We start from the raw sequence: 57,671 nt of genomic DNA, 5'->3' as shown, positions 1-57,671 counted from the left end.
GAACTAACTTGTAGCCATTTGATTTTGCCTGAAGGAGTAATAATGCGCCATTCATGGGTAAAAGCAGTCATTGTTGCTACACTATAGTTAGCTGCTGCCGCAAAGTCTGCACGGTCATCGGGATGATGCTGCTCATCAAGCCATTTAGGATCTTGGAGTACTTGCTCGGCGGTAACTTCACAGATTTTTTCGATTCCCGAACTAATATATTCAAAATAATGCGAGCCATCTGGTGCTTGGATCGCGGTATATATGAACCCCGGTAGAGATAGAGCGATTCTTTCAAATCTTCTTTCACTTTGTTTGAGCCGTTCTTCTGTTAGCTTATAATCACTAATATCTCGAACTAGCAGTAAGACTTCATTTTCTGTGTAGGGAACAATTCTGACTTCTTCAAATTGGATTCTATCGTTGACGGAAAAATTTTGTTCGTAAACCTGAATAGAATTTGTTTCTAAGGCTTTGTGAATATAGTTAATGCGTTGTTGTGCTAAATCATGGGATAAAATTTGAAAGATACTCATTCCTACCATCTCGGTAACTTTGCCAAGGATATAGAACTTAGGGCTAGCCAGAAATTCTAGATAAACACCTTCACGGTTAATCCGCATGATTAAGTCGGGAATTGCGCTAATTAATGCTCTTTGATGAGCTTCACTTCTTTGTAAAGCTTCTTCAGCGCGTTTGCGATCGGTAATGTCTTGGGCTGCACCAATTGTCAGTAAAACCTGTCCATCTGCATCACGACTAAACACCGAATCGCGACTATATAGCCAACGCCACTCACCATTTGCATGTCTAATGCGATATTCAATATCAGTGACTTCCCCATCAACAGCATTATTCAAGATCGCTAAGTTAGCTGAGAATTTTGCCAAGTCTTCTGGATGCACAAGATTTGGTAGAAAATTGGCTTCCATGGATTGAACTTCTTGTGGCTTGTATCCGAGAATGGAATAGATGGACTGATTGGCATAAACATTAATATGCTTTTGCACATTGTAGAGATAAATAATATTCGGTGATGAATCAGTGATGCGCTGAATAAATTTTTGATTTTCCCTTAGGGTTTGTTCGGCTTTTTGGCGATCGCTTAATTCTTGTTGAAGCTTTTGATAGAGAACCTGCTCGCGATGTAGCTGCTGCTGTAATTTAATCTCACTATGATTGCGCTCAATAGCAATGCCTGCGGCATAGGCAGTATTTCTAACTATTTTAATTTCTTCGGTGGAGGGGTGGGATGCATCGCGATAGTAAAGGATAAAAAATCCTAGAACTTTCTTTGCATCACGGGCAGGAATAGAATTAATCCACAAGTTAGTGAATCCGTAGGATTGCAATAAATACTGATAGGTTTGCAAATGATGATTTGTAATATCTCTGACATTTATACTTTTGCCTCGCAAGGTGTTCCCAAAAATGTTGGTAATTTCCTTTAAGGCAATACCATCAATAGCATGACTGAACTCATTAGGTAAATTTGGTGCAGCAATACATTGAAGGCAATCTTGAGGATCAATGCTGATGATTGAACAAAACGTATTGTTAATTTGAAAATCAATTAATTGTGATAAGAGGTTCAAGGTTTCCTCAAGAGGGTCGCCCATAGCGATACAGCCGAGACAACGATTCTGGATCTCTAGTAAGGTTTCGGAGTGACTATATTTATTTTTTTCGATCTTTAATTTCTGTTCTAAAAATAATTGTTGATTTTTTACTTTCTGATTGCTGAGATGTTGTGGATCTTGCTCAGATAAATTCTTGGTAAGTATAAAATTTTGCAGTTTAGTGTTTGTAGTCGAGAGTTCTTGTTTTAGCTGAAATTGAGCGATCGCATTGCGTAGGGTAGTGCCGAGTAATTCTGGGGTGAGCGTTTCTTTCACTAGATAGTCTTGATAGTCTGTACTTACAAGACTTAATGCCTCTTCATGACTGCGTTCTACTAAGATAACAATGGGAACTTGGTAGTTGTGGAACTGATGCAAAATTGAGTTGCGATTGTTATCACTTAATTCCCAATCCCATAAAATACAATTTGGTAATTCTTGCTGAATAGAAACTAATGCTTCCTTTGGTGACTTGCATAGCTGAATTCTGTATTTCTCTTGGCGATATTCTAAGCAAACAGTTCTTTCAGTTTTAACTAAATTTAAATTCTTGAAACTATTATGATTGCTTGTAGATAGAATTCTATGCTCAGAGATTGCCATGACGTATTCAGTTTAATCTTTAGAAGACAAGGAAATATCATGATGTCATTATAGTAATAAATATAATAAAATATCCATAGAATTCATAGAGAATTACTGAGTCTGTAGTTCTAATTAACTAACTACAAAAAAATGGTAGAAGAATTACATCAGGTTGGGGATATTGTTGGCGATCGCTACGAGATTACTTCAGTATTAGGTCGTGGTGGGATGGCGACTACCTATGCAGCCGAGGATCGCCTACATCATCAATCTGTGGCGATGAAAGTTTTATCTTTGCGGCAAGCTAGCCAATGGAAGGTAATTGAATTATTTGAACGGGAGGCGAAAGTTTTAGCGAATCTTGATCATCCGCAAATCCCGAAATATCTCGATTATTTTCATGTTGATATGGAGAGCGATCGCCGCTTTTATCTGGTGCAGGAATTAATCGAGGGTGAGTCCTTAGCGCAAATTGTCCAGCAGGGCAAGAGAATGGCGGAGGATGAGGTACAGGAAATTGCTAAGCAAATTTTGCATGTATTGTGTTATTTGCACGAACTCGCGCCGCCCGTTGTCCATCGAGATATTAAGCCCCAGAACTTGATTAGACGTACTAATGGCGCGATCGCTCTTGTAGACTTTGGCGCAGTCCAAGATCTGTATCGGCATACGATCGCAGGTGGTAGTACCTTTGTGGGAACCTATGGCTATATGGCTCCTGAGCAATTTCGGGGGCAGGCGGACTGTGCCTCGGATGTGTATGGGCTAGGAGCGACCTTGCTATTTCTCTTAACACATCGATCGTCATCGGAACTACCCCAAGCCCGTATGAAAATCGATGTGCGCGCTTGTACGCAGATCTCGCCCGTCTTTGCAGATTGGCTCACAAGAGCGATCGAACCTGTAATGGAAGATCGCTTTAGTTCTGCCCGCATTGCCCTAGATGCTTTGGAATCGAAGAGTTCTAGCTACCAAGGGAATAGCTATATTGACTCATTAAAAGCATCGGGAGAAATTGAAAAAGCCCGAAAACTCAAGCCTCTAGACACAAGGATTCAGTATGAAAGAACTAGCGATCGCCTCACATTTAAAATTCCTAGTCTTGGTTATCGTCCTCTGACATGGGTATTTGGGGTGTTGGCAGGAGCTATTTATTGGGGCTTAGATAAATTTATTCTGCCTTACTTGAATGCTTGGGGACTGGTTTCGCAAATTGCCTTGGGGGCTGTGGCATTTGTGATTGGGTTAATGGCATTGATGTGCGCCTTACTTTTTGTGTATGCCTTAGTTGGTAATGTCTTGATTGAAATGGATCGCCAAACTTTTCGGATTGCATGGCATTTATTCGGTATGCGGATTGGTCGTGAGCGTGGCTATAACTCAGAAATTACTCGCATTGGCATTGAAGAGATTGTGTCAGAAGATGGTCAAAAAAATACTCATTATGCAATCTGGCGAGGAGAAATTAAACATCGTTTTGATTCAATTCTGATGGAAAAAGAGGAAATGGATTGGATATTAGGTGAAATTTTGGATTTCCTTGGGCAAGCTTAATTAATCTCGTCAAAACCTTATGAGTATTCACTTTGATGGATCTTAAAAATCTCTATAGGCTAGTTCATACTTTCGTAGGATGGTGATATGTAGGTATAAGAATTAGACTCTTTTTCAAAGATTTGGATTGCAAAATCAGTGTGTAACAACTGATGGAGGTCATGTTATGAATACCCAAGAAGCGACCATAGAAGTATTACAGAATCGGATTAAATATCTGGAAGCTCACCTCCATCTGGCTTTACAGGTTTTGGGTGAGATGGAAAATGATTTACAAGATTTTTCTATATATGCAGAAGCGCAAGGTCAGATTAGCGATCGCGCGATCGATGTAGTACCTACGAGCGAGGTTAAACTACCTACATTTCTCAATTCACGGACTTGGAAGCATAATCATCCTGAGATGATGAATTTGCATGATTCGCGTGATCGTTCATTAGAGCGCCTAGTTGTTAATGCTTCTTAAGCAAGAAAAATCGATATAAAGTATTGATGCTTATTACTTAATTGGCGATCGCACCATAATCAGAAACCCAAGGATCTAGCTGAAATTCTTCGGCTAAAAACTTGATAAAGCAACTTATTTTCGCGGGATAGAAACGACTGCGACGATAGACAGCATAGATAGGAAGGGGGATGGGTTGATAGTCTTGCAAAACCACCTTGAGATCACCTTGGTAAATCTCATCTCCAAACATCCACACTGGAGCGATCGCAATTCCTAAACCTGATAAAACGGCAGCTCGAATCGCTACAGAGCTATTAGTTTGAAAGCTGCCGCCCACACAGACTTTAATCATGTCGCCATTACCTTGAAAATGCCACTCATTACCAGTGGATAGACGAGTATAGACAATGCAATTGTGGTGAACTAAATCTTCGGGGGTTTTCGGTTCTCCTAACTGCTCAAAATACTTCGTCGTTGCGACGGCGACACGGCGAGTAGTGCCAATGCGATGACTAATGAGAGAGTTATCAGAATGATTACCAATACGGATAATTAAATCCAATCCCTCCTCCACAATATTCACAAAATTGTCTGTCATCATCAAATCAATTTTGATGTCAGGATAGCGCCTCATAAAAGCTTGTAAGCGAGGAACAATCTGCATCTGCCCAAAGAGTACCGAACAACCAAGATGCAAAATACCTGTAGCTTTTTCTTTACCTGTGAGACTTGCCTCAGCTTCAGCGACGGTTTCTAAAATTTGCTGACAGTAGTGATAGTACTTTTTGCCTTCGTCAGTCAGACTCAAACTGGTCGTAGAGCGGATGATTAATTGGACTCCGAGATGCTTTTCCAGAGCTGCGATTTGTTTACTAATTGTCGGTTGCGTTGTCTGTTGTTCCCGCGCTACTGCTGAGAAACTATTCATTTCGATCGCTCGGACAAAGCTCTGCATACAAGCAATACGATCCATAGCTTATTCCAAAATGGCATATAACATATTCTAGTTTGCCTTCTTCTCAAACAAATTGTAATAGGTGATGATTTGTTTGCTAACAGTTTTTAAACCTCACAACACAATGTTAAAGATGAAATCCTTAAGTCCTTTGTTTGCTCCTTTAGCTTTAGCGGGTGTCATTAGCGTTGGCGATATTGCCTTGCATACATTTGTGCCGCAACTTCAGAACACCGTAATCGCTTCTGCTGAAATGACAGTACAGGACAAGATCGATCTCATAACCAAAAGCAAAGGACAAATTGGTAGTGGCGATCAACTTAGAAGATTTTTCTTTTCTGATTTGATGCCTCTCGGTGTTCAACCAGGGGGCGCAGGTATGGTTGTCAATCTTTACAACAAAGCCAACGATGTTACCTTCTCTTATTGCTCATCCTATGATGTTGTAGTTGCGGTAAAAAAGGGGAAAGTGAAATTGTTCCCAGCCAACGAAGTTAAGTAGTTAGGGACTTGCTATTAATTAAAGTATCTGTGGCTTTGACGCTTCGACAGGCTCAGTGCATCGCTCCGCTCAGTCAACGTTAGCTTTGACTTCGCTCAGCTAACGTTGGTGGGACATTTTTTATCCGTAAGAGCCTTACAGCGCAAAATCTCAATTTTTGAAAATTGAGATTTTGCGGATACAGATAAGATCCCAAAAGGCTTGCTTCGCAAGCCTTTTGGGATCTTATCTCGGTTTTAAGAAAGCGCAAAGCGCTGGATGAACAATCTTATTTTTTCTTCAGCACCAATTCAGAAATTGGAAAGATCGTGAATTTACAGCTTGAACTACATAAATTTCAACGAGAATTTTGGGCAAAGCTACCACCTGAAAAAGTAACAATTATCCAAAGTGCTAACGATGTCTTAGCAAAGGAATTCCAAAACCGTAGAACCTTGCGAATTGGTGATGAAGCCCCTGATTTTTGGTTGACAAATACTCATGGCAAGCAAGTGAGACTCTACGAACAATTAATACAAGGAGCTGCGATCGTCAAATTCTATTTTGGTGCTTGGAGTCCTTACTGCAATCTAGAGTTACGCACTTATCAGAGCTTATTGTCCAAAATTCAAGCATTAGGAGCTTCAGTTTTGGCAATTTCTCCTCAAACCTTTGAATCTTCGGCAATGACAGCGATCAAAAATGCGCTTACCTTTGACGTTTTAAGTGATGCTGATTCTCAAGTTGCACGAGACTATGGAGTAGCTTTTGAAGTTCCCCATTCCCTAAGACAGCTTTATACTGAACTTGGTCATGCGCTTCCTGATTATAATGGAACCGATGATTGGATGCTACCTGTACCTGCAACCTTTATCATCGATCGCCACCGCCGAATTGCTTTAGCACATATCGATGTAGATTCCAGCAAGCGTTATGAACCTACTGATGCGATCGCGATTTTATTGTCACTTTTTGTAACTGCTTAATCTAATCTTGGTATTCCTTCTGCTGTAATTTGATGTTATTTATAAATTATCAAAATGGAACTAGAAGACTTTTTTGCTTTAATACATCCTGCGATCGCGGTAATTGTCGTATTTCCTCTAATCGGCATTGTGACCCATCGCGCTTGGCTAGTTCGTCAGCGTCGCCTGCAAGTAGTTGGTGGTGAAAAAAGTAAGATTCCGCCAATAGTGGGATCTGAGCATGTAGAGATTGGTAATTGGTTCAGCATCTCCGTTGTGGGTGTAACTCTATTAGGGATGGCTTATCCCATTTTTTCTAAGTTTCTCAAAAACGATATCTTCTCCAAAGAGCCTGTACGCGCATTTTTAGTAATCGCTATTTTTATTGGCGTGATTGCTAGCTTTATATTTCTATTTAAAGCAAAGGTAAAGATATGGCGTAATATTTTTGCGGCTGCTACGTCAATTGGATTGATTGTATTAGGCGCACAACCAGAAATATTTAGAAGAGATAATGAATGGTTCTTTTCCCATTATTACTATGGGCTTGTAGCGGCAATATTAATGATTGTTTCGGTAGCCATTACTCAAGATATTTACAAGGATAAACAAAATCGCTGGCGGAATATCCATATCATTCTCAATTGCTTTGCTTTACTTCTGTTTATCGGTCAAGGTATGACTGGTTCTAGAGATCTACTGTCAATTCCTTACAGTTGGCAAAAGGAATTTTTACGACAATGCGATTCTAAAACTAGAACTTGCCCCAAATCTACAGCGTTGAATAGTGATCTAGCACCTGCTCCGCAAATTCCTACATCCTTGTCTATTTAAAATGCTAAGCAACTAAAAAAGCCGTGCTGCCTGTGTAGCGGGCAACACGGCTTTTTTAGTTGCTTACATCGCTTTGCGCTCAAAACCGAACCAAGAAATTTTTTAAAAGTGTTGCTTTGCAACACTTTTAAAAAATTTCTTGTGGTTCGTTTGAGCGCAAATTGCTTAAAAAACTGGTAGCTCCTTAGATTGAACAATGCTGTCATGAAAATTAGTAATATTTCCAAAATCCTAGATCGGACTCCAAGTTCAATCTATCTGGCGATCGCTGTTGCAATTTTTGCATCATCGAACTCACTGACTCGGATAATTAATGATATTGGAGCACATCATTTAATTGATGGGAGAAATCCCATTTCCCTCTGTAATGTTCTATTTGTTGGCAATATTTGTGCCCTAGGATTAATGATTCCGCTCTTTTATCGTGATTGGAACCCAAATGTGCTTAAGTCACTGACGCGCAAAGATTGGATGAGCTTAACCATTACAAGTATTTTTACTGGAGCGATCGCACCTGCCTTGATATTTACGGCAATTGGCAATACAAATATTGCTAATATCGTTTTGATTGGTCGTATTGAGCCAATCTTAACGCTTGGATTGAGTGTTTGGTTGTTAGGATTACGAGTTGATGCTTGGACAGTTGCGGGTTCTCTGATTTCCTTTGGTGGTGCAGTGGTTGCGATTCTGTTAGGGAGTTCAGGAAAAATGATGACAATGGCAGGGTTCCAAATTGGAACTGGAGAAATTCTTGTAGCGATCGCATCGGTGATTAGCTCTATCGCAACAGTTCACGGCAAGTTACAGTTGCAATCAATTCCTTTAGGCATTTTCACGATTTATCGCAACCTATTAGGAACGGTAATTTTCTTTGTAATAGCTAATGTTCTGTATGGGAAAGAACATTTTGTTGATGCTTTTTCACCTTTGCTGTGGCAATGGATGATTTTCTATGCTCTAGTGATTGTGGTTATTGGTAGACTTTGTTGGCTAGCGGGTTTAAAGAGAGCCACACCTACAGAAATTAATCTAGCCAATTTGGTAAATCCCATTCTGACAATTTTTATGGCTTACTTGATTTTGGGACAGGCTCCTACCTTAGCCCAATATTATGGATTAAGTTTATTAACCCTTGGGGTTATCTTGAGTTTTATTGGCAACCTACATCAAGAAAAGATGCGGCAGGCTCTGAAATCTACTGATATTGAAAAAATAGATATGCCACTTGGATTTCGAGGCGTATAAAAAAGGGCGCAAAGCGCCCCTTTTTTATGAACACAAATTAGCGATCGCTATACTTCGCCGATATATTTCAGTACAACTACACCGAGAGGAGGAGCAGTCACATCAACGGAATAGGGCTTGCCATGAGTGCCATAGTCATCGCTATATTTACCGCCCATGTTGCCAATGCCGCTACCACCATAGATTGGAGCATCACTGTTGAGAACCTCCTTGTAGAAGCCTTTTTCAGGAACGCCAACTCGATAGTTATGGTGGGGAACGGGGGTGAAGTTACAGACGACTAGTACAAATTCACCATCTACACCTTTCCGTAGGAAAGAAATAACGGAATTTTGAGTGTCGTTACATTCAATCCATTCAAACCCAGATTCTGAGAAGTCTTGGGTATAGAGTTCAGGTAGCGATCGCAAAAGTTTGTTGAGATCACTAACGTATTTTTGGAGGGTCTTGTGGCTAGGATATTGCAGCAAATGCCACTCTAAATCTCCCCAGACGTTCCATTCCGCCCATTGTCCAATTTCCATGCCCATAAACATGGTTTTCTTGCCAGGGTGGGTGAACATATAGCCATAGAGACAGCGCAGGTTAGCAAACTTCTGCCATTCATCCCCGGGCATCTTGCCGATCATCGGACTCTTGCCATGCACGACTTCATCATGGGATAGCGCCAGCATGAAATTCTCGCTGAAGGCGTACCAAATGCTGAAGGTGACATAGTTGTTGTTATGTCCACGGAAATAGGGGTCAAGCTTGAAGTAATCGAGCATATCGTGCATCCAGCCCATATTCCACTTCAGATTAAAGCCTAAGCCTCCTGAATAGGCGGGCCATGTCACCATCGGCCAAGAAGTCGATTCTTCGGCGATTGATAATGCTCCGGGGTAATAGGTGAAGAGAATGCTGTGTAAATGGCGGAATAGCTCGATCGCTTCGAGGCTTTCACGACCACCATATTCATTGGCTAGCCATTCGCCATCTTTGCGGTTGTAGTCGCGGTAGATCATCGAAGCAACGGCATCGACGCGAATCCCATCAATATGATATTTATCGAACCAGAACAGCACATTGGCGATCAAGAAGTTTTTGACTTCACTGCGCTTGTAGTTAAAGATTTTGGTTCCCCATTCCTTATGCTCACCAATGCGGACATCCTCAGGCTCATAGAGGAATGTACCGTCAAAGAAGGACAAGCCATGACCATCTTTGGGGAAATGGGCAGGAACCCAGTCCACAATGATGCCAATGTCATTTTGGTGGCACTTGTCGATGAAATACATTAAGTCTTGGGGTGTGCCATAGCGTGAAGTCGCGGCATAATAACCTGTGACCTGATAGCCCCACGATCCATCAAAGGGATGCTCCGCGATCGGCATCATTTCGATGTGGGTATAGCCCATTTCCTTGACGTAGGGGATTAGGTCTTCGGCGAGTTCGCGATAGGTGAGGAATCTTGCCCCTGGTTTGAGATCGGCTGCGGATACCGCAGGATAGCCATTAGCAGGAGGATTGGCTGTAGAGGCGTGCATCCATGAACCGAGATGTAGCTCATAGACTGAGATGGGCTTTTTGAGTGGATCTTCTGTACGACGGGTTTCGAGCCACTTTTGATCGCCCCATTCGTAGGTATTGAGATCGGTGACGATGGAGGCTGTTTTGGGGCGAATTTCTTGGAAGAAGCCGTAGGGATCGGATTTTTCGTAGATATGTCCTGCGGGGCTTTTAATTTCGTATTTGTAAACTGTGCCAACCTTGAGTTCGGGGATAAACAAGTCCCAAATGCCTGTATTGCCTCTACGCATTTGGTGTTTGCGTCCATCCCAGCTATTGAAATCACCAATGACGGATACATTACGGGCATTGGGGGCCCAGACGGAAAAATAAACGCCATCTACACCGTCAATGGTGGTGGGGTGAGCGCCCATTTTTTCGTAAATCTGGTAATGGGTTCCTTCACCAAATAAATAGCTGTCAAACTCAGTTAGTAAGGGAGATTTGAAGTAGTAGGGATCGTGAATGAGGCGATCGCTATTGCCAGACTTAACTTTAAACTGATAACTAAAAAGGTGGGGCGCGTCAGTAATTACACATTCAAAAAAGTGGGGATGATGCACTGAATGCATCGGATATTCCTTGTGCTGATCGGGCGTAACTACGGATACCGCCTCTGCGTCGGGTAGATACGCTCTAACCACCCATACCGACTTACCATCTTGCTCAATTTCATGGGGACCAAGGACTGTAAAGGGGTCGTGGTGTTGATTCCACACAATGCGATCGATTTGCTCGGTGGGGAGGGTTGGGGTCATATCTCTTTAAATAAACACACATAATTAAATTACTGCATATTACTCACCAAATTACAGTGTGTAATCTAAACTAAAGGCTGATATCTTTTATCCTGTAATTTTCGAGTATATGTAGTAATTATGAATTCTAGCTATTGAGGGTTCCTGTTAGGGACTTGCTACTAACTAAAGTACCTGTGGCTTCGACTCCGCTCAGCCAACGTTAGCTGAGCGAAGTCGAAGCTAGATAACTTTGGTGGGACATTTTTATCCGCAATAACCTTAGGTAGTGATCAAGAGAATGGTCTCTTGATCACTACTCCAATTTATGATGTAACCTATTTAGATAACGATGTCTGTCTAAAACCAAGCTAGTTACCACAAAGTTTCATTCAATGATATTTCTCCTGATAATTGGGGGATTTTTAGATGATGTTAAATTTTTTAGGTAAGTATGCCAAACCTAAAACAGTCTGAAGATAGTATGGTGCGGGGAAATACATCACTTTGGACGGTTACTAAATTCGCTAATTTTGCTGGAACTTCCCTTTATTTAGAGAAATGGATTCAGTAATTGGGATTTGTTATGAGTGCAAAGTGTTGGATTGAAGGTGAATAATGCAGTCTTGTAACAAATTGTGACTATGTCATTTGAGCATGTTGCTACTTTTTTGGGAGGAATGTTAGATCGCTTTACGGATCTATCTTTGCAGATTCATAATTCCTCTAACTTAACTGATATGTTGAATGTTGCTGTCCAACATACTAGGGATATGTTGCAGTGCGATCGCGTATTAATTTATCAGTTTTTGCCCGATGGGGATGGGGCAATTGTGGCTGAGTCTGTGGGGGCGGAATGGATTGCAATTTTAGGGGAATTGATCTATGACCCTTGTTTTTCTCAAAAATGGCAAGGGCTTTATCAGTTAGGGCGGATTAGTGCCGTTGATGATGTCTTTGCTAAGCCAGTTGATGATTGCTATGCCAATTTGCTAGAACGGATGCAGGTACGGGCAAATCTGGTGATTCCGATTTTGGTGAACCATCAACAAACGAGACATTTGTTTGGTTTAATCATTGCTCATCAATGCGATCGCCCGCGTCAGTGGTACGCTTCTGAAATCAGTATGGGACAAAATGTTGCGGCGCAATTAGGAATTGCGCTGCGCTACCATAACTATGTTCATGTCCCTAATGTTCAAGCAGCTTCGCTAATCACTACAAAACCTTTGGAGGATGACATATTCCCTAATAATGTAGAAGCTCGACAAAATGCTCTTGTGGGAATTGAGGATGGGGTGTGGGATTGGGATTTGCAAACTAACGAGGTTACATTCTCTAGTCAATGGAAGAAGATGCTGGGGTTTGAAGACCATGAAATTGGTAACAATCTTAGCGAATGGGACAGTCGGGTACATCCCGATGATCGGGAACAGGTATATAGAGATATTGACAAATATTTACGAGGGGAGACGCAAATCTATCTCAATGAGCATCGACTACGCTGTAAGGATGGTAGCTATAAATGGATTTTGGATCGAGGACTCATCTTTAGTCATGATGCTGCTGGTAAGCCTCTGCGGTTTATTGGGACGCATGTCGATATTAGCGATCGCAAAAAAGTAGAATCAGCCCTACAGCAGAGTGAAGCAAGGCAAAATGCGATCCTTTCGGCGATGCCTGATTTAATCTTGCGCGTGCATCGTGATGGTTCCTGTTTAGATTGCATTATGCCTTCGCATTCTGAAGCAGAGCAATTTGTGCCGATTCAGCAACATATATCGGAAGTCTTACCCCCTGAGCAACTGCAACTGCAACTGCAATCTATTGAAAAAGCGATCGCCACAAGAGAAATTCAGATTCATAATCATCAACTTTTTAAGTTTGGACAAATTGCCTACGAAGAAGTTCGTTCTGTTGCGATTAATGATAACGAAGCGCTCGTAGTGGTTCGGGATATTTCCACGCAGGTAAAAGTATCACAGAGACTAGAGCAAATTTCCCGTAATATCCCAGGGGTGATTTTTCAATATCGGCTCAGACCTGATGGTAGTTCCCATTTTCCCTATGCGAGTCAGGGTATTCGTGATATTTACGATCTTTCCCCTGAAGATGTGAGTCAAGATGCCTCTCCAGTGTTTGCAAGGCTCCATCCAGAAGATATCGAACATGTATCTCAAACCATCACAGAGTCTGCTCAAAATATGACTGTATGGCAATGTGAATATCGAGTGCTCTTTGCAGATAGGCGGATTATTTGGGTCTATGGTCAGTCAACTCCGCAACGAGAACTGGATGGGAGTATTCTCTGGCATGGATATATTACGGAAATAACCGATCGCAAACAAGCGGAACTTGAATTAAAACAGAGTGCTGAAAAGTTGCAAGAAGCCTATGCGGAGCAGGAGGCATTATTTTCAGCAATGACAGACGTTGTCTTGATTCGGAATGCAGAAGGAAAGTGTCTCAAAATTGTACCTACTAATATCAATAATCTACTAGGTACGCCTGAGGAAGTTCTGAGCCGATCGATTATTGAAGAACTTCCTCAACCTGCGGCGAGCATTATTCAGCTTGCAATTCGCGAATCCTTGGTTACTAAAAAAATCGTAAGCTGTGATTATTGTTTGCAGATTCATGGCAAAGATGTTTGGTTCTCTGCGAATATTTCTCCAATCGCGAAGGATAAAGTCATTCAGATTGCTAGAGATATTACGGAGCGCAAACAAGCGGAAATTGCCCTTGCACAGGCTAAAGAAGCGGCGGAAACTGCGACTAAGGCGAAGAGTGAATTTCTCGCTAATATGAGTCACGAAATTCGGACTCCGATGAATGGTGTAATTGGCATGGCAGAGTTGCTGATCTCAACACCTTTAAATCAAGAGCAGTTGGACTATGTGCAAATCATTCGGAATAGTGGCAATATTTTATTGGCGATTATTAATGACATTCTTGATTTTTCTAAAATCGAAGCAGGTAAATTAGATCTTGAAAAACGTTCTTTTAATTTACTAGAGGCGATCAAGTCAGTTATTCAACTCTTGAGTAAGCAATGTGTGGTTCAAGAAACGACTTTAAAATATGCGATCGCTGATGATGTGCCTCACACTATGATCGGTGATGTCTCTAGGCTCAGCCAAATTTTGATGAATTTAATTGGCAATTCGGTCAAGTTTACGAATAAGGGGGAAATTACTTTAACGGTCACTTGTCAGCAACCTTCGCAATTACAGTTTGCGATTCAAGATACGGGTATTGGGATATCACGCGATCGCATTGACACCCTATTTCAACCCTTTGTCCAAGCTGATAATTCGATTAGTCGCCGCTATGGTGGTACTGGCTTAGGTTTAACAATTTGCAAGTTCCTCGTGCAGTTAATGGGTGGCAGCATTTGGGTTGAGAGTCAAGGAAATGTGGGTGGTAATCCTCCTCTGGATTGGCAAACTAGATCTTCTACGCTGCAAGGTTCGACTTTCTACTTTACGATCGCTTTAGTACCTGATGTTGCGGGGGCTATGGTCACGACTGCTCAGCCTGCGATCGCTGCTAATCAGGGTAATCCCTTGATGGCAGAGTCTTTCCCTCTCAGAATTTTGGTTGTAGAAGATAATCTGGTCAATCAGAGAATTGCTACGCTCATGTTATTAAAAAAATTTGGCTATCAAGTGGATGTGGCTAATAATGGGATTGAAGCGGTCAAGAAAGCATCGGAGCAGAGCTATGATCTGATCTTTATGGATGTGCAGATGCCTGAAATGGATGGATTGACAGCGACTAAATTAATTCGGTCTAATCTCTCTATACCTATCCAACCCTATATTGTGGCGATGACTGGAAATGCTATGCCAGAGGATCGTCAAGCTTGTTTTGATGTGGGGATGAATGATTACATCAGTAAGCCAGTGAGAAGCAACGAAATTGCCCGAATGCTTTCTCAGTATCAAGATTTTGCTATTAATCAATGATTGATCGGCGAAAATTCATCAACCAAAATGCGATCGCTTTATCTATTCGGTTAGGGAATCCAATTTATCAAGCAGTTTTAGTCCTAATTCCCGATTGCCTTTAGACGCTAGTAGTTGAAATCTGGTATGGGTGTCAAATTCAACAAGAGCGATCGTAGAGAGTTCTTCGATGAGTTTATTGACGCTTACTCCTTGGCTCTCAGCGAGTTTTTTTAGTCTGAGGTGTTTGTCGTCTGGTAGGCGGATGGTTAAGGTTGCCATAAGTCACTCCTAATAATTTGTTCTGGTTTGAGAATCGATAGGTTGGGAAATAGTAATTCTGAATTTTGAAAGTCTTTAATATTTTTTGTGGCAATAATTTGAGCGTTTCCAGCTACGGCTAATTCGATTAAATGATTGTCTGCTTCATCTTTTAAGTTTGGTCGCCATAGGTAGTAGATATGTATCCATTGACTAACACTCATGAATGAGGCGAGTAATGCTTGAATTTCTTCAGGGGATAATGGGCATCTAGCGATAATTTCTTGGCGATGAATGAGGGATTCGTATTCTGAAAACAAGGTGTTGCCCATCAATGGTTGATAGTCGCCTTGTAAGCAACGTCTTATGAGTTCTCTACTAGCTCCTTTTGAGCCAATGAGGGCACTCACAAAAACGCTTGTGTCAACTACTATCTTAATTCCCATGTCTAGATGATAGCATATATGCAGTCACTTTTGGGGTGGTAGTCAAAAAGTTGAAGAGTCTTATAGACACAATGTGCGATCGCTAAATTCATCACCAACGCTCAAACACAAAATCCCTCGTGTCTCCAATTTGTTACATTCTGTTAGTTTCTTCTGTTTGATGTTCTATCATGTATTTCTTGAGAACAGTGTTAATCAAGGTTTGGTAGCCTCTTGGTACTTGTTGCTTGTACCATGCTAGGACGTTTGGATCGATTCTGATTGTGACGGGAACTTTGACAGGGGGAATATTGAGTGTAGCTTTTTGCCAGAATTCTGCATTAGTGGCTGGTGCATCTGAATAGTCGATGTCAGATTCCTGCATCTGTCCAAGGATTTTCAGTTGTTCTTCTCTCGATATAGCCATAGTAAATTTCCCTTTCTTCTATATTTTCGCGTCATCCCCTATAGAGGCAAGTATTGAATATGGTTAGAGAAGTCTTCCAGATCACTAACTTTGGCAATTAGTTCTAAGTCTCTCACGCAAACGCCTATACTCGCAATTTGTTGTGCGGCATAAATGATGCCAATAAAGTTAGTCTCTTCTTGTAGAAGTTGATTGGCGATCGCTAAAAAATCATCATCTCTAGTGAATAACTCGCTGTAACTCGTTAGCTCTCGCTAAAACCTGAGGGTCTGGATCTCCTGATCGCTGATCTTCTTGAACAGAAAGCACATCTACTCCTCTTAGACGCAATCCAAGTAAAATTTGGCGCGGTACGTTTTCATCCATGTATAGGGCGATCGCCATAGATTAATGAGGTCTTGCTTGAAGTTTAGCTTGCAATGGTGAGATTGGAGCGTTTAGGCGCATTTGTTCGGCGTAGTCGAGGCGGCGCTGGATATCGTTATCAAGTTCTTGTTTGTGATCCCAGTAGTAGGCGAGGGCAGAATAGATCTTACTGATGGCAATGTGGGGATATTGAAAATGTAGTTCTTCTGGACTCCAGCCATAGGTAAGATGCGAGGTGACTAGCTCGATGACTTTCATGGTCGTACCTGCAATGATAGGTACGTTGCCTTGAAGTTGGATGTGCATATATTGGGTTGGTGTGTCGAACATTGTGCAGACCTCCATTAATAATTGTATTTTCGATAATTGAGCTTGCATTTCTAGTGATAAGTATTCGACTAAGGGTGGCAAATTACCTGTAATACTTTGTAAAGCTAATGATTCTAATGGTTAAGAAGTTAGCTCGGCAATGCGAGTAAACTGTTGAAAAAGTGGCTCAGGTAGCTCTAATGCTAGTTTTTGAATAACTTTTTTAGTGATAGCTTAATCTATATTAGCGATATTGCTGATCGCTAAGTAAAAAAATCTAATATCAATCTTTATATATTAAGCGATCACTAACAGAACCCTTTAGACAAAACCGCGAGTCTCTATAGATGTTTCGGAAAGTGCTTTAGATTAAATGACTGAAATGCTTTGCTTAATGCAAGTTCTAGTTAAGAGTGTCTTCTATATCCATCAAGTAATATTGTCCAGAGCTATGCTTAAGTAGTCAAAAATTGAGATTATTACTTTAATTTCTTAATTACTAAGCAAGAAATACTGGTTCATAGTTATATTGGTTGCCTTACAGGAATTTATTTAGAGAGAAATATTGGTTTAAATCCTTAACTCGAACTTACGTTGGTTTACAACGGTTTAATTTTCAGGATCTTCGATATCTGAAACACCTCTCATTCAAAGTATTTAGCCGTTTATCATGTTCTATAGAGCCTTTAATCCATATCTGTTTTTTCTGTAAAGTTAGTCAGTTCATGTTCATAGAGTTTTTCAATCAGTTTGCTTAAATAATCTTTAACGATTTCTCTGGATGTTTGGCTAGGAAGGAGTAATTCTTTATTGCTTCCATTCAAAATTATATCTCTAATATACTTAATTGCTTTTATGTGTTCTTTTGCATTCTTCGCAAGTCCTACAATTTGATCTACTGGCATATATTTGTCGTATTTGATACTGACAATAAGCCAAGCTTGTAAATAAGCATAGATAGAACTGACTAATTCGGGATATCTATTATCGGCTGCTGTAATATTCAGGCTTTTTTTTACAGATGTTTGAGCTATTGCCTGTAAATAATTACTTCTATCAGCCTCAAATAGTTCAGTAATTGTTTTTTCTCTTGTTTTTAGACTTTGGATATATCCTTCGAGTATTTCTTCAAAATTGTCTCTAAATACCTGTTCAGAGATTAAGTTAATCTCATTAACGTCTAATTGTGAAATTAAATAGTTCTCGTCTAAAGTTAAGTTGTAAAGCTCTAATTGTTGCCTGATCTTTGCTAAGACACTCAAAAAGTCTTCTTTCTGTTTTTCATAGATTTGTTCCCATTGCAATCTATTTATTTCTTGCTCAACATCCAAACGTTTATCTCTTTCTTTCCTATCTATCTCTCGACTCTCTCGTAAAAAACGATTGTCTTCATCGCTCAACCACTTCCCATTTGCCCAATTCTCTGCATCTGATAAAGCATTTCCTCTAAGTAAAAACACCTCCTTTTGTCCATTACATGCTTCTTGCCAAGCTCGAAAAGCATCATCATAAAATAGTGGACGTAACCCTGATAAAGTTTGAGCGCACCAAGCCCAATCGAACACTGCAACATAAATGGGATTATAAACTATCAACCTATTACCCTGCTTTACTACCAAACCCGTTAAACGCAGTTGAATCTGCTCATAACTATCATCAGCCTCGATCCCCTTTGTAAAGATTGGTTTTAAGTCTCCGCCTTCTTCAGTCTTTTCTATTAAAGACTGAGGGATATCTCCTAAAATCTGCTGATACATGCCTAACAACCGTCCCCGCACTCTCTCTTCAATCATCAACACCCTATCTTGTAAAGTTTTTAAATGTTGTGGCACATCTTGAGATTCCCAATTGTTAATAATCCGAAACCACAAGATTTTAGAAATCCACCCTGCAATATCATTCTCAACAAAGCCTATATTCCCATCTTCTAAATCTCGAAGCACTAAACTCAACAACTTCTGTGTCAAAAATGGCTGTCCTCCTGTCCATTTCAGCACCTCATGCATAACTGTCGATGGAGCGCTAACTTTTCCTTTTAGACCAAGTGCTAAAGGTTGTACCTCATCCAATCGAAAACCATCCATCTCGATCGCTACACCAATATTAAAAGCAGAATGATTATGCCCGCGAATCAAGTCGCTTGGTGTAGTAACACCAATAAAGGCAAAGGCTAAATACTTATATTTGGGTTCTTGAGTACGATTTTCGTAAAACGAACGAATTAGCATGAAAAAGTCATCTGTTCTAAACTCTAAGTTTAGTAGGTTATCAATTTCCTCAACAAAGATTACAATTGGTTGAGAAATCTCAACTAAAAGAATCTTGGAAATAAAATCACTCAAGCAGCGCACGGGGGAAAGGGACGATCTGGCTTTCCACCATTCTTCTAGATCGAAGCGATCCTCTAGACTAAAACTTTCCACAAGGCTACTGATTATGCTGGCATACCACTGCGATTGGTTTAGCTGCGTACCAATTGTTTGAGGATCTAGCGTCGCACAGCGCACGCCATCTCGCTCTAACTTCTGAATCGTCCGCACCCGCAAGCTCGACTTCCCCATCTGCCGAGAATTAAAAACATAGCAACATTCCCCCGCCTTCAGTCGCTGATATAGTTCCCGATCAGCCTGTCGCTCCACATAGGTTGGCGCATCCGCAGGCAAGCTACCACCGACACAGTAGACCGAATTACTAGCTAATTGCTCGTTAGATGATTGCGAAGACATAACCTACTAACTCAACCTATCCTTAAAATATAAGCGATATAAATTGCATCGAGATACAATATCGTTACTCTGTCGTTTTATCAATCCCATACTGTCAAGTTTAAAAGCCTCCTTCGATCCCAATCTGGTTGCACCATCAGCATTGACAACCTTGAGCATCGCCGACACCAGATTGGGATTAGCCTCCAACTGCTGCAACCTCTCGTTGAGATAGTCTCCAAAAATCCCCTCTTCCGTCGGTGCAGTGAGTACTAACTCCTCAAGCCCGATATCATTATGGGCAATGCGATTGATCGCCTTTTGTACTAAATAGGGATGTCCGCCAATCGTATCCATCAGTTGAGCAGTTTCCAACTCATCCCAAGACAACCCATAGGCATTCGCTAAGGCTAATACTTCTAGCGTTTCTAGCTCCCCTAACTCAATTGGCAATCCCACATTAAACGGTGACTGGTTAATATTGTTCGTTGCATAGGACTCTTGCGAATAAACAATGATTTGTCGCAACTTACCCCAAACTTTACTGGTGTTTACTTTCTCAAACCAACCGCGCAACAAACCGCAAAAGTCAGCCTCAACATCGGGATATCTAAACACACAATCAAAGTTATCAATCGCAATTACTAAAGGCGAATCCGCACTATTTAAAAAGAATTTTTCGACATACTTCGTGCAATTTGTATTTGCACCCAAAAAGCCTTTCCAAGCATCCTCAGGACGTTGCTCGATCTCCAAGCAGTCGCCCACATAAGCACAAAACCATTGCAAAAACTTGTTAATATCTGCAAATATTTCCCTATTCGCCTCGCGCAAATCGATCGCCGCCGTGCGATATCCCTGCTGAGTGGCATATTCCAAGACCCGCCCCATCATCATCGATTTGCCCATGCGTTCGGGCGATTTGATCCTGATCAAAGTCCCCGCCTTCAATACCTCTTCATAACAGCGCTGCTCTAGGCGCGATCTTACAATGTAAAAATAGCCATTATTTTTAACTACAGAAATGTTTGATTTAAAAATTTTAGAGAGCCTGCTATGTTGATCGGCTAATGATTCAGATGTCATAGTCAATTATCTCAAATTATTTCTAAAATATAAGTGATATAAATTGCACCGCGATACGAAATAGTTAGAATTAGGTTTAATCAATCCCATACTATCAAGTTTAAATTTATCGTTTGCTCCTAATTGAACAGGAATATCAGAGTTGACAACTTTCTTCATTGCTTCTTTCAGTTGGGGATTTGATTCTAAGCTTTGTAGTCGCTCATTAAGATAATCACTATAAATCCCCTCTTGTGTTGGGGCAGTTCTTATTAACTCATCAAGTTCGATATATTGATGGATGATCTCGTCGATAGCCTTTTGAATTAAGTATGGATGCCCACCAATCATACCCATAAGTTGTTCTATATCAGTATCTGTCCACGAAAGTCCATAAGATTTGGCTAAAGCCAATATTTCTGATGGATGCAGTTCTGTGGGTTCGATGGATAAGCCAATACCACTAAATGGTGAATTGTTAATGTCAAGTAGTGCATAAGGATCTTGGGAATGGACAATAATTTGTCGTAACTTACCCCATCTCTCTTTATCATTTACATCTTTTGCCTTTTCCGACCAACCTCTTAGTAACCCACAAAAGTCATCTGCAATATGAGAGTACTTAAAAACGCAATCGAAGTTGTCAATTGCAATCACCAATGGTAAATCTGGAGATAAAAAGAAATTATTCATATATCTGGAGCAGTTTCTGCTTGCTCCCAAAAAAATTTGCCAAGTATCATCAGGACGTTGATCGATCTCCAAGCGGTCACCGACATAGGCACAGAACCATTGCAAAAACTTATTAATATCCGCAAATATTTCCCGATTCGCCTCACGCAAATCGATCACTGCCGTGCGATATCCCTGATGGGCAGCATATTCCAAGACTCGCCTCATCATCGTCGATTTGCCCATGCGTTCGGGAGACTTAATCCTGATTAAAGATCCAGCCTTTACTACCTCTTCATAACAGCGCTGCTCTAAACGCGATCGCACGATATAAAAGTAACCATTATTCTCCACCACCGAAATATCAGAATTAATCGGTTTAGGATTAATCGGTAAAGATGGCTGGCGCTTGAGTAATACAGGTGTTAATTCTTCAGGAATCCCTTCTAATTTGATCGCACTCACACCTGATGCAAAGGCATCCTCAATCGAGCGATCGTCCCAAATCGCCCGATAAAATCCCTCCGCAAACTTTCGTGCCGCCTGATCGCCAATCTTTTGATTCATCCCAATCACATAGGGAATATGCTGACAAATCGCCTCCGCTTGCACCACTGCATAGCAAGCATTCAACACCACGCATTGAATCTGTTTGGTAAATAACTTAAACAAATCCGTCAATGACTCAGTACTAACTCCCTTAACTCCCCCATCCTCATCCTCAAAGGCTAAACCCCATTCACCACCACCATGTCCTGAAAAATGCAAAATCTGGGGCTTGAGATTATATAAATGGGTCTGTAAATCTTGAGGGCGCACCGCACCACGCGACTCGATCGCAAAGTTATCTCGATTTGGCGATCGCTCTAATGTCGTGCGAATTTCTTCTACCTCTTTGTCCAGCCTTAACCGATCTGTATCTAGAGGATTCGCCGCCAGAATCAAGATTTTTTTAATCGTCATACCATCTGTTGCACTTAAACTTTTTTAGATTTAGCCCATGCAAAAATCATACAACGCTTTCAAAGAAAAAAGGAAAAGAGAAAAAAATCAATTTTTAGGTAGTTGTCGATCTCAACTACCTTCTAAACTTCCAAGTTCTGATTAACAAAGTTCCTATGGTCATCGCTCCACAGAGAATCGTGAAAATCCAATTTTTCGGAGTCCAAGCCACTGCACCGAGATAATTAGAACCGATCGCAATTGTATGGATTGACGCAAGTACCAAGGCGGGAACTGATAGCAAATGTAAATAGCGCCAAGACTTACCGAGTTTCGCCACCATCCAATCAGAACTAGTGAGCGCCGCAGGAGCCATCAGTGCGATCGCGATCGCGCCAATCCAGATTGATACTTGATGCAGAGGAATCATAAAGGATAAAGCATCAAAGTTCCATTGGAAAGAATGCTCGATCATATGGAAGGTATGGGCGAGGGAGAGAACGAATGCTCCTACCCCAATCGCTCGACGATAGAGCATTAGAGGCGCACAGAATTTAAATAGATGACTGAGGGGACGGGCGGCAAGGGCAAGGATTAACAAAATTAAGCCGCCATGTCCTGTGTAGTCCACCATGTCGCTAGTGCGGATTAAGGTCAAAACACCGATGGTGAGCGTAATCCAGCCGCCCAATTGAAATAACTGACTGCGGCGATCGCGACTTAATAAACCTGCAAATACACCAATTCCTAGCATCGAGGGCAATGTTCCCAATCCAAACGCCAACATCGTCAGCGCACCCTGCATCATGTTACTGGTTTCGGCTGCCTTGAGTTGAGCAGTATAGAGAAATCCACAGGGAATTAAGCCCCATGTCATGCCCAGTAATGCAGGGGTAAGCGGATGGGAATTGAGGGATAACTTCATCATGGCGTTGTTGAGACGTTGATGCAGCGCTACCATCGCCATCGGATTGAGAAAGGGAATATTTGGCAAGCCTTCGGGCTTAATCTGGATCATTCCCATCCAAATTAAAAGTATTCCTGTCAAAATTGCCAACCAACGACGCAGGTCGCTTTCAATGCCTGCTAACTGCCCGCTAGCCACTAGCACCGAACCGATCGCCCCAATCGCCGCACCCGCGATCGCATAGCTTAAAATTCTGCCAATATTCAGGAGGGTATGAAAATAGAGATGCTGTTGCCAGTTTCGAGAACCGTTTTGGGGAGATTGATCCTTACTTGAAAGTGAAAAAGCGACGGTCAAAGGCCCACACATGCCCACACAATGACCAAAGCTCCCCAAAAATCCTAAAGCCGCAACAAGCAGTAAATCTAACATTCTTTATTTATAGCGCTTTCTGCTCTATCTGCCCACATCTATCTGCCCACATTAGTCGTAAAAGTCAATTCAAAGGGCGCAAAATCGGCATCATCCTTCGGCGAACCATTGAGTTTGAGTTCATATCGACCAATTTGCGGAAATGTGACTTCTAGACTAGGTAGTCCCAAAAATCGATCAATAATTGCGGAGGAATTGGATACCGTAAATTTAAGATTGCGATCCGTTAGCGATCGCACCTCCATCTGACAATTACATTTCTCGTAGGGAATAATTTCACCCCCACGTTTGGTGAGAGCGATCCAGATACGAGTTTTTTTGCCAGCAACAGGGCGATCGTTAGGTTCAATATGAATTGTGCCGCCAACGTCTTGAGAAGTTCTCACCTCATGGGCAATCCGCACTGGTGATTTTTCTAAGTGAGAATCAATATTAGGAACATTGGATAAATTCAGGTTTAATAAGACAGAAGCTACTTCAAACATTGGTTCAGATTTTCTTTTTAAGGTTTGATGATTCCACAAGCAATCCGAGTCTTGTAATCCACATTGGGGATAGTTGATTTACCATTTGCACCTGCATGGATAATGATCGATGTGCCACCATGCTTCAGCAGAGAATTTTTCCCCGATCCCAAAGTTAATTTTGGCAATATGGCTGTCAGACTGCCATTGCCATCTTGCTTAACGATAATATTTGGTAAATCGCCAGCAGGCTTGTGTTTGCCCGCTTCATGCTTGTGATGGAGGTGAGTACTATCTTCCTCATCATCATCCACATCTTTCGGATCAAAATGATCGCCTGATGTCTGAAATTTGGGTGCGTCACATTTGCCTTTTTCATGTAAATGCACCATATGCTCTCCCTGTGCTAAGTTTTGCACCTTGAGATCAACTTTCACACCTACAGGGGTTTGGATAAATGTGGCAGTTCCGACTAGTTCTCCCTTAATGTTGAAAATGCGAGAACTGGCTTTCGGTTGAGTTGTTTGAGCGATCGCTACGGTGGTAGTGGCGATCATGGTCATGGTAGTGCAAGACAGCAAGGCTGCGAATTTTGCTGTAAGTCGAGATGGGAAATTATGGGATTTCATGCGATCGCTTTTCTTGAAAATCTTAAGGAATAAAGTGTTTGGCGGATGAGTCAGTACTCATTCGCCATGTAAAAAAACAATTCTTAGTTAGTCCAACCGTTCTGAGCTTGCTCAAGGACATAGTTCGCAACTAACTCAATTTCCTCAGCTTTAAGCTTCTTGCCAAAAGCAGGCATTGCGCCTTTGCCGTTAGTAACTTGGAGGATGATCGCTTCTACGGTGTTTTTGCCATACTCTTCCAAAGCATCTGCCTTCAAGGTTTTCTTAGCAACTACGTTATTGCGTCCGCCTGCATGGCATTGAGCGCAGTTATTATTAAAGATTTTTGCGCCTGCGGATAGTTCGGCAAATGCTGGCTGCCCTAGTGTCAGGCTGACCAACATAGTTAAGGCGATCGCTAGAATCGAAAAAATACGTTTCATTTTAATTATTCCTTATTTATTCACGAAAAATAAGGGCAAAGCCTTTGCTAATGCCCTACGCGGCTTAGCCGCAAAGTCGAGTTGAATTTTAGTCTGGGTTTATGATGACGGTATTTGCTCTAGTAGTCAAAAGACAGCCTGTCAAACAAAATACTTGACTTTTTGAAAGTGTGGCGAAGCCACACTTTCAAAAACAGGTGTGGACTCTCTCTTGGGAGATAGTTCTTACTTCAGAATGTTATAAGCGAGTAAGCGATCGCTAGAATGATTTTATATTCTGGTGTTCAATTATCCGAATTGTTTTCTCGTTATCGTTATTTTTAAGGGTTATTTACAAGAGTGTTTTATGGAAAGGAATCTATGATTAAAAAGTCTGACTTTACGCTGACTCCCTATATGAAGAGCAACGACTTATGGGCAACTTATCAAATTCTGAATACAGTTGTTCCCTATGTGCTGTTATGGGTTTTGGCAGTTAAAGTGACCGCGATTTCCTTTTGGTTTCTTCCGCCCATCATCGCTTTGATGACACTCTTCTCATTGCGCTGCTTCTCTTTAATGCATGATTGTGGACATTATTCTCTCTTTAGTTCCAAAAAGGTCAATAGAGTTGTTGGATTCTTTTTAGGGGTGATTAATGCGATTCCTCAATATCCTTGGTCAAGAGGTCATGCCTATCACCATAAAACCAATGGAGATTTTGAGAGATATCGTGGTGTTGGTGCATTTGTGTCTACTGAGGAATTTGCCAGATTCAATGCATTTGACCAAAAACTTTACGCATTTCTCAGACATCCATTAATGTCTTTGCCTGGAGGATTCTTTTACCTCGCGATTAAGCCAAGATATGCGCTCATTGCAGGAACTTGCGATTTTATCGGTCATGTATTCTCCTGCTTAAGGACAAATCCCCGCATGGGTTTATCCGCAATTATTGCTTCTCACAAATCTAGAAATTGGTATACAACATCGGAATTTGTAGACTTGCTGCTCAATAATATTTGTGTGATTAGTGCTTGGATTTTTCTGAGTCATCTCATGGGAGCAGGCTTTTTCCTAAGTATTTACTCCATCTCCTTAACTTTTGCAGCCGCGATCTTTATCTGTGTGTTCTTTGTGCAGCACTATTTTGAGGATTCCTATGCTCATAAGACAGAAGGTTGGGATTATCTACTGGGAGCACTTGAGGGTAGCAGTTATTTACAATTGCCAACAATTTTCAAGTGGTTCTCCGCAGATATTGGCTATCACAATATTCATCATCTCTCGGAACGAATTCCTAACTACAATCTCGAAGCTTGCCACAATGCGAATGTTCATCTTCTCTCAAAAGTAAAAACATTACGGATTGGCAATATATTTGACAGTGCGAAGTTTATTTTGTGGGATACGAAAGCAAATAAACTCGTCTCGATCGAAGCTTTTCGCCAAGCAGTTCAGTCTATGGATCTAGAGCCTGTCCAAGGTCTTGTAGAAGTCAATAGAACAGAGGAATTGCTGATCAAAAATGGGAAGTTTTAACAACTTAACTTTGGCACATTTGGAGGGCAAGGGGCTTAAGCCCCTTGTTCTAGGCTTTTGGTAGAATTGGGACTGCGCCAAAGTGAAATGCTCACGAAAAATCGGGGATTTTAACCTATGCTTTTGAAGTTTTCTGATGGCTATTTGCTTGACTATTTATGGTGATAAGTGTTGCAAGTTATGGGCAAAGTCTTGAAGTTTTATGAATTTAAAATTAACAATTTAAGGAAAATACTCTTATTTATATAAAATATACAAAGTTTAATTGCTCATAATTTTTGGAGAGTCAAAAGATGGAACCAGTTTCTCTCATTATTACTGCGTTAGTAGCTGGTGCGGTAGCTGCTGCTAAGGATATAGCGGAAAAAGGCGTTAAGGATGCTTATGAGGGGTTAAAAGCGTTGATTAAGAAAAGGTTTGCTGATAAGGGTAAAGAAGATGATAGCAATATTGTAGACAAACACGAGAAAAAGCCAGACTCAAAAGCAGTTAAAGCGCTTCTTGAAGAAGAGTTACTTGAAATAGAAATCGGCACAGACGAAGAAATACTGAATGCTGCTAGAGAGGTATTGAAAAAGGGAGATCCTGAAGGGTTTAAAGAAGGTAAATACAATACAACTGTAACGGTTTTGGGTGATGTGTATGGTGTTGCTGGTACAAACACAGGAACAGTTACGATTGGGGATGTGAATAAGGGCAAATAAAGAAGGCAATTACTGTATCTAAGCCCCCAAAGTCCCCCAGAATTGGGGGGCTTTGGAAGGATTTTATTTTCTTTCTCCCCAAAATTGGGGGCTAGGGGGCAATTATCAGTCATCAAGTTTATATAGAGGTTTATGTGACTGACCCCCATTCCGATGTATCTGCTAAAGATGTGTTTGGCGTTGCTGGACCAAATGCAGGAACGGTCAATGTCAATATCACCTATATTTCTCAGACATCCTCTGATGCTGAGATTCAGGCTAGAGAGCTGATTAAAGCTTCGCCTTATATGGGTTTAGAGAAGTTTGAATTTAAGGATCATGATAAATTTTTTGGGCGCGATCGCTGGATTGAAAATTTAACAGAGCATTTAAAACAAAAGAATGTGCTTTTGCTTTTGGGTGCATCTGGCAGTGGGAAATCATCGCTTATTAAGGCAGGAGTAGTTCCTGCTTTAGAAAAACAACCAAGTTTGAGTCTATTTAAGCTATTCGATTTTGTCCCAGATATTAGTCCTTTTGAATCTTTTTATGTTTCTCTCCAACCTACATACAAATCGAAGGCGAAGCTTGCTCAAATAGTCAAAGAAGATACATTGATTCAGGTTGAGCAATCTCTGAAACAGGATGCTCAGTGGTTGATTTTTATCGATCAGTTTGAGGAGTTGTTTACGCGCACATCGAAGGCAGAGCGGGATGTTTTTATTAAAAGTCTCATCAAGTTGATTGAGAGATCGGATAGTTCTATTAAAGTCATTTTGACGATGCGGGCGGATTTTCTGGATAAATTAAGTCCTTATCCAGATTTAGGGGAAATCCATAATCTCTATGGTCTATTGCTCACAGATATGGACGATCGCGATCTGAGATTGGCGATCGCGGAACCTGCGGCTAGAAATGGTGTTGTCTTTGAGAAGGGATTAACCGAGCAAATTATTGCTGATTTTAAGCAACAGGCTGGTTCTTTGCCGCTTTTGCAATATACCTTGAATTTATTGTGGAATAAGGATGATCTGCAAGATAGGGTTTTAAATGCTGAGACTTATCAGAAGTTGGAGGGCGTAACAGGGGCACTTCAGAAACAGGCAGATGACATCTATTACAATAAGGAAAGTGAGGAGAAGAAGCTAAACTTGTTAGAGCGAAAAGCTGCTGATCATATTTTCTTAGAATTAATTGAGTTAGAAGGCAAGAAACCTATAAGCAGAAGGGCAAACAAGTCAATATTTTGTGATGGTGGGATTCAAGAATCTGCTCTAGAGAAATTGATTGATAACCGTCTTTTGGTGAGTAAGGGAGAAGATAGTAAAGCGACAGTTGAAGTTGCCCATGAGGCTTTGCTGCGTTCTTGGAAGGTGTTACAGGATTTAATTCGGGAAAAGGAGGAGATCATTGTCCTCAGAAATCGCTTGTATGCGGATGCGAAACAGTGGCATGAGTTGGGTCAAAAGGATCTGCAAAAGGCTAATAGTGAACTCTGGAATGGCTCGAAGTTGGCGCGAATTGTGGAACTCCAAAAGGAAGGATCGCTGCCTAATTTGGATGCTGTAGCGTTCGAGTTTATTGAGTCTAGTGTCACGCAAGCGGAACGACAGAAGAATGAAAAGATTAGAACCGCGAGGCGAATTGCGGCGGGATCATTGGTGGCGGTGGTGATTAGTGCGGGGTTGGGGTGGATGGCTTGGCAAAAGACCAGAGAAGCGGAACTCAATCTTGCCGATGCGCTTGGATATACTTCTTTGTCTCTATTGGATAAGGGAAAGGAATTGGATGCTTTTGTTACAGCAATTAAGGCGGGAAAAATTCTGCAAAGCCAGCGAGTTGGCCGTCCAGATGTGTTCAATGCTTTGCAAGAAACTCTTAACAAGAGAAGTGAATACAATCGTCTAGAAGGGCATGATGACTATGTCTTAAGCGTGAGTTTCAATCCCAATGGCAAGACTTTGGTTTCTGGTAGTGGTGACAAAACAATCAAACTCTGGAATCTAGAAACAGGAACCGAAATTCTTACTCTCAAGGGGCATGATAACCCTATCGTAAGCGTGAGTTTTAGTCCCGATGGCAAGACTTTGGCTTCGGGTAGTACTGACAAGACAATCAAACTCTGGAATTTGGAGACAGGAAGGGAAATTCGCACCCTCAAGGGGCATGAAAGCTTTGTCTATAGCGTGAGTTTTAGTCCTGATGGCAAGACCTTGGCTTCTGGCAGTGATGACAAGACAATCAAACTCTGGAATCTGGAGACAGGAAGGGAAATTCGCACCCTCAAGGGGCATGAAAGCTTTGTCTATAGCGTGAGTTTTAGCTCCAATGGCAAGACTTTGGCTTCTGGTAGTGATGACAAGACAATCAAACTCTGGAATCTGGAGACAGGAAGGGAAATTCGCACCCTCAAGGGACATGAAGGCTTTGTCTATAGCGTGAGTTTTAGCTCCAATGGCAAGACTTTGGCTTCTGGTAGTGGTGACAAGACAATCAAACTCTGGAATCTGGAGACAGGAAGCGAAATTCGCACCCTCAAGGGGCATGATAACTATGTCTTAAGCGTGAGTTTTAACCCTGATGGCAAGACCTTGGCTTCTGGCAGTGGTGACAAAACAATCAAACTCTGGAATCTGGAGACAGGAAGCGAAATTCGCACCCTCAAGGGGCATGATAACTATGTCAGAGGCGTGAATTTTAGCCCCGATGGCAAGACTTTGGCTTCGGGTAGTATTGACAAAACAATCAAACTCTGGAATTTGGAGACAGGAAGCGAAATTCGCACCCTCAAGGGGCATGATAACTATGTCAATAGCATGAGTTTTAGTCCTGATGGCAAGACTTTGGCTTCTGGTAGTGGTGACAATACAATCAAACTTTGGAATTTGGAGACAGGAAGCGAAATTCGCACCCTCAGGTGGCATGATAACTCTGTCAATAGCATGAGTTTTAGTCCTGATGGCAAGACCTTGGCTTCTGGTAGTAGTGACAATACAATCAAACTTTGGAATTTGGAGACAGGAAGCGAAATTCGCACCCTCAGGGGCCATGATGACTCTGTCAATAGCGTAAGTTTTAGTCCTGATGGCAAGACCTTGGCTTCTGGCAGTGGTGATAAAACAATCAAACTCTGGAATCTAGAAACAGGAACCGAAATTCTTACTCTCAAGGGGCATGATAACCCTATCGTAAGCATGAGTTTTAGTCCTGATGGTAAGACCTTGGCTTCTGGCAGTGGTGACAAAACAATCAAACTCTGGAATCTGGAGACTCAGGAGACAGAAATCAAAATTCGCACCCTCAGGGGGCATGATGAATATGTCAATAGCGTAAGTTTTAGTCCTGATGGCAAGACCTTGGCTTCTGGTAGTGGTGACAAGACAATCAAACTTTGGAATCTGGAGACAGGAAGGGAAATTCGCACCTTCAGGGGTCATGATAACTCTGTCAATAGCGTAAGTTTTAGTCCTGATGGCAAGACCTTGGCTTCTGGCAGTGGTGATAAAACAATCAAACTCTGGAATCTAGATACTGGAAACGAAATTCGTACACTCAAGGGGCATAATGGTCTTGTCTGGAGCGTGAGTTTTAGTCCTGATGGCAAGACCTTGGCTTCTGGTAGTGATGACTTCACTATCAAACTCTGGAGTCGCAACAATGGGTGGGATTTAGATGCTTTGATGGAGCGTGGTTGCGATCGCGTACGCGCTTATTTAACCTACAATATTAACGTCAGCGAAAGCGACAGACATCTCTGCGATGGGATTGGCACGAAAAAGTAGTCGAGTCGTAAATGTAGAACCGATCGCTAACTTGTGATCTAGACCATCAGGTGAAGGTCAGAAACTTTTTGTAAATTAAAATCGTCTTTCGATATATCAAAGTACTATATTGCAGGCAGATCAAAAATTCAGACTAAATTTAGATTAAGTGTTTAGGTTAAGTCCGAATAAATTTTGACAGAATGCCTAAGAATACGATCTAAACTTTGCTAACTACCTATAGCCTGAGATTTTCGGGGAAATTATATGAAGCGTCCTTTGAAACCAACATCTGCGCCAATATTTGCACCAATACTTACATCCATATCTGCATCCCTATTGGCAGCATTAGTCAGCGTCGCCACCGCCATGCCTAGCTTCGCCGCCGATCCGTTTCGCAGCTCAAATGCTAGGGCGATCGGTAGCGAAACTCAAAAAGCCTTTGAACTAATGTTTAAAGACGGCAACTATGTAGAAGCAGTGAGACAGTTAGACAAAGCTGTAGGTACTGAAGCCGATGAGCCGCTAGTATTTGCGCTCAGATCCGCGACTTTCTACGCCAAAGACGACTTTTTAGGAATGCAAGTAGCTGGCAAACGGGTACGCCGCAATGCCGAAGCCCTGAGAGGCAAAGATGACCTCAGAGCCTATATCTATCTAGCAGCAAGTGACTTGATCGAAGCAGGATATATCGTCAAAACCGAAGGTGTATCTAGCGCACCTAAAGCCCTCCCCCTTGTCCAGAGCGTATTTGACAACATCAAAAAAGCACAGGATATTGACGCAAATGATCCTGAACTGAACTTGATTAAAGGCTATATCGATATGCTGATTGCCTCAGTATTGCCTTTATCAGACCTTGAATCAGCCTTGTCTAGCCTGAAGCAATATGCGGCTCCTGACTATCTGAAATGGCGTGGTATTGCCCTTGCCTATCGCGATGCACGGATGCCAGATCTTGCCCTAGATGCTGTAAATAAAGCCCTTACCTCTGCACCGAATAACCCAGAACTCAATTATCTAAAGGGACAGATTCTATGGATGCAAGGTAGCAACATTCCTGAGGCGAAAAAACAATTTGAACTAGCCCTGAGTAAAGCTAAGCAGTTGAATCCCAGCCTGTTAGCAGAAATCCGCGAACAATGCCGTGGTTTGGTTGGTTCAGCCTGTGCTGAAAAATAGTTATCACTAACATGACAAAAAAGCCTCGCACAGCGAGGCTTTTTTGTGAAAATTTTTACAAGCATTACTGGCTACAGCGTGAATGTGGCGATCTTCGCTAAACTATTGCAGGCAATAGGTTCTATTTCAGTTCATACAAAGCAAGACAAAACTCATGGCACAAGATATAAAACTGGTCGTGGTAGATATTGATGGCACGATTAGCGGTGATGCCAATCAGGTCAATGATGCAGTGAAAGAGGCAGTGAAAGCGGCTCAAGCTAAGGGTGTCAAGGTAGCGATCGCCACTGGGAGAATGTATCGCTCAGCATTACGCTTTCATGAAGCGATCGCCTCAGATATGCCATTGATCTCCTATCAAGGTGCATTTATCAAAGATCCTCAAACCGATGAATTAGTAGGACATTGGCCAGTTGAGTTAGAGCAAGCTCTTTCTTTGTTAGATGATCTGGGCGAATTTGCGACTAATGACCAGCTTTCGATTCATATCTATGTCAATGATGAACTCTACGTTCGCAAAATGACTGCTCAAACCCAAGCCTATGCCGAACGTTCTAAGGTGGGCGTTAAGGTAGTTGGTGATTTACGCGAATTTCTGACTAGTGCTAGTACCGATCATCCACCCACAAAAATCTTGGCTCTGAGCGATACCGCCGAATTAGTGACAGAAATGCTAAGAGTATTGAAAGATCGCTATACACCGCAACAACTTTATCTCACGAAGTCCGTAGCTACATTCTTTGAGGCAACCAATCCGATCGCGAATAAAGGTACTGCCGTAAAACATTTAGCAGAGAATATTTTGGGCTTTGATCGCTCTCAGGTTTTAGCGATCGGTGATAACTTCAACGATTTAGAGATGATCGAATATGCAGGAATCGGCGTGGCGATGGGTAATAGTCCTGAAGGATTAAAGCCTCTCGCGGATTGGGTTGCGCCTAGTGTGGAAGATGATGGTGCAGCCGCAGCGATCGCCAAATTTGTTTTGTAGCTTATAGGTCTGGTTCAATTCCTGCTGCCCTGAGTTGAGCAAGTAAGCGATCGGCGCGTTGGCGTTCTTGTTCAGCGCGTTGATACTCCTTGGTTGCTCTTTGGCTTTCAATCTCAGCACGTTCCGAGCCAGTGATCAATAAATTGCCTTGAGCATCCCACCAACGGAGCCAAGGTAGTTCGAGATTTTGATATTGTCCCTGCCAAATCCCGATCTCAACCCCAAGTTGTTCAATGGGGTAATGTCCGCGCTCATTAGCGGGTACAAGTTTAAATTGATTGCCAACAAATTGATATAGCTCGACGCTAGCAGTTTGAACTTCGTAAATGCCATAAAAAGCAGGACGAATCACCTGTTCATAGATGAAGAATTTACCTTTCCAAGGCGTTTTATCCCTCTCTTCCTTCCCAGTTCCAGACACAAATTCCAAAATGATTAACGGAGCAATAAATTCTTGCCAGAGAACATAGGAACGACGCGGAATCCCATTTAATAATGGTGGTACATTTGGCACATAAAACCAATCGGGAGCCTCTGCTCCTTTTTCGGGAGGTTCGGTCATGCGCCAATAGATGCCACTATCCTGACCGATCGCATATTGTCCATCGGAATGTATTTTTTGTAATACAGGCTCTATTGAATCTGTTAGGAGAATACTTTGGGGATGCTCTTGGAAATTTTTTACAAATGTGCCATCTGACTCTGGCAGTTGGGTGTGATCGGGTAGCACAACAGGGTCTATAGATGGATCGATTGTGAAAGTCATGACTTTCGATCTCCCTCATTGTCATTATGTTTATATTATAAGTAGCTCAGCATAGTTGTAAACTCAAACCAAATTGTGTGGCTGCCCACATAGCGTGCAACCACACAATTTGAGTTTTAAGTTTATCTATGCTTAATACCAATTCACGAAAGTATGACAACACTTTCGCGAATTAAAAAACAAGCCCAGTAAGGATTTTTAAAACTAAAAATGGCGTAGCCATTTTTAGTTTTGGTATAACTACTCAATTCTTTGAGCAAATTCTATGACTAAGCTTCAGCCTCAAGAAGTCATTAATCAGCGCTATCAATTAGAACGTCAACTAGGTCAGAATGCAGGACGAGAAACTTGGCTTGCAAAGGATTTGCAGCAAGAGAATGAACTGGTGGTGGTTAAGCTGTTAGCTTTTGGAGGGAATGTGCAATGGGAAGATTTGAAATTGTTTGAACGGGAGGCAAATGTACTTAAACAGTTAGATCATCCGAGGATTCCTAAATATCGCGATTACTTTTCCATTGATGATCGCTCTTTGTGGTTTGGACTCGTACAGGAATATATTCAAGGAAATTCTTTGCGAGAATATATTGCTCAGGGGCATAAATTTACAGAAGCACAGGTTAAACAAATGGCGATCGCCATTTTAGAAATTCTCATTTATCTGCATGAATTGAATCCCCAAGTTCTCCATCGTGATATCAAGCCTAGTAACTTGATTCTGACTGGTAAAGAAGGGGGATCTAGAAATATTTATCTGGTGGATTTTGGCGCAGTACAGGACAAAGCCAGTGCTGAAGGCAAATCTTTTACCGTGGTCGGAACCTATGGCTATGCACCGATGGAACAGTATGGAGGTAGAGCCGTAGCCGCCTCTGATCTCTATGCTTTGGGTGCGACGATGATTCATCTATTGACGGGGATTTCCCCTGCGGATTTACCACAGGATGATGATGCAAAGATAGTTTTTCGCGATCGCACCAGTGCTAGTTCTCATCTAGTGCATTGGATTCAAAAATTGGTAGAACCTACAGTCAAAAAGCGCTATGGGTCAGCGAGAGAGGCTTTACAATCTCTCAAAGAACCATCGACTCCCTTAGTAAAACCTCAAGTTGCCTCAAATATATCTGCCCCAACTGCCACGGTTCGCCCCAAGCGTAGAGTTTATCCACCAGACAATACCAATATCCAAGTTGAGCAATCGGCAAACCAACTGAGAATCATTATTCCTTGTCAGATCTGGACAGCAATTGCGATTTGGGTATTAGTTATTGTAATTAGTTTCTTTCTTCAGCCATTTTTTCCTAGTATCCTGATGCTCATTGCGACTATAGGAAATTGGAGCTACATTGGTGTTGCTTTCATCTTACTACTGTTGCTAATTGGCACTGTAAATTCCCTAACAACCATCATCTTAGAAATCGGTGAGCAAGAAACTTGGTTAAGGCGATCGCTTCTAGGCAAAATTTACTGGCATGCGAAATTTCCCACCCATGAATTGCAAGGAGTAGAGCCACAATGGAAAATGATCGAAAGAAAAAATAGTAACTTTTTCAATTGGCTCGCTTGGGCAGCGAGTGAACCCAGTGAAGATAACTCGATGAAGTCTAATGTAATTCTCTATCTAGCGGGAGTTCCCTATACCTTGGCAGTATCCGATTTACGCCCGACAGAGGTGAGTTGGTTAATCGATGTACTTGAAGATTTCTTACATCAAATTAAGATCGGTAACTCTAGATGATTTTTGGAGTAGTTCATTCTAAGCTATAGCCTTGCTGACATCTTGTTTTCATGAAATATGTGAATATTATGATGCGATCGCGTTTTCACAATGTTAAATACTTACATATTCTGGGTTTAGCTGTTTTTGGCATAGTTGCGATCGCTGCTGGTTGCTCCAATCCCTTCGCGACTGCCAATACCCCCGACCAAATTCGCCTCGGAACCTTTAATCTGGAAAATTTTGATGGATTGAACTCAGCAAAGGTTGATGCGGTGAGCCAAATTATTGAGCGGAATTTTGATGTTATTGGCTTACAAGAGGTTAGTCCCGTTGCTGCGGAAAAGCTCAAAGAGAAGTTGAATAAATCTCAAAAATGGAACTTTATCTTAGGAGAATCGGGTAATAAACAAAGGGTCGCTCTTTTCTATCGTCAAGACGAAGTATCTGCTCAAAAAGTGACGGAATGGAAACAGGTAAATATCACAGGGACTTTGCGATCGCCCCTTGTCACCTACATCAAAGCTGGACAGAAGTTTGACTTTACCTTAGTAGTAGTGCATCAAAAGGGTAGCGGCGGTGCAGATGCTGATCGCCTGCGTCAACATCAAAGCGATCTCCTACGGAAAGAGGTTGATCAATATCAAAAGAATCCTCAATCTGATCCTGACTTGATTCTAGTAGGAGATTTCAATAGTCCTACATGGGCAGAGCAAAATCGTGGCTTACGTGATGCTCCCTTGTCATTCTTAACAAGATCGGTGGAAACCAATGCTCAAGAGAACTGTTTGAAAAAACATGGTCAACCGAAAACCCCTGAGGGTCGTCCGCGTTATTCCAATCGTGGCACTGGTTGCGTTATCGACCATATTGCGGTTTCCAAAGCTCCCAAGGGTGCAGAAGAAGAATATATTCCTCAATCAGTGCAAATTCTCGATCCTCAAAAAGATTTAGGCTTTGATAGCGATCGCACCTATTTTTCTAAAGTTTCTGATCACTTACCCGTAAGAGCCATCTTTCGCACAAAATAATGAAGCTGTTGCCTTGCAACAGCTTCATTATTTTTCGCGTTCTGGAAGTAAATGTAAAAGAGAAGGAACAACCGAAATCACAACAATAGCGATCGTAATAGGTAGCAAATATTTATCAACATCGGGAATAACATTTCCCAATCCATAGCCCAATAGAGATAAGCCAGATGTCCAGATGAACCCACCAATTAGATTGAACTTAAAGAATGTGGCGTAGTCCATTTTGCCAATGCCTGCGACGATGGGGGCAAAGGTGCGGACAACGGGCAAAAAGCGAGCTAGGATGATGGTTTTTTTGCCATGCTTATCATAAAAATTTTGTGCCTTGATAATATGCTTCTTATGAAAAAATATCGAATCTTCTCTAGAAAATAATTTGTGCCCAAAGCGTTTGCCTGTAGCATAGCCTACGTTATCTCCCAGCACTGCACAAAAAAAGCATCCGATAATCAGTGCAAAGATGTTGAGCTTTCCTATAGAAGCCAAAAAACCTGCGGCAAATAGAAGCGAGTCTCCTGGTAAAAAGAACCCAACAAGTAGACCAGATTCAGCAAAGATGATCGCCCAAATTGCAAGATGACCACCAACAGATCCCAGCGATTCAACCAATTGCTTTGGTTCTAAAATATTCACGTTGCCTTAATACCTTTTTGTAATCTTGTTTTATAGTGCTTTGTGTTGATTCAAATGCCAAGAAATTTTTAGAAAAACTGGCAAAGCCAGTTTTTCTAAAAATTTCTTGCTTCTCAATGACTCTAGGGAGGTGTAATGGAGAGCATTAGAGTCCTGAAGGTAAACCCGTGGGTTTGCCCTTGATACTGGTGACGATTCTTCCCCAACCAGCTTCACCACCGCCGTCCCAAAAAATTTGCTGCATTACTGTATAGGTATAGGCATCGTAGGCTCCACCAACACCGACATCATAACTGTCGCTAGCCCCATGACGAGTTCCGTAAGGATCGTGAACAAGCCAAACTTTTTGGTTAGGGTCATGTCCCACAATCAAGCAAATGTGTCCACTGCCTTTGTAAGCGAATCCTACAACTACAGGAATATTTGCCTTAAGAGACATTAAGACATCTTTTGCGGACAGGGAATAGCTAAAGTAAGAGTCTATACCAAGTTCTTTTAAAGCCCATGTTTGAGCGTCATGATCAGTAGTATCACCATACTTGCCCACAATTCGCATATAGACAGATTCGGGTTCGGGGAATCCCTGTGCTTTTGCCATCGTGGTCAAGGCTCCATTTAGCACAAAATCGGCTAGCATTGTATTGCTGGTCGTATTGCACTGTCTCCAGCCAGGACCAAAGATTGCCTGATCATTATCTAATTGAGAGCAATATTTGACTGGGAGCTTAATCAGTTGATTGATATCTTCCCCCTCAATTTTGACATGAGGATCATAGGCATATACTTTTTGCAGTTGAGCTTTACCATCTAAGGCAGGGAAGGGAGAAGCAAGAGTTAGGAGAAGATGTTGATTACGATCGGGGCTATACTCAGTCACAAAAAAAGACTGCCCCTTTTTGATGAAAATCTTCTCAGAATCGGCTAAATCCGTTGAGCCAAGCAGCTTTTTTTTCAGAAAAGTATCTGCTTCGGCGATCGCTTTGGGCATAGGACAACCTCGGAGTGAATGCGATAATTATATAAATCATCTCATATCGCAATCAGGAATTATTTATAGATTTTTGAAATCTTGTATTAATGAATAATTAAGTATCTGGGCGCAGCTCATATTAGTTCTCATCAAAAAACAGTTTTGCTATTTTCTAGCGTCAACAGCTTGGAAAATAGCAAAACTGTTTTTGGTAATCCTGTCTAGAGTAAGATTGCAAAAAATGATTTTGATAATGAGAATCGCTGAGTGGTGTATTGTGTTGATTCTAATTGTGAGTTGTTATACCAATTTCCGAGCGTACAAGCTATAGGAAATTTTTTAAAAGTGTTGTTTTTCAATGCTTTTAAAAAATTTCTTGGTTAGGGTTTGAGCGCAAAGCGCTGTAAATTATAATGACGCTGTAACTCAATGGCACAATGATCTTAGCGCAATTAAACAGTTAACCCTATGGAAATATCAGCAGTGCCTACAGAGGTGTGTACCCTTCATCCTGAAAGCACTTTGGGTAAATTATATCTTGATTGGATGCCTCAACCAGGAAACTATATCAATTTAGAAGGTAAAACCTATGTGATCTTAGAGCGCCGTCATCGCTATCAGTTTCGGAGAGGAAAATATAACTTATTTAGAGTTTTAGTTTACGTACAGCCAGCACCAGAGAATTTGGAAAGAAGTTTGGTGAATGGGCGTTGGATAATTGGGGATGGAAGTTGTCGATATAATGCTGGTTCGGAAATTATTCGCTGTGCGGTCAATCCAAATGGTCCTTGTCAAGGATGTCGCTTTTGGGAAGCATAAAAAAGGCGGCGCATTGCGCCGCCTTTTTTGGGAAGTTAGAATTGAAGACCTACGCCAGCCTGTAGGGAAGTTCCTGCAGAACCATTGCTTTGTCCATTAAATGGAATTACAGCATTGCTATAAAGCAAAATATTTTTGTTGAGGCTAACTTCGACACCAGGTTGAACCGCAAAGGCAGTTTGATCACCTGTCATGCTGCTGTTACCGCCAACTTTAAAGGAAGCACCAGCACCAAGATAAACGTTAGTGCGATCGCCTACTGGTAAGTCATAGGAAACGGTAGGAACAATGGAAGTACCGCCATTACCAAAGAGAACAGAACTTCTGACGGAAAGTGGTACATCATCAAATTTATAGCGACCTGCTAAGTTTGCTCCTACTACGGAAGGATTAGTTGCAAAACTTTGAAGAGACACGCCAGCACCTACATAGCTACCAGGTAGTCTTACTTCTTCGGCTGAGGCGACTGCGCTAAATGAGGTAAGAACAGAAGTAGCGATCGCAACACCTAAATAGATTTTTGTAAGAGATTTCATGAGATTGATTTCCTGCTGAACTATGACTCCTTTGACTGGAGATAATTGGCATAGTTCCCATTGTTCCTTGAGCTTCAAAAAGCAAGAAACCCAGTCAGTGACTGGGTTTCTTGCTTTTTGAAGGATTTCTATCTCTAGATAATCATGCTAACGGGTGAGAGATAAAAGAAGTTTTGCAAAGCAAAACTTCTTTTATACGTAGCTACCTGCTGTGGCAACCTCACGTAATTGCAAATCGCAACTGCGCCAGACTTGCCCATCGATCGCTGTTTGTTCGATCAGACTAGCGAGACGCAGGGTTTTTAAGGCTTGATCGCCGCCGACGGAGGGTTGTGCCTTATCACGAACACAGGCAACAAAATGCTCTAGTTCGGCGTGCAGTGGCTCAATATTGCTGGTATAGACTTTTTCGATGAAACCGTCTTGACGATAGAGGACTTGACCGTAATCGGTTGTCCAGTTGGCTGTAGTTTGACGATGAATCAAAATTTCGTTATTGAGGAAATCTGACTCGGTGAGGGAATTGGTACAGTGAGCAGTGATTTTGCGCTTTTTGCGATGGGTAACTTTGCTAGCGGTGAGGGTAGCGATTACACCATTCTCAAAGCCGATCGTGGCGGTGACATAGTCGAGATAGCTGGATTCTGGGGAAACGCGATTGCCATGGGCGGAGACTCGCACGATCGCAGAGGGGACTAGCTCAAGGATCAGATCAATATCATGAATCATCAAATCAAATACGACCGAGACATCATTTGCCCTTTGCGAATAGGGACTCATGCGATCAGCTTCGATCGCCAAAATTGTCTCATGTTTTAAAACTTTGCTAAGTTCTTGGAAAGCGGGGTTAAATCTTTCAATATGTCCGACTTGAAGAATGCGATTATGGTCGGCGGCGATTTTAACTAGGGCTTCGGCTTCTTCGATGGTGGCGGCGATCGGCTTTTCTATCAGTACATGTACACCAGCCTTTAGGCAAGTTGTGCCCACATCGTAATGCAATCGCGTGGGGACGGCGATACAAACTGCATCGACTAGGGGTAAAAGTTCGCGGTAATCTTCAAAATAGAGAACACGATGCTTATTTGCGGTATCACGTCCGCGTTCTACACTGACATCGGAAACACCAACTAATTCTGCATCCTTGAGCAAGCTGAGGACTCTTGCATGATGCTGCCCCATGTTACCGATACCAATGACACCAACCCTTATAGGATCTTGGAAATTACGATTGGGGCTCATACTCCTCACACACGCTCAATAAACACGCTCAGTTTGTCCAAAATCGTAACATGGATGTATAACGCTTTGCGCTCTAAATAGAAAGCACCCTATGGGTGCTTTCTCGTAATAGGGATCAACCTGTATTCCGCATACCTGCCGCAATGCCGTTGATCGTCAGCAATGCCCCACGCAAAAGTTCGTTTTTGGAATAGCGCGATCGCAGATCAACGGTATCAGGACGGTGTTGGCGTAAACGCTTGAGCAAAGAGGCTTGAATAAAGCCGAGGGGTACAATTGAGCCATTCCGTAGTTGCACTGAGCGTTGGAGATCGCGATCGCTATCTAGCATTTGCTTTTGTCCTGTGATCAATTGCAGTACTTTGCGTGTGCGTTGAAACTCCTCGGTGATTTCCGCAAATATTTCGATAAAGGCTTCCTCGTAACCCTCTTTAGTTAGCTCTCGCATATAGTGATGGGCGATTTGCATATCGGTTTTGGCGATCGTCATCTCGACACGGGAGATTGCCGTTTTAAAGAAGGGCCATTTGCTATAGAAATATTGCAATAGCGACAAATGCCCATCAGGGTTTTCTTGGAGAAATTCTTCTAGGGCTGCACCGATGCCATACCAAGAGGGTAATAAAAAGCGGCTTTGTGTCCAACTAAATACCCAAGGAATTGCTCTTAAACTGCCGAGATCGCGTTTACCTGCACGACGGGCGGGACGGGAGCTAATTTGTAATTGGCTAATTTCTTCGATCGGCGTAACTTGGTGAAAAAATTCCACCAGATTTGGCTGCTCGTAAATTAAATGGCGATACACTTGGCGCGATCGCTTAGAAATTTCTTCCATTGTGTCCAGCCAGCAATCGAGGGTATCGGTGCTACTGGGTAATAGGGCAGCTTGAATCACCGCAGTAGCGATCGTTTCGAGGTTATAAAGAGCGATTTCGGGCAAGGAATACTTCGAGGCAAGTACTTCCCCTTGTTCGGTGATTTTGATGCGTCCCTCGATGCTGCGGCCGGGCTGTGCCAAGATTGCCTCATAGGTTGGGCCGCCACCACGTCCGACCGAGCCGCCACGTCCGTGAAACATCCGTAGATCCACTTGATATTTTTGGCAAACGTCCTGTAAGGCGCGTTGGGCTTTATAAATTTCCCAGTTACTGCTCAAAAATCCTGAATCTTTATTACTGTCAGAATAGCCAAGCATGACTTCTTGTAGATGATCATGGCTTTCGAGATAGGTGCGATAAAGCGGTAGCTCAAATAACTCCGTCATGATTGGCGGGGCACTTTGCAAATCCTCAACTGTTTCAAAGAGCGGTGCAATGCTGAGTGAGCCTTTGCCCGTGGCTGGGTCATAGAGTCCTGCTTCTTTGGCTAGCAGCATGACTTCGAGAATATCGCTAACACTACGGTTCATACTGATCACGTAGTTATTGCAGATTTCAATCGAAAATTCCTGTTGCAGCTTTGCCACCATCCGAAATGTCTCAATAATTTCGTTGGTTTTGGCACTAAAGTTCAAGTGGCTGGGAATCATGGGACGACGGGTTTTTAACTCCTGTGTCAGCCAAGTGACTTTTTCGGCTTCACTGAGGGCATCATAGGGTTGGGGCAGCAATTGCAATGTTTCAGCAATTTCGGTGATTGTGTTGCTATGTTGCGTACTTTCTTGACGGATATCGAGGTGGGCTAAGTGAAAACCATAAACCTCAACCTGACGGATCAGATTTTCAAGGGGTTTGGGATTGAGTTTGGTTTCGATTAAGCTTGCCTGAATTAGTTTTAATTCGGCGAGGAAGTCATCTACATGGGTATATAAGAGATGTTCTTGTCCCTTGGTGGATAATTCCATTTCCGAGGCTTGCCATCCACTATGGCGCAATTTTTGATTACGATCGCGTGTTCTTTCTAGTCTGTTTTTGACGTAGGCGAGTTTGAGGCGATAAGGCTCTTGGCGGAACTTGATCGAATATTTCTCGTAAATTTCAGGCAGATGGATCTGATCGTCGCCAAGGGAGTCCAGCAAATCTTGAGAAACATCGCTAAGGCTTTGGGATAGCGACAATAAGCGGCTGAGACGCTCAATGGATTTAATATATTTGTTTAAAACTAGATTTCGCTGATAGCACGCGGTTTGCCATGTGACTTCGGGAGTAACGTAGGGATTGCCATCGCGATCGCTACCAACCCATGAGCCAAATTTGCAAAAGTCATAGCTTGGTAACTTTAGTTTAGGAAAAGTAACAGCAATTGCGGAAGCAATGCGATCGTAAAGGACAGGGATCGCATCAAATAAAACCTCTTCAAAATAATGTAGGGTATAGTCAGCTTCGTCTAAAACCGTGGGCTTAATTTGGTTTAGCTCATCAGTACGCCACCAGAGACGGATTTCCTCTGCTATTTGATCCTGTAATGAGGCTGCCTCCCAGTTGAGGGCGATCGCCTGTGGCACTGCTTCATCACCACGAAAACCAATGAGACGATCGAGTTCCTTGAGCATCTTAGCGATCGTGCGTTGTTTATCGCGAATCGTATGCCGCACAATTTCTGTAGGGTGAGCAGTAAAGACCAGCCGAATATCGAGGTTATCGAGGATTTTCTGGATTTGGCGTGGAGGAACGTTGAGTTTTTTCAGTTCAGGAAAAAGCCAGCGAAATGTACCCACAGGATATTCGGCTTCACTATTGATCGGGCTAACGCGATAGATGCTAGTTTGTTCCTGCTCATGATCTTGCTCAACTATATTGATTAGCTGAAAAAATAAAGCAAAGGCACGAGCGGCTGTAGTGGCTTGATGGAGGTCAAGACTTTCGACCACCTTTAAAACCTCTTCGGCAGGGTATTCGGGGGCTTGCCCCTCTGGTGAACACATAGCCCGCAGTTGTCTCAATAAATCAACTAGTTCTTGACCGCTTTCTCTTAATAGGACTGATTCCCACAAATCCTCGACGAGCTTGAGACGATATCGCAGACGAGAATTGGCGGCACGCAGATCGCTCTCAATGTTGACAATCTGTACTAATGACGCTGACAGTGCTGCTGGGGAACTCATCCAACTTTCTCCAAATTTTCTTTCTAGTCCAAAATTGTCCTGCTTTAAGGAGTTTGCTTCTGTTGCTCACTTAGCAATTACAGCACTTTACACTTTGTTGTAGGCAATGTATAAAGCCCACAACCTTACTAAATATGATTTTTTGCTCTGTGTATGTTTACCAAACACTTGGGCAAATTGCTGTAATAACCTTTAGGCTTACAGAAGCCGAAATCTCATGGCAGGAATCAAACATAAAATCTCTATTGTTTTCTATACCATACCAACCTACCCGTTTGTTAGTTGTAGCCTTTTTTGCTAGCGATCGGTTAGTAATTTTTATGAGATCCTTGGGGATCGCTCTAGTTAAAAATATCTATACTTCTGCAATATTTCTTTACAATGCGTCCATAATTAAAGAGAGAACACGAGGTTTTACGCTCTTGAAGTAAAGCTATCGATCAATCAAAAAAGACGCTTTGCGCCTTCTATTCAAGTAGAACCATTGATAATCAAGGAAGAACTCAAAATATCTTCTCTTGGAGTAGTAGGAGTAGTAATTTAACGCATGTTTGATGTACTAATTGTTGGTGCGGGTATGGTGGGCGCGAGTTTAGCCTGTGCGCTAGGTGATAAGAACTGTGCGGCAAACCGTGATCTGAAAGTGGGGATCATCGAGGCTAACGGTAATTTCTTGCGCGGAGAATTTACTGCCGATGGTCGCGCTAGTGCGATCGCCTATGGATCGAGCCAGATTTGGCAAAATATTGGCGTGTGGGGTGGGATGCAGCGTCGTGGGGTTACGCCGATGCACGCGATCCAAGTTTCCGAGGGTGATCTGCCCTATCAGGTGCAATTGCGGCGCGAAGATATGGGGCAAGAAGCATTAGGCTATATTGTCGAAAATTCCGTGACCTTGGCTTCGCTTTGGGAATTTGCGCGGGAATGTCAAAACTTGGAATTAATTTGTCCTGCCAAAATTTTAGATATTGAGGAGGTCTCAGATCGCAATATCATGCGCGTAAAAATAAGCTCCGACATTGGTGAGCAATATCTAGAAACAAAATTATTAGTGGGAGCCGATGGTGGGCGATCGCTAGTTCGTCAATTAGCTAATATTGCGATCGATCAACGCCCATACGAACAAACCTGCATCGTCACCACGATTCAGTCAGAAAAGCCCCATCACAATTTTGCCCATGAAAGATTTCAACCCAGTGGTCCTTTTGCAATTTTGCCCCTCGGTAGCGATCGCTCTTGTATCGTCTGGACTGCTACCACTGAGGAAACGCCCCATCTGCTTGCCCTTGATGAATCGACATTTCTTCAAGAGTTAACCAAGCGCTTTGGTCATCCCCTCTTGGAAAAGCTCGGCAAGATTAAAGTGATAGCCCGTGAACGAGCTAATTATGTTCCCCGTTGGATGCATAGCCAGACTTATATTCAGTCACGTTTAGCCTTGATTGGTGATGCGGCGCACACCACACATCCGATCGCAGGTCAGGGTATGAATCTCGGTATTCGTGATGTCAATGCTTTAGCGAAGGTGTTAAAAGCTGCCCATCAAAATCACGAAGATCTCGGCGCGATCGCTGTGTTAAAGCGGTATGAATCAAAACGTAAATGGGATAACCTCGGCGTAATTTTGCTTACTGATATTTCTAATCGCCTATTTTCTAACCATAATTGGTTCTTCAAAGTACTACGCCGCTTTGGTTTGCTACTTTTGCAAATTGCGCCTCTCAAGCGCCTTTTGATGTACTTTATGATGGGTTTGCATCAGGTATAGAATTGAGTTGTGAGCCAAGAGAGCTAAAAATGAATCAAGAAATAAACAATAGACTGGATCGTGTAGAGAGTGCTTTGATTGCTCTCGCCGAAGAGTCTCAAGCATTGAGACAGGAGTTACGCGCTACTAATAGTAGTCTTGATAGTCTGATTGAGCATCTTTACACCCAGCGTGATGTGGTTGCCCTTGATGTGGTGGATATAAAAGATGAGTTACATGAACTTAAGGAAGTCACTAAACAGCAAAGTGCAACTGCCGATCGCTATGCAATTTCGGCTCAACTGCAAGCGGAAACCGTGAAAATTCAAGCTGAAAATATTCGGATCATGATTGAAGCTTTGAATCTCAAGCAGGCTTAAATAAAAAATTAGATAATTTAGATATTGTCTATGGGAAATAAACCCTGAAGCTACGCATATTCGCATCACAAAATTTAAAAATTTCCCGTGGATTTTGAGCTAACTGAACACGCAAAATTAAGGATTAGCGATCGCCAAATATCCTTGAATTGGATTGAGATGACTTTACGCGCACCTCAAAAAGTTGAATTAGACTCCAAAGATCCTGATTTGCGACATGCTCTGTTAGCCATTGGTGATTACGACAATAGGGTTTTGCGGGTCATTTATAATGTGAAAATCACCCCTAATAAAGTTGTCTCAGTATATTTTGATCGAAAAATGCGAGGGAAATTATGAGAGTTGAATATGACCCGATCGCTAATGCTGCTTACATTCGTATGCGAGAAACGGACATTGTAGAGTCAGAAGAAGTAGCTGATGGAGTTATTTGTGACTTTGACGGACAAAATAAGATAGTTGGTGTGGAAATTTTAAGCATTAAGCAAAGATCTCCCACTCAAATTAAAAACATCATTTTTCCCTTCGATGAGCAAGACAAGCAAAATCTTAAGGAGTTATTTAGTATTTTTGCACTCGCTTTTTAGGTAGGAAGTTTGAATATGGCGATCGCAAATTTACCAACTCGGTTAACTCCGCAATTAATCACACCTGAAAACTTTCAGCCCTATGGTCAGGTGATTTTTCCTACTGACGATGGGAAGCAATTTGATGAGAAGGATGCTCAGCTATCTTTGGCAGGGATTCCGCGTTTTTACATCATGAATCTCCGCAAAGTTGGGCTGAAATTTCAGAGCTTTGCGCGGCATCAGCAATGTACTCAATGTCTTGGTGCTCTTGGCGGTAAGGAATGGTTTATGGCGGTTGCCCCCGCCTCAGCACCTGAGCAAATTAATTTAGAGCAAATTGCTGCATTTCGGATTACAGGCAATTGTTTCATCAAATTAAATACTGGCACTTGGCACGCGGGGCCACTTTTTGCAGAAGAATTTATTGATTTTTATAATCTGGAATTACATGACACGAATATCAATGATTATGAGGTCTGTAATTTACGCAAACTTTATAACTTGAGTTTTGAGTTACACCCATGAAAGAGAAAGAGGGCGCAAAGTGTCGTCTTTACTCTTTCAGTAGTTACAAGAAATAATTTTTTGTTTTCAGCGATCGCGAAAAATCGTGGTTAAAATAGCATCACGAAATATCGCCTTGCTTTTAACCACACAAGTCCCCACGCAGCCGTGAAACTCCTTCAAATTTTTCAAGTTTTCCCGTTTTTTGATCGCACCGTCGATAAATGGGCAACAGAAGCTCGCCTCCTACGATGGCTGACGTTTTTGTGGCTATTTGCAGGATTAGCAGTACTTTTCTCGGCATCCTACCCTACTGCGGATGCTGCCTTCAAGGACGGCACGCTCTATTTCAAATACCAATTGGCTTGGGCAGTGATCGGGCTACTGATTTTTAATGGGATTGTGCATTTACCATTAAAGTTCATGCTGAAAATCAGTCCTATTTTCCTATTTATTATGCTGGCGCTACTCTACGCTACGCATATTCCAGGATTGGGGACTACAAGAAATGCGGCGACAAGATGGCTATCAGTGGGGTCAAGTTCATTTTTGCTGCAACCATCGGAGTTAATTAAGCCCTTTTTGATTTTGCAAGCGGCTCAATTATTTGGTAACTGGAATCGCACTCATTGGAAAACTAGGACTTTTTGGCTGGTGATCTTCCTGTTGGTTTTAGGTGGTATTTTGATGCAGCCTAGTTTGAGCGTAACAGCGCTTTGTGGCATTACATTGTGGTTAATTGCGTTAGGTGCAGGATTGCCAAGTCTTCAGATGTTTGGCACTGCTGCTTTAGGGACTTGTGTTGCTGTGGCAAGTGTGACTTTCCGTGAATATCAAAGACGACGGATTATGTCCTTTCTCGATCCTTGGCAAGATCAAGCGGGAGATGGCTATCAGTTGACTCAAAGTTTAATGGCAATCGGTTCTGGCGGTCTGTGGGGGACTGGCTTTGGACTATCGCAACAAAAGCTATTTTTGCCAATTCAATATACGGACTTTATTTTTGCGGTTTTTGCAGAGGAGTTTGGCTTGTTTGGCGGTATTTGTTTGCTGTTGCTGGTGATGATTTATGGCACGATTGGGCTATCGGTAACTTATAAGTGCAAAGATCCCGTTACTCGCTTAATTGCCCTTGGTTCGACATCTTTGATTGTGGTGCAAGCGATTTTAAATGTGGGCGTGGCAACGGGTGTGTTACCAACTACAGGGTTGCCTTTTCCTTTCCTGAGTTATGGTGGTAGTACTACCCTATCTTGTCTATTCATTGCGGGTTTATTAATTCGCTCTGCTAGAGAAATGTCTACGGCGGAGGTGATTCCCTTTACTAGAGGTAAGGGCGGTAATGATCTCAATACTAAACGACAGGATAAGCTCGGTACAAGGAGGCAGTTCTCATGAATGGAGCAGACCCTCAATAATTCAGAAAGGCGGCGCAATGCGCCGCCTTTCTGATCGCTATACAATATTTGTCTGAATGCTACTTTAGCCACCTTAATTGATGTCTCAACCCGATCTGAATTCGACTGCTGGCTATTTAACAGTTTTGCGTAATCGTCAATTTTTAGCACTGTGGATCGCGCAAATCCTGTCGCAACTGGTCGATAAAATTGTGCTGATCTTGCTAATTGCGATCGCTGTTTCTAGTGATTACAAAGATTATCCTGTCCCTGTGAATACCCGTGAGTCATTGATCATGATTGCCATGACTTTGCCTGCGGTATTTTTAGGCTCGATCGCAGGAATTTTTGTGGATTGGCATCCTAAACGTGAGGTGATGATTTTATGCAACTTTCTACGGGGGGCTTGTATTTTTGTGATTCCCTTTCTGCCCCATTCGCTGATGGTGCTTTTGTTAATCACTTTTATCATTTCTACCCTCACTAACTTTTTTGCCCCTGCTGAGCAGTCGGCAATTCCCTTGATCGTGCCGAAGTCCGATCTATTGCCAGCCAATGCTCTATTCACGATTACGATGGTGGGTTCGTTAATTGTGGGCTTTGCGATCGGTTCACCATTGCTCACATGGACGATGCATCTTGTTCCTAGTGCTAGGGAATATAGCCGTGAACTTTTGCTTGGTTCTGTCTATGTTTTGTCGGGACTCATTTTATTTATATTGCCCAAGGATGAAATTATTGAGCCGAAAAAAGAAGGGGTGGGAATTTGGTCAGATTTAAAGGATGGTTTTAAATATGTCAAGCATCATCATTTGATTGGTGGAGCGATGATCCAGCTAACTCTGCTCTATGCGGTGTTAGGAACCATGCAAAAACTATCCCTCAATTTGGCTGAGGTGGTCACAAATAATCGCGATGACTTTGGGTTTTTTATTGCTTCGGTAGGTGTTGGCTTAGCGATCGGTGCATTTATTTTGGGGCAATTTGGCGATCGCTTTGCCCATCGACCCTTGCCCTTTGTGGGTTTTATCGGGATGGCGATCGGGCTATTGATGTTTGCTTTTGTATCTAATTTATGGGTGGGCTTAGCAGTTGGGGGCTTTATTGGTATTCATGGGGCAATGATTGCGATTCCTATGCAAACGGCAATCCAAGAACATACGCCCGAAAATATGCGGGGCAAAGTATTTGGTTTATTGAACAATGGCGAAAATATTGCGGCGAGTTTACCCCTTGCCCTAATTGCGATCGCCCTTGATATTTCCACCAGTACATTTGGGGGGCGAGAGAAGGGATTTTTGGGGTTTCAGATCGTTTTAGTTGCCTTTAGTGTGACTGTGCTTACTCTTGGGACATGGGCTTGGAATCGCACTAAAAAAGCATTACAAAAAGTCCTATAAACAAAAAAGGGCGCTCAGCGCCCTTTTTGATTTACTTAGCGACCGCCTCTTGGACGATTTGCGCTAGTTCACCGCGATTATTGAGTTCCATCACGATGTCACAGCCACCGATAAACTCGCCATCAATATAAACTTGAGGGAAAGTTGGCCAACTGGAAAATTCCTTCAGCCCTTGGCGCAAATCGTTATCTTCCAAAATGTTGGCAGATTCATAGGGTTGTCCCAAGGCATTAAATACTTGGACAACTGCTGCAGAGAATCCACATTGGGGCTGTTGAGGTGTGCCTTTGATGTAGAGGAAGATTTTGTTGTTTTGGATCTGGCTTTCAATTTTAGTTTGCAAAATAGGGCTAATCATATTAATGGGATTAAGTTTGATGTTAATTAATGTACTACTGTTACTATAGCAACCTCCAAAAATATAGAGATGTATTGTATTTCTTATTTTTGATTAAACATCATGCTTTGCACGCCAAACTGGGTAATCAGATCTAGGTGTTCTTAGGCATTCCTCGACGACTTCGGCAACATTACGCCATGTAATGTCATCTCGTTGCAGTAGTTCTCGTAGTTGCACTAAAGTATCTTCGAGTTCTAGATTAAACTTCTCAAAAGGTAATGGTGATAAAGCTCTCTCAGGGGCTTGAATTACTTTTACCAAAGCCTCTTTGACGATACTGATAATTTGATTGGTCATCTCCGACTTGACTCGTTGGCGCAAGTTTTGTAAGCCACGCCGACTAGTGGCATACATGGGAGGTAGTCGATTGAGTACGTAAGCTGATACGTCATCAATACTAATTTTTTTCTGTACTGTTTCATCAAGACGTTGGACACGACGCTCAACGATCGCTGCTACCAAACTTTCGAGAATATTGCTATACCGATATACGGTTCCTGACATATAAGACTCGAAGTCTCTAATTTCGGCTGAGATATCTTGATCCGTTTTAGTAGATTTTGCTTTATTCGATGAACTATTACTTAATAGGTTAGGTGTTGTGCGCCGCCGAACTGCATAGCTACGCGCTAATAGGGAATTACGGCGATCTAAGCTGATATATGTCCCACCAGATAAACTCTGGTAATAACCAGCGTCTAAGGCATCTCTCACAATATCAGGAACATCTTTCCATTTGAGATAGTCCTTATTAAATAATTTTCTTAATTTAAATAGCGATCGCGCTTGACTGATGAGTTCATGAGCGGGTATCGGGTCATTTTGCCTTAAGACATCGCTTTGCGTACTAAGAAATCCATTACGGACAGTCTTAGTAATGGCTGCCCCTAATTCCTGTTGAGCTTTTTTTCGTTGTTGTACCCAGCCGCGCTGAGTAGTTGCGTACATTGGCGGTAAGCGATTTAGGGTATATGCAATTACTTCGCTGAGATCGACACGTTTTTTTACATCAGCACCGAGTCGTTTGTATTGTGCTTCTGCTTCTTCGATAACTAGCTCTTCTAGGGCATTTCTACAACTACTCATATGAGACCCTTTTGTTTGGAGGATTAAATATGCTAGGAATTAGCTTAATCTAACCCTATAAAGCCTTAAATATTAGCATAAAAATTTATTTTCGTATTATAACTATTACCGCTAAAACTAAGGTTGGCATTTTATAGCAGTAGCCAGTAAAAATAAAAACCAGAAGAGAGTTACGGCGCTTCGCGCCGCAACTCTCTTCTGGTTTACTTGACTATAGCTATACATAGGTCTTTATCTATTTTAAGTATCTGGGAATAATAAAAAGACAGAAGAGCAAAAGCCACAGGCTTTTGCTCTTCTGTCTTTTTATTTAAGTAATGTGAAGTAAAGTAAATAACCAATTTTTTGGGTGAAGCGGAGCTGCACCCAAAAAATCGAGTTCTTTATTAAACCTTAGAATCCTAAAAATCGTTAATTACGGTATCTGGGATGGTTGTTTTGGATAAACCTGCGATCGCTCTAAGATTTTGACAACGAATTAATTCTGTAAATTCGGGTGTATTGCGTCCAATTAAACGAGCAAATGCAGGAATAGCTTCTAATAATGCTTTAGCTGCTTCTTCCTCTCGATAACCACGTTTCTGGGCAACTTCGAGCGCCTCATTATCAGCCTCTACTCGCACTTGAGAGCTTTTGTTACTCCGTAAAATCTGATTGATGCCAATTGTCCCTAGTAACAAGGCGATCGCGATGCCTGTAGCATCTCCCTGCACTACTTCGACAATCCCACCTACTATAGAGACTGCGGCAATACCTTGATATGTACCTATTTGCAGCCATTTAGTTTTTTGTCGCCAGCTAATCTCATGCAAAAACAATAAATCGCGCTGAGGCTCAGGCAATTGTCTCCATAGACGAAAATTGATATTGATTTGAGTTCCTTTTTGCCAAGGTAAAATGGCTAGGCTAGAGAGTGGCTCAGATTGCTCAGGCTTGGATTTAATTGCTGTACATATCCGCCAAGACGCAGGCATCAAATCTCGCAAACGAGCAATTTCTTCGTTAATGTTCATAATACAATTGAGCTTCCTCCTTCAACTTCGCAACCCATGAGCAATATTTTAACCATCGCCGATGCTGAGCGTATTCTGTGGGAACTAAGCGACTTAGATCCAGAAACAGCGACTTCAGAGCGTCGATCGCAAATTCGCGAAGCCTTAGATTATTTAACTAAACAAGCCGATTATCACATTTTTGGGATCTGTGCTGATACCACCCAAGAAGCCTTGCAATCTTTGCAAAGCTATGCAGAGCATTTTCGCTATGAGTTACCCGAAAATAATGACTTAACAGAAATCGCTGATGGTGTATATCTCAAATACAATCCCCGTAGCCGTCGCTATCATATTGATAACTACAAAGGTACTTATCGTGGCGTATTGCTTTCTTTGCACACCGATTTTACCGATGGCTATAGCGGTACTCACGGACATTTTCCGTTAGATCTCTTTTAATAAAGAAAGCGGCGCAACGCGCCGCTTTCTTTATTAAAAATTTGTTAGAAAACTTCCTGTGTAAAAGTGCCATGCAATCCATAGGGGACATGATGCTTTAAATGCAAAGTCGCTACAGGTTTACCAGAAATATTCTGAGCATCAAGAATCACTAGATCTGAACGGTTGTGTTCAGCATTAAAAATTAAAGTCAATACCCATCCATCGTCTTCCGCGCTAGTTGCACTGCGATCGCGGGGCACAAAAATTGGCTCACTAATAAAACCGCGTGGTGCAAAGCTATGGAATTCTTGCTTGCCAGTGGTCATATCGATTTTAGCGATCGCCTGCAAAGGTGCATTACCTGATTCCTTGGCGATCGCCCCGATATAGGTATAGCGATATTCTTGCCCCATACAACGGGGATGTACCACAGGAAATTCGCAAGAACGCTCTAAGATTAATTCCCGTTGTACCGTGCCAAGCTTAGGATTAATCGTAAAGCGCCATAGTTGACCTGCTACAACCTGATCAAAATTAACGTCTCGAAAATCGGTATTTGGTTCCAACTTGGGGTAATCGGGATAGCATACTGAATCCACAATAATTTCATCATCCTGTTCATAGGCATTGCAGTGATGAAATACAAAACAAGGATCGGTTTCTAAGGTTTGCAAGTTGCCTTGGCGATCGATCAGCAAGAATTGACTAGGTGTATTAGGCTTTAACTCAATACATTCTCCTGCGGTTGCTAATCCCAAAATAAAGGGCAAAGGCTTAAAGGATACAGGATTCTGCATGAAAATCCGATAATTTGGTGTATAGGCAAAATCATGCAAGAAACAAAAGCCCGACACCTCTACCTGAGATTCTGTAGATAATTCACCGTGATCGCTTACCCGATAAATCGAAATTTTAGACTTCGGTCCTGGTTGCACCCCAAATCCCCATAGCTCCCCTGTGCGATCATCTTTGCGAGGATGTGCGGTAAAAACCTCCCTTGCCCCTAACTTACCGCCAAAATTTTCTAACCCTACTGTGTCTAAATTTTTAGGATTGAGAGAGTAAGGATGTGCTGCTTCCCATAAAGCTAGTAACTTACCGCCCTGATAAACCACATTGGTATTAGCGACATTTTTATTCCGCAAATCAAAAATATTGCTCAGCCATCCCCCAGCCTTTTGCGTTCCAAATACGCCCCTATATAAAATTTTCCCTGCTTTCTGCTCTGCTAAAAACTCAGGGGTTTTCACAAATTGATTTGTAAAATGTGCCTTGCCATCTTTAAAAGCGATCGCGCAGATCATCCCATCGCCATCAAAAGGATGCCCATACTTCTGACCATTAATATCCAGTTGTCCAGGACCATTCCGAAATAAAGTACCTTCAAGCTCTAAAGGTATTTGCCCTTCGATTTCATCAATCCAATAGGCTTGCTCAGTTTTTAGAGACTCATATCCCTTTAGCCAGTCTTGACGCGAAAATGTAGGAGATGCCGCCTGAACCATAAATTTTTATAAGTAACTAAAAAATAGCTTTTTAGCTATTGTAACAATTTCGTCACAATTGTGATCCTCTAGCCTCTATGTAGATAGGCATAAGTTGTTACACTACAGCCTGTTTTTAGAGCTTGTATGAACAAACCCAATCAATGGTTGCATCGCAATCATTGATTGGGTTTGTTTGAAGAAAGCGTACATGCTGTAGGGCATCAGACTATTGTGTCAGTGCCCCCTATCTAAACATTCACGAATTGGTGGGTGGTTTAGAAATTTCCTTTAGCGATCGCCCCATTTCTTGCTCTGTTTCACTCAAAGACCATCGGTAAGACACCTCAATCCCGTGATATTCGCAGATATCCTCAACCTGCTTCTGTAAAGCAAAAGCCTTGCGTAAATTGATAATCGCTGCTTGCAAATGTTCTCTAGAGACATTTAGCTTTGCCCCTAAATGGGGATGCTTCATCTCGTTGTGTAGTGCAGGCAAGGTCTGACGCTCTAGCAACTGAAGCAAAAGTTCATAGTGGATATGAGATGGGACAGGAAGTGAACTCACAGATACCTCGATCAATGCAAAACCAAAATTAAAACTTGATAAAACTTGAATGTATATTTAGTTGGGATTTGAGGAGCTACTATACCAAGTCTCTCAGAAACTATTTGAAAGGCTTCGCGTCAAGCTCGACATCATAAGAATGAAATAACAAAACTCACAATAAATTGTAGAGGATAAATTAGTATGTTGCCTTTAATGAGATTCTCCAAGATATCCATGGGAATTACATTGCTGTTCACCTTGGGCTTACCACAAATTCTCTCATCCTTTGAACCAGCGATCGCCCAAACTATTAACACATCTAGTCCCAACACGCTGCAACTGGCTCAAGCCAATCAAGTCATCTTCGTTGCTCCTAATGGTTTAGATACTAATTCAGGAGCCTCTGCTAATCAACCATTGCGATCAATCACTGCTGCCATCAAAAAAAATCTAGGAGTTGGCACAATTATTCAACTTGCTGACGGCAAATATACGACCGAAACAGGCGAACAATTTCCTATCAAGCTTCCTACAGGAGTAATCCTCCGTGGCAATCCTAGCAATCAAGGCAAAGACATCATCATTTCAGGTGGTGGACGTTTCATTAGCCCCACATTCGCCCGCCAAGATATTGCGATACTAGCTAGTGATAACTCTCGTATTGAAGGTGTCACCATTACCAATGCCAATACAAGGGGCTATGGACTTTGGGTTGAATCTGCCAAAAATGTCACTATTACCAACAACACATTTGTAAAATCAAATCACGATGGCGTTTTTTTGACAGGTAGTGCTACTGCTGACGTTATTAGCAACATCTTCATCCAAAATGGGGCAAATGGTATTTCAGTGTTGGGTACAAGCTCAGGAAAGGTTCAGAGTAATACTTTCTATAACACTGGCTTTGGCTTAGCGATCGGTCAAAAATCTCAAGTAGTAGTCCTCGCTAACCGCATTATCAATAATCGTGGTGGCATTGTTGTTTCTAATCTCTCAACCCCAACTTTTCGCAATAACCTAATTGCCAACAACCAAGAAAATGGTTTAGTAGTTCTCAAAGACCGTAAAGGGCAGCCCATAGTAGATCTCGGCACAAATACTAGCCTTGGTCAAAATATTTTTCAAAACAATAAACAATTTGATATCAACAATGCATCTGGAGTAAAGCTAATTGCGATCGGTAATCAAGCTGATCCTAAACGCACTCAAGGAGCGATCGAGCTGGTTGTCCCCAAAACTCCACTAACTTCCCCAGTTACTCCTGATCCAGTTATACCCGTTGAGCCACCGAAAACCTTGCCCCCATCGACTACTAAGACCCCAGTCCCATCTCCAAACACTAAACCATCCCAACCACCAGCCATAAAACCAACTACACCGCAAACAAACAAGCCTCCAACGCCTGCCGCCCCAGCCATAAAACCAACTACACCACAAACAACTAAGCCATTGCCCACAGCAAATCCCGTAAATGCTGCTCCGTCTAAAAGTAAATAAGTTTTTTGCTTGATGTCTAGAAACTTATTTTCAAAACATGACGCAGATGCTAAGTCCACATCGATATTTAAGAATATTCAAAAAAATAATCCCTTCAACATCTTATGTAGTGGGATATTTGGGAGCTTATTAAAAAGGATGCGAAAACAAATTTAGAAAAGCAGTTGACAAAGGAATGGAAGGTAGATATATTAGTAAAGCGCTGAAGGGAGTCAAAGCGAAAGCGAGGCAACCTGAACTGAAAGGAGAGGCGCGAGAACCTAGACAAAAGAATAGTTTGAAAGCTTTGTTAAACCAATAAACCTCGTCAAGAGAATAAAGAGACTGGATTATTGAAAGATAACCAGCTATCCGACAGGATAAGCGAAAAGCAAAAAAAAGTCAAACCCATCCGAAAGGAAAAAAGCTTTATGTGAGTAGGAAGGAATTCTGAAAGGATGAAGACACCATGGAGAGTTTGATCCTGGCTCAGGATGAACGCTGGCGGTATGCTTAACACATGCAAGTCGAACGGGTACTTCGGTACTAGTGGCGGACGGGTGAGTAACGCGTAAGAATCTACCTACAGACTCGGGACAACAGTTGGAAACGACTGCTAATACCGGATATGCCTTCGGGTGAAAGATTTATCATCTGTAGATGAGCTTGCGTCCGATTAGCTAGATGGAGTGGTAACGGCACACCATGGCGACGATCGGTAACTGGTCTGAGAGGATGACCAGTCACACTGGGACTGAGACACGGCCCAGACTCCTACGGGAGGCAGCAGTGGGGAATTTTCCGCAATGGGCGAAAGCCTGACGGAGCAATACCGCGTGAGGGACGAAGGTCTGTGGATTGTAAACCTCTTTTGTTAGGGAAGATAATGACGGTACCTAACGAATAAGCATCGGCTAACTCCGTGCCAGCAGCCGCGGTAAGACGGAGGATGCAAGCGTTATCCGGAATTATTGGGCGTAAAGCGTACGTAGGCGGTTTTGTAAGTCTGTTGTCAAAGCCCGAGGCTTAACCTTGGAAAGGCAATGGAAACTGTAAGACTAGAGAGAGATAGGGGCAGGAGGAATTCCAGGTGTAGCGGTGAAATGCGTAGATATCTGGAAGAACACCAGTGGCGAAAGCGTCCTGCTGGATCTCAACTGACGCTGAAGTACGAAAGCTAGGGGAGCGAATGGGATTAGATACCCCAGTAGTCCTAGCCGTAAACGATGGGTACTAGGTGTTGGCCGTATCGACCCGGTCAGTGCCGTAGCTAACGCGTTAAGTACCCCGCCTGGGGAGTACGGTCGCAAGATTGAAACTCAAAGGAATTGACGGGGGCCCGCACAAGCGGTGGAGTATGTGGTTTAATTCGATGCAACGCGAAGAACCTTACCAAGGCTTGACATGTCGCGAATCCT

General features: G+C 42.2%; 50 protein-coding genes and 1 rRNA gene (2 of these 51 only partly in view). 25 read left to right on the top strand and 26 right to left on the bottom strand.

Annotated features, from left to right (window positions below):
• On the bottom strand, positions 1 to 2,210 hold the 5' portion of the coding sequence (locus HC246_RS09430; protein ID WP_169363163.1) for a GAF domain-containing protein. It extends 1,861 nt beyond the left edge of the window; the window shows 2,210 of its 4,071 coding nt (coding positions 1–2,210); the start codon lies at positions 2,208 to 2,210; its stop codon lies beyond the left edge, outside the window.
• 132 nt (positions 2,211 to 2,342) lie between these two features.
• Between HC246_RS09430 and HC246_RS09425 the strand changes: the two genes are divergently transcribed.
• Both HC246_RS09425 and HC246_RS09420 read left to right on the top strand, forming a co-directional pair.
• Entirely contained in the window at positions 2,343 to 3,746 is a 1,404-nt protein-coding gene (locus tag HC246_RS09425) for a serine/threonine protein kinase (RefSeq protein ID WP_169363162.1), read from the top strand.
• 166 nt (positions 3,747 to 3,912) lie between these two features.
• Entirely contained in the window at positions 3,913 to 4,212 is a 300-nt protein-coding gene (locus HC246_RS09420; RefSeq protein WP_169363161.1) for a hypothetical protein, read from the top strand.
• Positions 4,213 to 4,249: 37 nt separating this feature from the next.
• Here HC246_RS09420 and HC246_RS09415 read toward each other — a convergent pair whose 3' ends face one another.
• A complete protein-coding gene (locus tag HC246_RS09415) occupies positions 4,250 to 5,167 on the bottom strand; it encodes a LysR family transcriptional regulator (RefSeq protein ID WP_169363160.1) in 918 nt (305 codons plus the stop codon).
• A gap of 106 nt (positions 5,168 to 5,273) precedes the next feature.
• On the opposite strand from HC246_RS09415, the gene HC246_RS09410 reads away from it, so the two are divergent.
• The 4 genes from HC246_RS09410 (at position 5,274) to HC246_RS09395 (ending at position 8,674) form a co-directional block, all read left to right on the top strand.
• A complete protein-coding gene (locus HC246_RS09410) occupies positions 5,274 to 5,651 on the top strand; it encodes a hypothetical protein (RefSeq protein WP_169363159.1) in 378 nt (125 codons plus the stop codon).
• Positions 5,652 to 5,959: 308 nt separating this feature from the next.
• Positions 5,960 to 6,616, top strand: coding sequence for a peroxiredoxin-like family protein (locus HC246_RS09405; RefSeq protein ID WP_169363158.1), 657 nt, complete (start codon positions 5,960 to 5,962; stop codon positions 6,614 to 6,616).
• Between the two features lie 54 nt (positions 6,617 to 6,670).
• On the top strand, positions 6,671 to 7,429 hold the full coding sequence (locus tag HC246_RS09400; protein WP_169363157.1) for a DUF4079 domain-containing protein: 759 nt from the start codon (positions 6,671 to 6,673) through the stop codon (positions 7,427 to 7,429).
• A gap of 204 nt (positions 7,430 to 7,633) precedes the next feature.
• On the top strand, positions 7,634 to 8,674 hold the full coding sequence (locus HC246_RS09395; protein ID WP_169363156.1) for a DMT family transporter: 1,041 nt from the start codon (positions 7,634 to 7,636) through the stop codon (positions 8,672 to 8,674).
• 47 nt (positions 8,675 to 8,721) lie between these two features.
• On the opposite strand, the gene glgB is transcribed toward HC246_RS09395, so the two are convergent.
• Positions 8,722 to 10,980: a 1,4-alpha-glucan branching protein GlgB gene (gene glgB / locus HC246_RS09390; protein WP_169363155.1), complete on the bottom strand. Its 2,259-nt coding sequence runs from the start codon at positions 10,978 to 10,980 to the stop codon at positions 8,722 to 8,724.
• A 623-nt stretch (positions 10,981 to 11,603) separates the two neighbouring features.
• On the opposite strand from glgB, the gene HC246_RS09385 reads away from it, so the two are divergent.
• Positions 11,604 to 14,927, top strand: coding sequence for a PAS domain-containing protein (locus tag HC246_RS09385; protein ID WP_169363154.1), 3,324 nt, complete (start codon positions 11,604 to 11,606; stop codon positions 14,925 to 14,927).
• Between the two features lie 42 nt (positions 14,928 to 14,969).
• Here the strand turns inward: HC246_RS09385 and HC246_RS09380 are convergent, their stop codons facing one another.
• From HC246_RS09380 to petJ, 12 genes are all read right to left on the bottom strand, one after another.
• Positions 14,970 to 15,188 (bottom strand): toxin-antitoxin system HicB family antitoxin, encoded by a 219-nt coding sequence (locus tag HC246_RS09380; RefSeq protein WP_169363153.1) that lies wholly within the window; start codon positions 15,186 to 15,188, stop codon positions 14,970 to 14,972.
• Positions 15,176 to 15,613 (bottom strand): putative toxin-antitoxin system toxin component, PIN family, encoded by a 438-nt coding sequence (locus tag HC246_RS09375; RefSeq protein ID WP_169363152.1) that lies wholly within the window; start codon positions 15,611 to 15,613, stop codon positions 15,176 to 15,178. The genes HC246_RS09380 and HC246_RS09375 overlap by 13 nt, the downstream gene beginning before the upstream one ends.
• Positions 15,614 to 15,746: 133 nt before the next feature.
• On the bottom strand, positions 15,747 to 16,019 hold the full coding sequence (locus HC246_RS09370) for a BrnA antitoxin family protein (protein WP_169363151.1): 273 nt from the start codon (positions 16,017 to 16,019) through the stop codon (positions 15,747 to 15,749).
• Between the two features lie 219 nt (positions 16,020 to 16,238).
• Positions 16,239 to 16,403 carry a DUF5615 family PIN-like protein gene (locus tag HC246_RS26350; protein ID WP_263972459.1) on the bottom strand — a complete coding sequence of 55 codons (165 nt, stop codon included), beginning with the start codon at positions 16,401 to 16,403 and terminating at the stop codon, positions 16,239 to 16,241.
• 3 nt (positions 16,404 to 16,406) lie between these two features.
• On the bottom strand, positions 16,407 to 16,715 hold the full coding sequence (locus tag HC246_RS09360; RefSeq protein ID WP_169363150.1) for a DUF433 domain-containing protein: 309 nt from the start codon (positions 16,713 to 16,715) through the stop codon (positions 16,407 to 16,409).
• Between the two features lie 665 nt (positions 16,716 to 17,380).
• A complete protein-coding gene (locus HC246_RS09355; RefSeq protein ID WP_169363149.1) occupies positions 17,381 to 19,420 on the bottom strand; it encodes an AAA-like domain-containing protein in 2,040 nt (679 codons plus the stop codon).
• Between the two features lie 6 nt (positions 19,421 to 19,426).
• A complete protein-coding gene (locus HC246_RS09350) occupies positions 19,427 to 20,485 on the bottom strand; it encodes an AAA-like domain-containing protein (protein ID WP_169363148.1) in 1,059 nt (352 codons plus the stop codon).
• A 6-nt stretch (positions 20,486 to 20,491) separates the two neighbouring features.
• A complete protein-coding gene (locus HC246_RS09345; protein ID WP_169363147.1) occupies positions 20,492 to 22,099 on the bottom strand; it encodes an AAA-like domain-containing protein in 1,608 nt (535 codons plus the stop codon).
• A gap of 115 nt (positions 22,100 to 22,214) precedes the next feature.
• The gene (locus HC246_RS09340; RefSeq protein ID WP_169363146.1) at positions 22,215 to 23,417 is read right to left on the bottom strand and encodes an urease accessory protein UreH domain-containing protein; all 1,203 of its coding nucleotides are present in this window, start codon (positions 23,415 to 23,417) and stop codon (positions 22,215 to 22,217) included.
• Positions 23,418 to 23,455: 38 nt separating this feature from the next.
• Positions 23,456 to 23,902 (bottom strand): hypothetical protein, encoded by a 447-nt coding sequence (locus tag HC246_RS09335; protein ID WP_169363145.1) that lies wholly within the window; start codon positions 23,900 to 23,902, stop codon positions 23,456 to 23,458.
• A gap of 17 nt (positions 23,903 to 23,919) precedes the next feature.
• Positions 23,920 to 24,510 (bottom strand): superoxide dismutase family protein, encoded by a 591-nt coding sequence (locus tag HC246_RS09330; RefSeq protein ID WP_169363144.1) that lies wholly within the window; start codon positions 24,508 to 24,510, stop codon positions 23,920 to 23,922.
• A gap of 83 nt (positions 24,511 to 24,593) precedes the next feature.
• Positions 24,594 to 24,932: a cytochrome c6 PetJ gene (gene petJ / locus HC246_RS09325; protein WP_169363143.1), complete on the bottom strand. Its 339-nt coding sequence runs from the start codon at positions 24,930 to 24,932 to the stop codon at positions 24,594 to 24,596.
• Between the two features lie 360 nt (positions 24,933 to 25,292).
• On the opposite strand from petJ, the gene HC246_RS09320 reads away from it, so the two are divergent.
• From HC246_RS09320 to HC246_RS09300, 5 genes are all read left to right on the top strand, one after another.
• Complete coding sequence (locus HC246_RS09320; RefSeq protein WP_169363142.1) at positions 25,293 to 26,453, top strand: fatty acid desaturase; 1,161 nt, start codon at positions 25,293 to 25,295, stop codon at positions 26,451 to 26,453.
• Between the two features lie 293 nt (positions 26,454 to 26,746).
• Entirely contained in the window at positions 26,747 to 27,157 is a 411-nt protein-coding gene (locus tag HC246_RS09315) for a hypothetical protein (protein ID WP_169363141.1), read from the top strand.
• 134 nt (positions 27,158 to 27,291) lie between these two features.
• Complete coding sequence (locus HC246_RS26730) at positions 27,292 to 30,918, top strand: WD40 repeat domain-containing protein (RefSeq protein WP_211167662.1); 3,627 nt, start codon at positions 27,292 to 27,294, stop codon at positions 30,916 to 30,918.
• A gap of 246 nt (positions 30,919 to 31,164) precedes the next feature.
• Positions 31,165 to 32,079: a Sll0314/Alr1548 family TPR repeat-containing protein gene (locus tag HC246_RS09305; RefSeq protein ID WP_169363140.1), complete on the top strand. Its 915-nt coding sequence runs from the start codon at positions 31,165 to 31,167 to the stop codon at positions 32,077 to 32,079.
• Positions 32,080 to 32,233: 154 nt separating this feature from the next.
• Positions 32,234 to 33,070, top strand: a complete 837-nt coding sequence (locus tag HC246_RS09300; protein WP_169363139.1) for a Cof-type HAD-IIB family hydrolase — start codon at positions 32,234 to 32,236, stop codon at positions 33,068 to 33,070.
• A gap of 1 nt (position 33,071) precedes the next feature.
• Here HC246_RS09300 and HC246_RS09295 read toward each other — a convergent pair whose 3' ends face one another.
• The gene (locus HC246_RS09295) at positions 33,072 to 33,836 is read right to left on the bottom strand and encodes a Uma2 family endonuclease (RefSeq protein WP_169363138.1); all 765 of its coding nucleotides are present in this window, start codon (positions 33,834 to 33,836) and stop codon (positions 33,072 to 33,074) included.
• A gap of 265 nt (positions 33,837 to 34,101) precedes the next feature.
• Here HC246_RS09295 and HC246_RS09290 point away from each other — a divergent pair, with 265 nt between their 5' ends.
• Positions 34,102 to 35,571 (top strand): serine/threonine protein kinase, encoded by a 1,470-nt coding sequence (locus HC246_RS09290; RefSeq protein ID WP_169363137.1) that lies wholly within the window; start codon positions 34,102 to 34,104, stop codon positions 35,569 to 35,571.
• Between the two features lie 50 nt (positions 35,572 to 35,621).
• Entirely contained in the window at positions 35,622 to 36,581 is a 960-nt protein-coding gene (locus tag HC246_RS09285) for an endonuclease/exonuclease/phosphatase family protein (protein ID WP_169363136.1), read from the top strand.
• 27 nt (positions 36,582 to 36,608) lie between these two features.
• On the opposite strand, the gene HC246_RS09280 is transcribed toward HC246_RS09285, so the two are convergent.
• Positions 36,609 to 37,214: a DedA family protein gene (locus tag HC246_RS09280; protein ID WP_169363135.1), complete on the bottom strand. Its 606-nt coding sequence runs from the start codon at positions 37,212 to 37,214 to the stop codon at positions 36,609 to 36,611.
• 145 nt (positions 37,215 to 37,359) lie between these two features.
• Positions 37,360 to 38,202 (bottom strand): C39 family peptidase, encoded by an 843-nt coding sequence (locus HC246_RS09275; protein WP_169363134.1) that lies wholly within the window; start codon positions 38,200 to 38,202, stop codon positions 37,360 to 37,362.
• Between the two features lie 450 nt (positions 38,203 to 38,652).
• On the opposite strand from HC246_RS09275, the gene HC246_RS09270 reads away from it, so the two are divergent.
• Positions 38,653 to 39,003: a DUF6464 family protein gene (locus tag HC246_RS09270; RefSeq protein ID WP_169363133.1), complete on the top strand. Its 351-nt coding sequence runs from the start codon at positions 38,653 to 38,655 to the stop codon at positions 39,001 to 39,003.
• A gap of 35 nt (positions 39,004 to 39,038) precedes the next feature.
• On the opposite strand, the gene HC246_RS09265 is transcribed toward HC246_RS09270, so the two are convergent.
• From HC246_RS09265 to ppc, 3 genes are all read right to left on the bottom strand, one after another.
• Complete coding sequence (locus HC246_RS09265; RefSeq protein ID WP_169363132.1) at positions 39,039 to 39,539, bottom strand: outer membrane beta-barrel protein; 501 nt, start codon at positions 39,537 to 39,539, stop codon at positions 39,039 to 39,041.
• A gap of 192 nt (positions 39,540 to 39,731) precedes the next feature.
• Positions 39,732 to 40,781 carry a Gfo/Idh/MocA family protein gene (locus tag HC246_RS09260; RefSeq protein ID WP_169363131.1) on the bottom strand — a complete coding sequence of 350 codons (1,050 nt, stop codon included), beginning with the start codon at positions 40,779 to 40,781 and terminating at the stop codon, positions 39,732 to 39,734.
• Between the two features lie 115 nt (positions 40,782 to 40,896).
• Complete coding sequence (ppc, locus tag HC246_RS09255) at positions 40,897 to 43,824, bottom strand: phosphoenolpyruvate carboxylase (RefSeq protein WP_169363130.1); 2,928 nt, start codon at positions 43,822 to 43,824, stop codon at positions 40,897 to 40,899.
• Between the two features lie 547 nt (positions 43,825 to 44,371).
• Here ppc and HC246_RS09250 point away from each other — a divergent pair.
• The 7 genes from HC246_RS09250 to HC246_RS09220 all read left to right on the top strand — a co-directional run bounded on the left by HC246_RS09250 (position 44,372) and on the right by HC246_RS09220 (position 49,821).
• Positions 44,372 to 45,592, top strand: a complete 1,221-nt coding sequence (locus HC246_RS09250) for a UbiH/UbiF/VisC/COQ6 family ubiquinone biosynthesis hydroxylase (RefSeq protein ID WP_169363129.1) — start codon at positions 44,372 to 44,374, stop codon at positions 45,590 to 45,592.
• Positions 45,593 to 45,621: 29 nt separating this feature from the next.
• Positions 45,622 to 45,951, top strand: a complete 330-nt coding sequence (locus tag HC246_RS09245; RefSeq protein ID WP_169363128.1) for a hypothetical protein — start codon at positions 45,622 to 45,624, stop codon at positions 45,949 to 45,951.
• A gap of 87 nt (positions 45,952 to 46,038) precedes the next feature.
• Complete coding sequence (locus HC246_RS09240; RefSeq protein WP_169363127.1) at positions 46,039 to 46,290, top strand: DUF4258 domain-containing protein; 252 nt, start codon at positions 46,039 to 46,041, stop codon at positions 46,288 to 46,290.
• Positions 46,287 to 46,538: a DUF2283 domain-containing protein gene (locus HC246_RS09235; protein WP_211167661.1), complete on the top strand. Its 252-nt coding sequence runs from the start codon at positions 46,287 to 46,289 to the stop codon at positions 46,536 to 46,538. The genes HC246_RS09240 and HC246_RS09235 overlap by 4 nt, the downstream gene beginning before the upstream one ends.
• A gap of 15 nt (positions 46,539 to 46,553) precedes the next feature.
• Positions 46,554 to 47,045, top strand: coding sequence for an ureidoglycolate lyase (locus HC246_RS09230; RefSeq protein WP_169363126.1), 492 nt, complete (start codon positions 46,554 to 46,556; stop codon positions 47,043 to 47,045).
• A gap of 147 nt (positions 47,046 to 47,192) precedes the next feature.
• Positions 47,193 to 48,422: an FtsW/RodA/SpoVE family cell cycle protein gene (locus HC246_RS09225; RefSeq protein ID WP_169363125.1), complete on the top strand. Its 1,230-nt coding sequence runs from the start codon at positions 47,193 to 47,195 to the stop codon at positions 48,420 to 48,422.
• Between the two features lie 100 nt (positions 48,423 to 48,522).
• A complete protein-coding gene (locus HC246_RS09220; RefSeq protein WP_169363124.1) occupies positions 48,523 to 49,821 on the top strand; it encodes an MFS transporter in 1,299 nt (432 codons plus the stop codon).
• 31 nt (positions 49,822 to 49,852) lie between these two features.
• Here HC246_RS09220 and grxD read toward each other — a convergent pair whose 3' ends face one another.
• From grxD to HC246_RS09205, 3 genes are all read right to left on the bottom strand, one after another.
• Entirely contained in the window at positions 49,853 to 50,176 is a 324-nt protein-coding gene (grxD, locus tag HC246_RS09215; protein WP_169364539.1) for a Grx4 family monothiol glutaredoxin, read from the bottom strand.
• 96 nt (positions 50,177 to 50,272) lie between these two features.
• Positions 50,273 to 51,307 carry a late competence development ComFB family protein gene (locus tag HC246_RS09210; RefSeq protein WP_169363123.1) on the bottom strand — a complete coding sequence of 345 codons (1,035 nt, stop codon included), beginning with the start codon at positions 51,305 to 51,307 and terminating at the stop codon, positions 50,273 to 50,275.
• 401 nt (positions 51,308 to 51,708) lie between these two features.
• Positions 51,709 to 52,320 (bottom strand): DUF3318 domain-containing protein, encoded by a 612-nt coding sequence (locus tag HC246_RS09205; protein WP_169363122.1) that lies wholly within the window; start codon positions 52,318 to 52,320, stop codon positions 51,709 to 51,711.
• A 36-nt stretch (positions 52,321 to 52,356) separates the two neighbouring features.
• Between HC246_RS09205 and HC246_RS09200 the strand changes: the two genes are divergently transcribed.
• Complete coding sequence (locus HC246_RS09200) at positions 52,357 to 52,761, top strand: DUF1824 family protein (RefSeq protein ID WP_169363121.1); 405 nt, start codon at positions 52,357 to 52,359, stop codon at positions 52,759 to 52,761.
• A gap of 44 nt (positions 52,762 to 52,805) precedes the next feature.
• Here the strand turns inward: HC246_RS09200 and HC246_RS09195 are convergent, their stop codons facing one another.
• Together HC246_RS09195 and HC246_RS09190 are read right to left on the bottom strand one after the other, a co-directional pair.
• Positions 52,806 to 54,248 carry a carotenoid oxygenase family protein gene (locus HC246_RS09195; RefSeq protein ID WP_169363120.1) on the bottom strand — a complete coding sequence of 481 codons (1,443 nt, stop codon included), beginning with the start codon at positions 54,246 to 54,248 and terminating at the stop codon, positions 52,806 to 52,808.
• Positions 54,249 to 54,486: 238 nt separating this feature from the next.
• Positions 54,487 to 54,795, bottom strand: coding sequence for a DUF5340 family protein (locus HC246_RS09190; RefSeq protein WP_169363119.1), 309 nt, complete (start codon positions 54,793 to 54,795; stop codon positions 54,487 to 54,489).
• Between the two features lie 216 nt (positions 54,796 to 55,011).
• Between HC246_RS09190 and HC246_RS09185 the strand changes: the two genes are divergently transcribed.
• Together HC246_RS09185 and HC246_RS09180 are read left to right on the top strand one after the other, a co-directional pair.
• Entirely contained in the window at positions 55,012 to 56,274 is a 1,263-nt protein-coding gene (locus tag HC246_RS09185) for a DUF1565 domain-containing protein (protein WP_225902933.1), read from the top strand.
• Positions 56,275 to 56,719: 445 nt separating this feature from the next.
• Positions 56,720 to 57,671: ribosomal RNA gene (locus HC246_RS09180) — 16S ribosomal RNA — on the top strand; it runs 534 nt beyond the window's last position.

The organism is Pseudanabaena yagii GIHE-NHR1 (assembly GCF_012863495.1).
Taxonomy (GTDB): domain Bacteria; phylum Cyanobacteriota; class Cyanobacteriia; order Pseudanabaenales; family Pseudanabaenaceae; genus Pseudanabaena; species Pseudanabaena yagii.
Note: the sequence above shows the minus strand (reverse complement) of the source record. Positions and strands in the feature narration are given on the sequence as shown.

Excerpts from the sequence above, each read along its gene's own strand:
- HC246_RS09380 (WP_169363153.1), bottom strand. The coding sequence starts at position 15,188 with ATGGCAACCTTAACCATCCGCCTACCAGACGACAAACACCTCAGACTA.
- HC246_RS09425 (WP_169363162.1), top strand. The coding sequence starts at position 2,343 with ATGGTAGAAGAATTACATCAGGTTGGGGATATTGTTGGCGATCGCTAC.
- HC246_RS09195 (WP_169363120.1), bottom strand. The coding sequence starts at position 54,248 with ATGGTTCAGGCGGCATCTCCTACATTTTCGCGTCAAGACTGGCTAAAG.
- HC246_RS09370 (WP_169363151.1), bottom strand. The coding sequence starts at position 16,019 with ATGGCTATATCGAGAGAAGAACAACTGAAAATCCTTGGACAGATGCAG.
- HC246_RS09205 (WP_169363122.1), bottom strand. The coding sequence starts at position 52,320 with ATGAACATTAACGAAGAAATTGCTCGTTTGCGAGATTTGATGCCTGCG.
- HC246_RS09400 (WP_169363157.1), top strand. The coding sequence starts at position 6,671 with ATGGAACTAGAAGACTTTTTTGCTTTAATACATCCTGCGATCGCGGTA.
- HC246_RS09320 (WP_169363142.1), top strand. The coding sequence starts at position 25,293 with ATGATTAAAAAGTCTGACTTTACGCTGACTCCCTATATGAAGAGCAAC.
- HC246_RS09235 (WP_211167661.1), top strand. The coding sequence starts at position 46,287 with ATGAGAGTTGAATATGACCCGATCGCTAATGCTGCTTACATTCGTATG.
- HC246_RS26350 (WP_263972459.1), bottom strand. The coding sequence starts at position 16,403 with ATGGCGATCGCCCTATACATGGATGAAAACGTACCGCGCCAAATTTTA.
- HC246_RS09355 (WP_169363149.1), bottom strand. The coding sequence starts at position 19,420 with ATGTCTTCGCAATCATCTAACGAGCAATTAGCTAGTAATTCGGTCTAC.
- HC246_RS09260 (WP_169363131.1), bottom strand. The coding sequence starts at position 40,781 with ATGAGCCCCAATCGTAATTTCCAAGATCCTATAAGGGTTGGTGTCATT.
- HC246_RS09295 (WP_169363138.1), bottom strand. The coding sequence starts at position 33,836 with ATGACTTTCACAATCGATCCATCTATAGACCCTGTTGTGCTACCCGAT.
- petJ (WP_169363143.1), bottom strand. The coding sequence starts at position 24,932 with ATGAAACGTATTTTTTCGATTCTAGCGATCGCCTTAACTATGTTGGTC.
- HC246_RS09395 (WP_169363156.1), top strand. The coding sequence starts at position 7,634 with ATGAAAATTAGTAATATTTCCAAAATCCTAGATCGGACTCCAAGTTCA.
- HC246_RS09200 (WP_169363121.1), top strand. The coding sequence starts at position 52,357 with ATGAGCAATATTTTAACCATCGCCGATGCTGAGCGTATTCTGTGGGAA.
- HC246_RS09335 (WP_169363145.1), bottom strand. The coding sequence starts at position 23,902 with ATGTTTGAAGTAGCTTCTGTCTTATTAAACCTGAATTTATCCAATGTT.
- HC246_RS09270 (WP_169363133.1), top strand. The coding sequence starts at position 38,653 with ATGGAAATATCAGCAGTGCCTACAGAGGTGTGTACCCTTCATCCTGAA.
- HC246_RS09330 (WP_169363144.1), bottom strand. The coding sequence starts at position 24,510 with ATGAAATCCCATAATTTCCCATCTCGACTTACAGCAAAATTCGCAGCC.
- HC246_RS09245 (WP_169363128.1), top strand. The coding sequence starts at position 45,622 with ATGAATCAAGAAATAAACAATAGACTGGATCGTGTAGAGAGTGCTTTG.
- HC246_RS09420 (WP_169363161.1), top strand. The coding sequence starts at position 3,913 with ATGAATACCCAAGAAGCGACCATAGAAGTATTACAGAATCGGATTAAA.
- HC246_RS09360 (WP_169363150.1), bottom strand. The coding sequence starts at position 16,715 with ATGTTCGACACACCAACCCAATATATGCACATCCAACTTCAAGGCAAC.
- HC246_RS09385 (WP_169363154.1), top strand. The coding sequence starts at position 11,604 with ATGTCATTTGAGCATGTTGCTACTTTTTTGGGAGGAATGTTAGATCGC.
- HC246_RS09220 (WP_169363124.1), top strand. The coding sequence starts at position 48,523 with ATGTCTCAACCCGATCTGAATTCGACTGCTGGCTATTTAACAGTTTTG.
- HC246_RS09185 (WP_225902933.1), top strand. The coding sequence starts at position 55,012 with ATGGGAATTACATTGCTGTTCACCTTGGGCTTACCACAAATTCTCTCA.
- HC246_RS09350 (WP_169363148.1), bottom strand. The coding sequence starts at position 20,485 with ATGACATCTGAATCATTAGCCGATCAACATAGCAGGCTCTCTAAAATT.
- ppc (WP_169363130.1), bottom strand. The coding sequence starts at position 43,824 with ATGAGTTCCCCAGCAGCACTGTCAGCGTCATTAGTACAGATTGTCAAC.
- HC246_RS09315 (WP_169363141.1), top strand. The coding sequence starts at position 26,747 with ATGGAACCAGTTTCTCTCATTATTACTGCGTTAGTAGCTGGTGCGGTA.
- HC246_RS09300 (WP_169363139.1), top strand. The coding sequence starts at position 32,234 with ATGGCACAAGATATAAAACTGGTCGTGGTAGATATTGATGGCACGATT.
- HC246_RS09230 (WP_169363126.1), top strand. The coding sequence starts at position 46,554 with ATGGCGATCGCAAATTTACCAACTCGGTTAACTCCGCAATTAATCACA.
- HC246_RS09265 (WP_169363132.1), bottom strand. The coding sequence starts at position 39,539 with ATGAAATCTCTTACAAAAATCTATTTAGGTGTTGCGATCGCTACTTCT.
- HC246_RS09305 (WP_169363140.1), top strand. The coding sequence starts at position 31,165 with ATGAAGCGTCCTTTGAAACCAACATCTGCGCCAATATTTGCACCAATA.
- HC246_RS09415 (WP_169363160.1), bottom strand. The coding sequence starts at position 5,167 with ATGGATCGTATTGCTTGTATGCAGAGCTTTGTCCGAGCGATCGAAATG.
- HC246_RS09285 (WP_169363136.1), top strand. The coding sequence starts at position 35,622 with ATGAAATATGTGAATATTATGATGCGATCGCGTTTTCACAATGTTAAA.
- glgB (WP_169363155.1), bottom strand. The coding sequence starts at position 10,980 with ATGACCCCAACCCTCCCCACCGAGCAAATCGATCGCATTGTGTGGAAT.
- HC246_RS09345 (WP_169363147.1), bottom strand. The coding sequence starts at position 22,099 with ATGACGATTAAAAAAATCTTGATTCTGGCGGCGAATCCTCTAGATACA.
- HC246_RS09275 (WP_169363134.1), bottom strand. The coding sequence starts at position 38,202 with ATGCCCAAAGCGATCGCCGAAGCAGATACTTTTCTGAAAAAAAAGCTG.
- HC246_RS09250 (WP_169363129.1), top strand. The coding sequence starts at position 44,372 with ATGTTTGATGTACTAATTGTTGGTGCGGGTATGGTGGGCGCGAGTTTA.
- HC246_RS09210 (WP_169363123.1), bottom strand. The coding sequence starts at position 51,307 with ATGAGTAGTTGTAGAAATGCCCTAGAAGAGCTAGTTATCGAAGAAGCA.
- HC246_RS09410 (WP_169363159.1), top strand. The coding sequence starts at position 5,274 with ATGTTAAAGATGAAATCCTTAAGTCCTTTGTTTGCTCCTTTAGCTTTA.
- HC246_RS09375 (WP_169363152.1), bottom strand. The coding sequence starts at position 15,613 with ATGGGAATTAAGATAGTAGTTGACACAAGCGTTTTTGTGAGTGCCCTC.
- HC246_RS09340 (WP_169363146.1), bottom strand. The coding sequence starts at position 23,417 with ATGTTAGATTTACTGCTTGTTGCGGCTTTAGGATTTTTGGGGAGCTTT.
- HC246_RS09290 (WP_169363137.1), top strand. The coding sequence starts at position 34,102 with ATGACTAAGCTTCAGCCTCAAGAAGTCATTAATCAGCGCTATCAATTA.